43 protein-coding genes and 5 tRNA genes are annotated in these 46,609 nt (G+C 59.7%); 23 read left to right on the forward strand and 25 right to left on the reverse strand.

From position 1 onward, the window contains the following. From tuf to GX444_11725, 10 genes are all read right to left on the reverse strand, one after another. Positions 1-131, reverse strand: a 131-nt coding sequence (gene tuf, locus GX444_11680) for an elongation factor Tu (GenBank protein ID NLH49249.1), incomplete at its 3' end; no start/stop codon positions are given. Positions 132-266: 135 nt separating this feature from the next. After that, positions 267-340 (reverse strand) — tRNA-Gly (locus GX444_11685). Positions 341-420: 80 nt separating this feature from the next. Continuing rightward, positions 421-503 (reverse strand) — tRNA-Tyr (locus tag GX444_11690). A gap of 37 nt (positions 504-540) precedes the next feature. Beyond that, positions 541-613, reverse strand: a tRNA-Thr gene (locus GX444_11695). A gap of 235 nt (positions 614-848) precedes the next feature. After that, a complete protein-coding gene (locus tag GX444_11700) occupies positions 849-1,226 on the reverse strand; it encodes a hypothetical protein (GenBank protein NLH49250.1) in 378 nt (125 codons plus the stop codon). Position 1,227: 1 nt separating this feature from the next. Further along, complete coding sequence (locus GX444_11705; GenBank protein ID NLH49251.1) at positions 1,228-1,956, reverse strand: metallophosphoesterase family protein; 729 nt, start codon at positions 1,954-1,956, stop codon at positions 1,228-1,230. Continuing rightward, positions 1,953-2,423 carry a GNAT family N-acetyltransferase gene (locus tag GX444_11710; GenBank protein ID NLH49252.1) on the reverse strand — a complete coding sequence of 157 codons (471 nt, stop codon included), beginning with the start codon at positions 2,421-2,423 and terminating at the stop codon, positions 1,953-1,955. The genes GX444_11705 and GX444_11710 overlap by 4 nt, the downstream gene beginning before the upstream one ends. Continuing rightward, the gene (locus tag GX444_11715) at positions 2,420-3,442 is read right to left on the reverse strand and encodes an AAA domain-containing protein (GenBank protein ID NLH49253.1); all 1,023 of its coding nucleotides are present in this window, start codon (positions 3,440-3,442) and stop codon (positions 2,420-2,422) included. The genes GX444_11710 and GX444_11715 overlap by 4 nt, the downstream gene beginning before the upstream one ends. 3 nt (positions 3,443-3,445) lie before the next feature. Beyond that, positions 3,446-3,868 (reverse strand): hypothetical protein, encoded by a 423-nt coding sequence (locus GX444_11720; GenBank protein NLH49254.1) that lies wholly within the window; start codon positions 3,866-3,868, stop codon positions 3,446-3,448. Further along, positions 3,849-4,490 (reverse strand): hypothetical protein, encoded by a 642-nt coding sequence (locus GX444_11725; protein ID NLH49255.1) that lies wholly within the window; start codon positions 4,488-4,490, stop codon positions 3,849-3,851. Before GX444_11725 ends, GX444_11720 begins: the two co-directional genes overlap by 20 nt. Before the next feature lie 120 nt (positions 4,491-4,610). Here GX444_11725 and sppA point away from each other — a divergent pair, with 120 nt between their 5' ends. After that, the gene (gene sppA / locus GX444_11730; GenBank protein ID NLH49256.1) at positions 4,611-5,606 is read left to right on the forward strand and encodes a signal peptide peptidase SppA; all 996 of its coding nucleotides are present in this window, start codon (positions 4,611-4,613) and stop codon (positions 5,604-5,606) included. A 4-nt stretch (positions 5,607-5,610) separates the two neighbouring features. Here the strand turns inward: sppA and GX444_11735 are convergent, their stop codons facing one another. From GX444_11735 to GX444_11745, 3 genes are all read right to left on the reverse strand, one after another. Next, positions 5,611-6,228 carry a hypothetical protein gene (locus GX444_11735; protein NLH49257.1) on the reverse strand — a complete coding sequence of 206 codons (618 nt, stop codon included), beginning with the start codon at positions 6,226-6,228 and terminating at the stop codon, positions 5,611-5,613. Positions 6,229-6,325: 97 nt separating this feature from the next. After that, positions 6,326-7,324, reverse strand: a complete 999-nt coding sequence (locus tag GX444_11740; protein ID NLH49258.1) for a hypothetical protein — start codon at positions 7,322-7,324, stop codon at positions 6,326-6,328. Between the two features lie 82 nt (positions 7,325-7,406). Further along, entirely contained in the window at positions 7,407-8,462 is a 1,056-nt protein-coding gene (locus GX444_11745) for a family 43 glycosylhydrolase (protein ID NLH49259.1), read from the reverse strand. Between the two features lie 213 nt (positions 8,463-8,675). Between GX444_11745 and GX444_11750 the strand changes: the two genes are divergently transcribed. From GX444_11750 to GX444_11775, 6 genes are all read left to right on the forward strand, one after another. Beyond that, positions 8,676-12,545 carry a hypothetical protein gene (locus GX444_11750; GenBank protein NLH49260.1) on the forward strand — a complete coding sequence of 1,290 codons (3,870 nt, stop codon included), beginning with the start codon at positions 8,676-8,678 and terminating at the stop codon, positions 12,543-12,545. 269 nt (positions 12,546-12,814) lie between these two features. Further along, positions 12,815-15,283, forward strand: a complete 2,469-nt coding sequence (locus tag GX444_11755) for a hypothetical protein (protein ID NLH49261.1) — start codon at positions 12,815-12,817, stop codon at positions 15,281-15,283. Between the two features lie 27 nt (positions 15,284-15,310). Further along, a complete protein-coding gene (locus tag GX444_11760; protein NLH49262.1) occupies positions 15,311-18,247 on the forward strand; it encodes a sulfatase in 2,937 nt (978 codons plus the stop codon). A gap of 104 nt (positions 18,248-18,351) precedes the next feature. Beyond that, entirely contained in the window at positions 18,352-19,839 is a 1,488-nt protein-coding gene (locus GX444_11765) for a hypothetical protein (protein NLH49263.1), read from the forward strand. Between the two features lie 129 nt (positions 19,840-19,968). Then, the gene (locus tag GX444_11770) at positions 19,969-20,928 is read left to right on the forward strand and encodes an SGNH/GDSL hydrolase family protein (GenBank protein ID NLH49264.1); all 960 of its coding nucleotides are present in this window, start codon (positions 19,969-19,971) and stop codon (positions 20,926-20,928) included. A 39-nt stretch (positions 20,929-20,967) separates the two neighbouring features. After that, the gene (locus GX444_11775; GenBank protein ID NLH49265.1) at positions 20,968-22,461 is read left to right on the forward strand and encodes a glycoside hydrolase family 5 protein; all 1,494 of its coding nucleotides are present in this window, start codon (positions 20,968-20,970) and stop codon (positions 22,459-22,461) included. Between the two features lie 7 nt (positions 22,462-22,468). Here GX444_11775 and GX444_11780 read toward each other — a convergent pair whose 3' ends face one another. Beyond that, a complete protein-coding gene (locus GX444_11780) occupies positions 22,469-24,169 on the reverse strand; it encodes a hypothetical protein (protein ID NLH49266.1) in 1,701 nt (566 codons plus the stop codon). A gap of 110 nt (positions 24,170-24,279) precedes the next feature. Further along, the gene (locus tag GX444_11785; GenBank protein NLH49267.1) at positions 24,280-24,618 is read right to left on the reverse strand and encodes a cupin domain-containing protein; all 339 of its coding nucleotides are present in this window, start codon (positions 24,616-24,618) and stop codon (positions 24,280-24,282) included. Positions 24,619-24,716: 98 nt separating this feature from the next. On the opposite strand from GX444_11785, the gene GX444_11790 reads away from it, so the two are divergent. Both GX444_11790 and GX444_11795 read left to right on the forward strand, forming a co-directional pair. After that, complete coding sequence (locus tag GX444_11790; GenBank protein ID NLH49268.1) at positions 24,717-25,934, forward strand: hypothetical protein; 1,218 nt, start codon at positions 24,717-24,719, stop codon at positions 25,932-25,934. Positions 25,935-26,215: 281 nt separating this feature from the next. Then, positions 26,216-27,013, forward strand: a complete 798-nt coding sequence (locus tag GX444_11795; protein NLH49269.1) for a hypothetical protein — start codon at positions 26,216-26,218, stop codon at positions 27,011-27,013. A 77-nt stretch (positions 27,014-27,090) separates the two neighbouring features. Here the strand turns inward: GX444_11795 and GX444_11800 are convergent, their stop codons facing one another. After that, complete coding sequence (locus tag GX444_11800; GenBank protein ID NLH49270.1) at positions 27,091-27,771, reverse strand: class I SAM-dependent methyltransferase; 681 nt, start codon at positions 27,769-27,771, stop codon at positions 27,091-27,093. A gap of 220 nt (positions 27,772-27,991) precedes the next feature. Here GX444_11800 and GX444_11805 point away from each other — a divergent pair, with 220 nt between their 5' ends. Together GX444_11805 and GX444_11810 are read left to right on the forward strand one after the other, a co-directional pair. Continuing rightward, positions 27,992-28,552, forward strand: a complete 561-nt coding sequence (locus GX444_11805) for a nucleotidyl transferase AbiEii/AbiGii toxin family protein (protein ID NLH49271.1) — start codon at positions 27,992-27,994, stop codon at positions 28,550-28,552. Further along, complete coding sequence (locus GX444_11810) at positions 28,539-29,462, forward strand: hypothetical protein (protein ID NLH49272.1); 924 nt, start codon at positions 28,539-28,541, stop codon at positions 29,460-29,462. The genes GX444_11805 and GX444_11810 overlap by 14 nt, the downstream gene beginning before the upstream one ends. Positions 29,463-29,511: 49 nt before the next feature. Here GX444_11810 and GX444_11815 read toward each other — a convergent pair. Both GX444_11815 and GX444_11820 read right to left on the reverse strand, forming a co-directional pair. Further along, positions 29,512-29,585: transfer RNA gene (locus GX444_11815), tRNA-Glu, on the reverse strand. A 34-nt stretch (positions 29,586-29,619) separates the two neighbouring features. Continuing rightward, positions 29,620-29,692, reverse strand: a tRNA-Lys gene (locus tag GX444_11820). Positions 29,693-29,887: 195 nt separating this feature from the next. On the opposite strand from GX444_11820, the gene GX444_11825 reads away from it, so the two are divergent. The 9 genes from GX444_11825 to cysC all read left to right on the forward strand — a co-directional run bounded on the left by GX444_11825 (position 29,888) and on the right by cysC (position 36,116). Further along, positions 29,888-30,355 carry a ferritin family protein gene (locus tag GX444_11825; GenBank protein ID NLH49273.1) on the forward strand — a complete coding sequence of 156 codons (468 nt, stop codon included), beginning with the start codon at positions 29,888-29,890 and terminating at the stop codon, positions 30,353-30,355. A gap of 23 nt (positions 30,356-30,378) precedes the next feature. Beyond that, positions 30,379-30,876, forward strand: a complete 498-nt coding sequence (locus GX444_11830; GenBank protein ID NLH49274.1) for a ferritin family protein — start codon at positions 30,379-30,381, stop codon at positions 30,874-30,876. A 72-nt stretch (positions 30,877-30,948) separates the two neighbouring features. Continuing rightward, positions 30,949-31,434, forward strand: coding sequence for a ferritin family protein (locus GX444_11835; protein ID NLH49275.1), 486 nt, complete (start codon positions 30,949-30,951; stop codon positions 31,432-31,434). A gap of 20 nt (positions 31,435-31,454) precedes the next feature. Then, positions 31,455-31,952: a rubrerythrin family protein gene (locus GX444_11840; protein ID NLH49276.1), complete on the forward strand. Its 498-nt coding sequence runs from the start codon at positions 31,455-31,457 to the stop codon at positions 31,950-31,952. Position 31,953: 1 nt separating this feature from the next. Beyond that, the gene (locus tag GX444_11845) at positions 31,954-32,445 is read left to right on the forward strand and encodes a ferritin family protein (GenBank protein NLH49277.1); all 492 of its coding nucleotides are present in this window, start codon (positions 31,954-31,956) and stop codon (positions 32,443-32,445) included. A 196-nt stretch (positions 32,446-32,641) separates the two neighbouring features. After that, positions 32,642-32,869, forward strand: a complete 228-nt coding sequence (locus tag GX444_11850) for a CopG family transcriptional regulator (GenBank protein NLH49278.1) — start codon at positions 32,642-32,644, stop codon at positions 32,867-32,869. Positions 32,870-32,939: 70 nt separating this feature from the next. After that, positions 32,940-34,103, forward strand: coding sequence for a sulfate adenylyltransferase (gene sat / locus GX444_11855; GenBank protein ID NLH49279.1), 1,164 nt, complete (start codon positions 32,940-32,942; stop codon positions 34,101-34,103). Between the two features lie 13 nt (positions 34,104-34,116). Beyond that, positions 34,117-35,499 (forward strand): phosphodiesterase, encoded by a 1,383-nt coding sequence (locus tag GX444_11860; GenBank protein NLH49280.1) that lies wholly within the window; start codon positions 34,117-34,119, stop codon positions 35,497-35,499. A 14-nt stretch (positions 35,500-35,513) separates the two neighbouring features. Continuing rightward, the gene (cysC, locus tag GX444_11865; GenBank protein ID NLH49281.1) at positions 35,514-36,116 is read left to right on the forward strand and encodes an adenylyl-sulfate kinase; all 603 of its coding nucleotides are present in this window, start codon (positions 35,514-35,516) and stop codon (positions 36,114-36,116) included. 79 nt (positions 36,117-36,195) lie between these two features. Here the strand turns inward: cysC and GX444_11870 are convergent, their stop codons facing one another. Further along, entirely contained in the window at positions 36,196-36,681 is a 486-nt protein-coding gene (locus GX444_11870; GenBank protein NLH49282.1) for a hypothetical protein, read from the reverse strand. Between the two features lie 187 nt (positions 36,682-36,868). On the opposite strand from GX444_11870, the gene GX444_11875 reads away from it, so the two are divergent. Continuing rightward, complete coding sequence (locus tag GX444_11875) at positions 36,869-38,092, forward strand: ATP-binding protein (GenBank protein NLH49283.1); 1,224 nt, start codon at positions 36,869-36,871, stop codon at positions 38,090-38,092. 41 nt (positions 38,093-38,133) lie between these two features. Here GX444_11875 and GX444_11880 read toward each other — a convergent pair whose 3' ends face one another. From GX444_11880 to GX444_11905, 6 genes are all read right to left on the reverse strand, one after another. Then, positions 38,134-38,694, reverse strand: coding sequence for a hypothetical protein (locus tag GX444_11880; GenBank protein ID NLH49284.1), 561 nt, complete (start codon positions 38,692-38,694; stop codon positions 38,134-38,136). A 9-nt stretch (positions 38,695-38,703) separates the two neighbouring features. Beyond that, entirely contained in the window at positions 38,704-40,500 is a 1,797-nt protein-coding gene (locus GX444_11885) for a hypothetical protein (GenBank protein NLH49285.1), read from the reverse strand. Between the two features lie 85 nt (positions 40,501-40,585). Further along, entirely contained in the window at positions 40,586-41,332 is a 747-nt protein-coding gene (locus GX444_11890) for a rhomboid family intramembrane serine protease (protein NLH49286.1), read from the reverse strand. After that, positions 41,329-42,138, reverse strand: coding sequence for a hypothetical protein (locus GX444_11895; GenBank protein ID NLH49287.1), 810 nt, complete (start codon positions 42,136-42,138; stop codon positions 41,329-41,331). Before GX444_11895 ends, GX444_11890 begins: the two co-directional genes overlap by 4 nt. A gap of 16 nt (positions 42,139-42,154) precedes the next feature. Then, complete coding sequence (locus GX444_11900) at positions 42,155-43,660, reverse strand: long-chain fatty acid--CoA ligase (GenBank protein ID NLH49288.1); 1,506 nt, start codon at positions 43,658-43,660, stop codon at positions 42,155-42,157. 11 nt (positions 43,661-43,671) lie between these two features. Continuing rightward, the gene (locus tag GX444_11905; protein NLH49289.1) at positions 43,672-44,517 is read right to left on the reverse strand and encodes an alpha/beta hydrolase; all 846 of its coding nucleotides are present in this window, start codon (positions 44,515-44,517) and stop codon (positions 43,672-43,674) included. A 205-nt stretch (positions 44,518-44,722) separates the two neighbouring features. On the opposite strand from GX444_11905, the gene GX444_11910 reads away from it, so the two are divergent. Continuing rightward, positions 44,723-45,403, forward strand: coding sequence for a hypothetical protein (locus tag GX444_11910; GenBank protein NLH49290.1), 681 nt, complete (start codon positions 44,723-44,725; stop codon positions 45,401-45,403). A 681-nt stretch (positions 45,404-46,084) separates the two neighbouring features. Next, a partial coding sequence (locus GX444_11915; protein ID NLH49291.1) for a hypothetical protein occupies positions 46,085-46,609 on the forward strand: 525 nt, incomplete at its 3' end.

Here is a 46,609-nt window from a genome sequence, read left to right on the forward strand (position 1 = left end):
GCCGCCGCCAAGCCGTGCTTCGACATCACCTTCGTGATCGCGCTGGTCAGCGTCGTCTTCCCGTGATCGATGTGGCCGATCGTCCCAATGTTCACGTGCGGCTTCGTCCGCTCAAACTTGGCCTTTGCCATGATTCCCTCCGGGTTTTCAAAAAGTTCGGTTGCCTTGGATGTTACCCAGCAACGTGTTCTTTCCGCTCTGATTCTGGTTAATGCCTGTTGCGAAATCGGCCGTTCGGTGTGTTCCTGGTCGCTCGCGTTGCGGTGAGCGGGAAACGGGGTTCGAACCCGCGACCCACAGCTTGGAAGGCTGTTGCTCTAGCCAACTGAGCTACTCCCGCGCAATCGCAACGAAATCCAGGAGGTCATCACCGCGGCTGATTTCCGGTCGCCACGTCCCTCCAGGCGCTTCTATTTCAATTGGCGAGAGGTGGATTCGAACCACCGTAGGCTGCCGCCAGCGGATTTACAGTCCGCCCCCTTTGGCCACTCGGGTATCTCGCCAAGGTCTTGCTGCGTTCGAAAGAGCAATCCTCTCAAAAGCTGGCGAAGGGACTTGAACCCACAACCTGCGCATTACAAGTGCGCTGCTCTACCGATTGAGCTACGCCAGCATACAGGTCTCGTCCCTCGCGCCTTCGAGGGGCTGAAATTATAGGCAAGTCCAATTTTGTGTCAAGGCCTTTTCTCGAAAAATCTTTCCTACCGGCCCCGCCCAAAATGACGGTCCTGCCTACGCATTCGCATGATGTCGTGGGGAATCCCCCTCGCTACTCCGGTCATCATTACCCAAACCGGAATGGATTTCAACGGGGGTGTCGGTGAAACCGACCCGGATCAAATGATCGTCTAGAGGAAAACCTCCAAAACGAAAAAGAGAGCCACTAATAGAAGGAAAGAAGCGAGGTTGGCCAGAACCAGCCGCCGGCCGGGAAAGAGATGACTCCACGGATCGGACACGAAACGAAGCAGAATTCCTTTGTCTTTCCGAATCAGTAGGAAATTCAGCGCTAGAAGAATCAGCAACGCCGGCAGCCAATAGGGAACACCGAATAATTGAAAAACCATCTTGGGTTCATAACTGAAAAACTCAGGTAAGCCAATGTAAAATAAGGAAAAAACGGCTCGGTTGGCGGCATATCCGAATAAAAGAAAGGAAAAACTGACGAACTCCAGCCAAACGGCGAGGCGGAAATAGGCCTGATATTCGGCCTTGTTGACCGGCATTTCAGATCCCCTGTCTGAGGCGATCGGCCAAAATATCGCCGTAGGGCAATTTCGCGACTTTGGCCGCGGCGGCTTCGACGTCATAGGGCGCGCGCCGCAATTCCACCCGGTCGTCATCAATCATTAAATAGGGAGCGCCCGGTTCGCCGTCGCGCGGCTGGCCGCTTCCGCCGGGGTTGATCAGGTATCGGTTTTCCTCACGCAGACGAAACCGTTTTTCGGAGAGCGTGGAAACGATCGTGCCGTCCAGCCGATAGACCGCACGCCGATGGGTATGACCGAACAACACCGTCCGCGGCGCCTGCAGCTTCTCCATCAGGAAAAAATTGGCCTGGATGACCATTTGGCTCATCAGGTATTCGTCGCGGTTGCGTAAAGATCCGTGCACGGCCCAGATGTCCTCGGTCAATTTTCCCTGGGTCGGCAACTCGGCCAGCCATTTCTTGCTTTCGGGACGCAACTGGCCGCGGGTCCAAAAAATCCGGTCGGTCGCCAGAGGATTGAAATCGAGCGGCTCCTCGACGCCACTGGCTACCGCATCGTGGTTTCCCTGAATGCACAAACCGTTCAAACCGCGAAAACGGTCGATACATTCCTGCGGCTCGGCGTAATAGCCGACCAGATCGCCCAGGCTGACGTAGCGATCGATTTCCAGATTGCCGACATCGGCCAGAATCCCTTCCAGCGCCTCGTAATTGGCATGAATATCGGAGACGACGACGAATCTCATTCGGTTGCGGCTCCATTATCGCCCAGGAATCGCGCCATCAGCAGCGCATCGTTCCGCGGTCCATAGTAACCACGCAATCGCTGGATCATAATATAACCGAGCTTTTTATAAAGGGCGCCCGCTTCCCGGTTGTTCACCGCCACGTGAAGGAAAACGAGTTCGGCGCCGTGGGCAAGCAGTTTTTCCTGCGCCGCTTCCAGCAGCGCCGTCCCGATCCCCTGCCGCCGCCGTTGCGGTTCGATATCCAGCGTCACGATCAACCCTTCGGAATCGCCTGCCTCGTGGTCGGCCACCACGAAGCCGGCCATGCCGTCCGCGCCGGCGGCGATCAGCTTCACGGCGGCTTTTTCAAAAAGTTCGGCCATGGTTTCGCGGGAAAAGGCGATGTCGGGCGGAAAGCAGATCTGGTCGAGTTGCCAACAGGCTTCGACATCTTCCGGCGTACCCGGACGGAGGCGGATCTTCATCGCACCTGCCGGGCGACGAACGCGGCATCGACGACGACTGTCTGGCCGGCGCGCTCGGGCGCCTCGAACGACAGGTCCGCCAGCACGGCTTCGAGGATCGTTCGCAAGCCGCGCGCGCCCAGTTTGCGGCGCCGGGCCTCGGCGACGATGGCCTGCCGGCCGTCGTCCTCGAGGACCAGCCGGATGTCGTCCGCGGCGAAGAGTTCCTGGTATTCGCGCCAGAGGGCGTCGGGCGGATCGACTAGAATGCGGCCCAGTTCCTCGGTCGTCAGCTCGCTCAGTTCAATCACCACCGGCAAGCGCCCGAGCAACTCGGCGAGCATGCCATATTCTTCCAGGTCCTTGGTTTCGATGCGCCGGCCCGGTCGGGCGTCGTCTTTTTCCAGGAAGCCGACCTCCGCCTTGTAGCGGCCGCGGCCCAGATCGGTGAAGGTCCCGGCGCAGATGAACAGAATGTCGGTCACGTCCACTTGGACGAAATCGTGCTTGCTCCAGTGCTGGGTGACGTTGAGCGGCACGAAGACCTTGTTCGCCTCGAGCAGCTTCAAAATGGCCTGCTGCACGCCCTCGCCGCCGATGTCGCGCTGGCCGGCGCCGGTATTGCCGAAGTGGTTGCGCCGTGAAATCTTGTCGATCTCGTCGACGAAAACGATGCCGTGCTGCGTGGCTTCCAGATCGCCCTCGGTTTTGAAGAGCAACTCGGCGATCATCACCTCGACGTCCTTGCCGTAGTAACCGGCCTCGGTATATTCCGTGGCGTTGACGATCACCAGCGGCAGATCGAGGATGCGCGCCAGTTGCCGGGCCAGGTGCGTTTTGCCGGAACCGGTGGGGCCGATCAGCAGCATGTTGCTCTTGCGCAACAGCGAATTCGGGCCGGATTGAATGCGTCGCCAGTGATGATAAGCCGCCACGGCCACGGCCCGCTTCGCCGTTTCCTGGCCGATGACGTACCGGTCGAGTTCCGCGTAGATTTCGCGCGGCGACAGCGACGGCTTACCGAAAGTGCGTTCGACCATCGGCTATTTGTCCGATTCTTCCTCCAGCAATTCCTCCAACGCCTTTTCGTCGCTCTTGGGCTTGGGCTTCGGCGTGGGAGTGGGCGCCGGTTTTTTCGGTTCCTCGGCCTTCGGATCCTTTTTCGGTTCGGGGGGCGGCGCGGTCGGCTCGGGGGCCGGCGTCGGCGAGGTTTCGAACGAAGGGAGCGCGTTTTCGAGCAGGGAGCCGATGGCTTCCAGCGGGGCGGGCGTCGGTGGTTCCGGCCCCATTTCCTGTTGGATGACCTTGCCGAGGTCATCCGTTTTTTCAGTCGGCATTTGTTTTTCGCCGAACGGCCGCCACTGGTACTGGCGGATGCCGACGGCCAGGATCACCGTCGCGACGGCCAGCACCAACAGCAGGCGCCAGGCCACGGCCAACGGCAGATTACGGGGCATCAGAGCCATTCGCTTCGTCCTCTTCGTCCGCGAAAGACAGCAACAGATTCATCTGGCGATTGGCGACCGAAGGCCGATCCGTTTCGGCCTCGCGCCGCAGCGGCTCACGCTCGGCCTGCCGCGCCAACCGCGCCATTTCCTTGAAAATGCTCGAACCCTTGACCATCGCCAGGGCTTGAAAAACGGTGCCCTGGGCGCGCTCGTCGTACTTCACGCCGGCCAGCGCTTCGGCCAGGATGTCTTCCAGGTAGACAACCCGGATCCCGAGAAGTTTCAGTTCCTCCTCGGCTTCGCAGGCCAGGGACGGGCTGCGCATCGAATAAAACAGCACTTTCTCCGGCACGCCGGAGAGGCGGAATTGCCGGGCGGCCTTTTCGAGCCGTTCCGTCGCGAAAGCCCGTTCGAGCAGTTTGCGGTCGCTCTGGAGATGACTGCGGATCAGGCTCGGCGTCAAGTAGGCGCCGACATGCCACCAACCGCGCACGACGCCGAACACGGCGGACTCGTCGCGGTTCGCGTTGATCCGCACGCCGAACGCGTCAATGGCGACCGAGCCGTCGAGCGCCACATCGACCGAGGCCAGGTAACCCTGCTGCTCCAGATGCCATTTCGCCAATTGCCGGTCAAACATTGCACGTCCCCCTTCCCGGCCACCATCGTAGCGTCCCCTGAAACCGCGAATCAAGTAGCCGCTTGATTTGTCCCGTGCGGCCCGCCATCATCAGGCCGAACAATCAACCCGGAGGCGAACATGCGTCGCTTTTTATTGCTGAGCCTGGCGGCCGTAAGCCTGTGGCTGCTGCTGAGCGGATGTTTTTCCAACAACAATTTCAGTCTGCTGCCGGATTACGAGGACAAGCTGTCCACGCGGCTGGTCGCCAAGCCGATCAGCGAGGACACCAAGGACCGCATTCTGATTCTCGACGTCGAGGGCGTCATCGCCGAATGGGGCAGCACGTCGATCTTTTACGACCACGAGCCGACAACGACGGTCATCCGGCGCAAGCTGGAAAAAGCCGCGCACGACGAGCGCATCAAGGCCGTGGTGCTGCGCGTCAACTCGCCCGGCGGCACGGTGACGGGCTCGGACATCGTCTACCGCGACCTGCGCAAGTTCAAGGAACGCACCAAGCTGCCGGTCGTGGCGGCGTTCATGGGCGTCGCCGCCTCGGGCGGCTATTACGTCAGTTGCACCGCCGACACGATCGTGGCGCATCCGACGTCGATCACCGGCAGCATCGGCGTGATCATGCATTCGTTCGGTTTCGCCGGCCTCTTTCAGAAAATCGGCATGGAAAGCCGGGTCATCAAAGCGGGCAAAATGAAGGACATGGGCAATCCGTTCGACGAAATGACCGACGAGGAGCGCCAAATCCTGCAGCGCATCGTCGACGAATCCTACGAACGTTTCGTCACGGTGGTGGACGAGGGGCGGCCGAACCTGAACCGCGAACAGGTGCTGGCGTTGGCCGACGGGCGGATTCTGTCGGCGGCTGACGCGAAGCGGGTCGGCCTGGTGGATCAGCTCGGCGACCTGGACGACGCGATCGAGGAAGCCAAGCGGCTCGCGAAAATCCGCGACGCCGGCGTGATCCTCTACACGACCAGCAAAAAGCCCGATCAGAACATTTACAGCCTGAGCCGGGCCGAAGCGCCGCGCCTCAACCTGGACATGAACCTGATCGATTACAACCAGCTGATGGAAATGGCGCAGCCGCGGATTTTGTACATGTGGATGGGAATGTAGCGCCTCAGGCGAGATACAACCCGAGCAGCCACAAGCCGTAACCGGCGACGAACAAAGCCCCCCAGGCGAAAGCCGGGCGGGCTTTGATTTTTCCGGCCGGCGCCAACGCGCGCCAGATGAAACCGAAACCGGCGCCGACCCAGCAGGCGAAGCCCGCCAGCGCCAGCATGGACCAGCCGCGCGCCGGGTCTTCGTTCTGGCGCAAAAGGGCCAGGTGGCTTTGCTTCATCGTTTCGTCGCCGGTAAGCAACGCGACCAGCGCGGCGATGTGTTCCTCGCTTCGGGCGATGATTGCCGCGTAAGGCTGGTACAAACCGCGCTCGGCGTAGAGGCCGCTGCGCAGGATCCGCCAGGCATGCAAGGCGCCTTCGCGATCGCCGCTCGCTTCCCGTTCGCCGGCGAGACGGGTCAGCGCCGCCACCGCGCCGGCGGTGTGCGGGCTGCCCGGCCAGTACATGTGCAGCGCGCGGTCGTAAAAACCGATGGCCTCGTCCGCCCGGCCGGCGCGCGACAATTCCTCCGCCCGGTGAAAAGCCTGCCGGCCGTCGAAGTACACCCGCAGCCAGGCCATGAACAAAACCACCAGCCCGAGGAATGCGATCCAGCCGATTTTCCGCGCCAATTCAGCCCCCGAACAGATGAATGCCGCAAGCCAAGCGAAATGAGCCGCCCGCGATAAACACCGGCCGGCCGCTACCGGAGCGATCGTCCGGTTTCGCTCAATCCCGAATCGAGAAGGTGTAGGTGAAGCCGTCGGAGACGATCGCCAAGTTGTTCTTCACTTCGTAAAAGCCGGCGTCGATCCGGCGGCCGAGTTTTTCCTGGCCGATCACCTGCCCGTCGGTGTTGAGAAAACGCGCGACGTAGAAGGAATTGCGGTCGCCCGAGCAACGCAACAACAGGGCGACAATGTTTTGCGAGGACACGTACCGCGAGAATTCGACCATCATGTTCTGGCAGTGACCGGCCGCGATCTGCCCGAGAGTCTGCTTCCAGACCGGTTCGAGCGTCGCCGGATTGATCGCCCAGATTTCCGGGCCGGCTTCGGCGGCGACCGCCAAAAACAGCCGGTTTTGCCCGGGATCGATCCCGACGTATTGCACGGCGGCCTTGGCATCGAGCACGCGCGGCTTATCCGAACCGTAGCTGTAAAGCGACAGCAACTTGCCGTCCGTCACGGCCAACTGCGCCTCGCCGGGCAGAAAATACAAATTGCCGCCGTGGAGGTCCTTCACTTCCCAGCGACTTTCGCCGCCGCTGTCGAAAACCCGCAACAGCATGCTCGAACCCTGCCGGAGCAGAACGGCAATCGAGCCGCGGTCGCCGGCCGCCAGGGTATTGACGTTGACCAGGTTGAGTTGCTTGATCACCTTCAGGCGCGAATCGTGAAAAGTGACGGTGAACGACGGGCCGATTTTTTGAATCGCCACGACCCGTCCTTCGGGAGAGAGAAAAAACCGGCCGTTGGAAAACTTGTGATCGACCAGCGTATACCCGTCGCCGTCGCGCACCGTGAAGGTGGCCGAATCGTCCTGATTGAGCCCGCAACAGGTGACCAATTGCGCCACCGAGCCGTCGGCCAATTTGACGACCTTGGTATCCTCGATCGGATACGAAACGCCGATCGATTGTCGCTTTTCGATCAGCACTACCGAACGCGCCAGGCCGACGCCGGCCGTGATGAGAATCAGCGATAAGATAAAAATAGCGCGACGCAAAACGTTTCTCCCCCATTTGGCACGCACCATGTTATCACACAATTATCGGGAATCCAGCGGCCTTTTCCGGCCGGCCCGCGATTCAGTCGCCGCAACCCGAATCGTCGTCGTCCCCCGCTCGATCGTCGGGCTCCGGCGGATTCGCATCGTCGTCGCCGGCGTCCGTATCGTCGTCGTCCGACGGGTCCGGCTCGTCTTGTTGATCGCAGCCGTCCAGACCGACGTACATCCGCCCGCTCGCGGTGAAACACAGGTCGTTGACGCGAATCTCGCGATCCCAGCCGATCGAGGGTTGCTGCTTGGTGTGGTAGACGATCTTCAAACTGCCGTCGGGCGCCGTGACCGCGCAATTGTGCCCGGGGCCCCAAATGCCGGCCGCTTCGTCCATTTGCAGAATCGGGTTGCCTTCGTATTCGGTAAACGGTCCGAGCGGATTGTCGGCGACGGCATAACCGACCGCGTAAAACGGCATGTTGGCGCCCCAGCCGCTGTACATCAGGTAATACCGGCCGTCGTGTTTGACCATCCACGGCGCTTCGACGGTGAACAATTCCCAGTTGAAAATTCCCGGTTTCACCAGCGTCTCGGGCGTCCCCTCGGCCAGGGTCGTCATGCCGGTCATTTCCATTCCGCAAAGCGTGGAAAACGGCCGATAGCCCGCGAAATAGAAAAACCGCTTCCCGTCCTCGTCCTGAAAGACGTGCGCGTCGATCGCTTGTCCGGCGACATTGCCGTAACCCAAACCGACGAACGGATGATCGGCGACATCCTCAAACGGCCCGAGCGGACTGTCGGCCACCGCGACGCCGATTTCCTGGCTGGCGGCATAGTAGAGATAGAAACGCCGGCCGTCGGTGTGGACCTCGGGTGCCCAGATGTCGACATTGTTCCAGACGTCGGGCGATTTCGGTTCCCAGACGACGCCGGCATAGGACCATTCGACCAGATCGGTGCTGGTCCAGCATTCGAAATCGACGTAGGAAGACGTGACGTACAAGTAATAGACGCCGTCCGCCGACAGCACCATCGGGTCGGCGGCGGTCTCGCCGTTGGGCAATTGGAGCGGCGGGCCGTAATCGGCCGCGGCTGCCGTAACGAAAACCCAGCTTACCAAAACAACCCAGAGCAGTCGTTTCATTCTCACCTCGGCGAATGCAAAACGTACCACTTTGAAATCGAAGGCGATTTTGCCCGTTTTGCCGTCCTCGGTCCAGCCAGTAATAAACCCGGTCGCGCGGACAAGAAAAATTTTCGTATCTTCGTTATTGAACGCTTGGGTTGGCGAAATGTTCATGCTAATATTTTTCGTTCACTGGGGGGTCAGGGGAAAATTCTGAAAAGGATTGCCGTCATGTCGAAGCAGATTCGCCTGCCGATTCTTTGGGTAATTCTCGCCCTTTTTGTCTCTTACCTGGCGATTTCCTGTGGGGATAGTACCAATCAGACCGATAACTCGGAAATCGTCGCGGCTAAATCAACGGGCGATGACGATACCAGCGGTGACGCGCCGGCGCCGGTTCTCGGCAACGGTCGCGCGGACGTCTCGGCTCCGTTCAACGTCGCGGAGATCATCCGGCGGGTTCACTTCTCCTTCCGCGAAAACGAGACCGGCTTCGTGGGTGGCCACACGACCTACGCCGTGCGCGTCAGCCATGCCGGCGCTTCGACCTTCACGCCGTTTCTGCCGCTCGACCGCGATTCCGGCGATCCGAACGAAGACGTCGTCCAAGGCGCCCCCTTCCAGTTGGCGACCAAGAGCATCCGCCTGGGGCGAACGGACCTGGGTGCGGCAGCGACATCGATCGAAATCAACGATGACGGTTCCCTGACCGTTTGGCGCGGCGATGTCGCCGAATGGCTGCAGAACGCCGACGAAGGAACCGAACAGGGTTGGTATTTCGAACAGCGCCCGGTGGGCGGCGGCGATCTGGAAATCCGGCTGCAGGTCAAAGGGTTGCCCTTCATCGGCCGGACCGATCAGGGCTTGCACTTCGCGGATCCGGAAACCGGCCTGGGCTTCCGTTACGGCAACGGCCTGTGGGTCGACAACCGGGGCCGCGAAACCGAAGTCGCCGTTCGTTTCGAAGCGGGACAGATCGTACTGACCGTGCCGGCGGAAATCCTCGCCGGGACCGCATTCCCCGCCGAATTGGATCCCTACGTCACGCCGGAATTCGGCATGGACAATCCGATTTATCTGTTGGCTCCCAATCGGCAATCCGCCCCGTCGGTGGCTTATGACGGCAGCCGCTACCTGGTGGTTTGGGAAGACCGGCGCGCCAGCACCGGCAACCTGCTGTCTGACGTGTACGGCGTGCGCGTCACGCCTTCGGGCGCCTTGCTGTCCCCCGGCGGCATCGTCATCAGCAACGCGGCCAACAACCAGCGCGCGCCGGCGCTCGCCTTCGACGGCACGAATTTCCTCGTGGCCTGGGAAGACAATCGCGGCGCCGATTACAGCATTTACGCCTCGCGCGTGGATATCAACGGCGAAGTGCTCGATCCCGGCGGCATTCTGGTGAGCAGCGCCACCGGCAACCAAAACAATCCGGCCGTCGCCGCCAACAACGGCGGCTGGTTCGTCGCCTGGGCCGACGGCCGCGGCGCGAACGTCGATCTCTACGGTTCGCGGGTCACCGCCGACGGCGTCGTCACCGACGACCCGGCGACCGGCATCGCCATTTCCACCGCGACCGGCGATCAGACGATGCCCGCCGCCGCCTTTGACGGCACCAACTACTTCGTGGTGTGGGACGATCAACGGGACGGCACCTACAACGTTTACGGCGCGCGCGTTTCGACCGGCGGATCGGTGCTCGACGCTTCCGGCATCGCCATCTGCACCGCCGCCAACAATCAGCGCGTTCCGGCGGTGGCTTTCGGCGGCAGCCAGTATCTGGTCGCCTGGATGGACAACCGCGGCGCCGACTGGGATCTCTACGCGGCGCGGGTCACCACCGGCGGCGTCGTGACCGACACCAACGGTTTTGCCGTCTACAGCGGCGCGGGCAACCAGCAAAGCCCGTCGATCGGTTACGACGGCACCAACTACCTGGTGACCTGGGACGATTCGCGGGCGGGCGGCTACAACATTTACGGCGCGCGCGTTTCGAGCGCCGGCGCGGTGCTCGACGCATCCGGCATCGCCATCTGCGAGGCGGCCAACGATCAATACGAATCGTCGGTGGCGTTCGACGGCACCAATTATCTGGTCGTCTGGCACGATTACCGGGCCGGCGGCTATCCGGACATTTACGGCACCCGCGTCAGCACGGCCGGGGCCGTTCTCAATCCGGCCGGCATCGCGATCAGCCTCTCGGCCAACAACCAATACTGGTCCGACGTGGTGCCCGACGGCACCAATTTCATGGTGGTCTGGGAAGACATCCGCGACGGCGTCAATCACGACATTTACGGCACGCGCGTCTCGGCCAACGGCACGATTCTGAACCCCTCCGGAATCGCGATCTGCACCGCCGCGAATACGCAGGAGCGGCCCGCGGTGGCCTTCGGCGCCAATACGTATGTCGCGGTCTGGTCCGACTATCGCAACGGCCAGTGGGATGTATACGGGGCGCGCATCAATCTGAGCGGCACGGTTTTGGATCCGAGCGGTCTGGCCATCACCTCGGCGACCGGCGCGCAACTCAATCCCGACATCGCCTACCTGGGCGATTACTTCCTGACCGTCTGGCAGGACAACCGGAACGGCGCGTACGACGTCTACGGCGCGCGGCTCAACGCCTCGGGAACGCTGTTCGATGCCAGCGGCATCGCCATTTCCAGCGCGGTCAACGATCAGATCAATCCGCGCGTCTTCGCCGGCGCGACGCAATTCCTGGCCTTGTGGGAAGACGGCCGCAACGGTGGCAAGGACATCTACAGTTCGCGCGTCACCGTGGCCGGCGGCGTGCAAAGCCCCGGCGGCCTGATCGTTTCCACCGCGGCGGGCGAACAAACCTGGCCCGGCATGACGTACAACGGCACCTATTGGCTGGCGGTCTGGCAGGATAGCCGCAACGGCAACCAAGATATTTACGGCACGCGCATCGCTTCGACTGGCGGCACGGTCGACGCGTCCGGCATCGCGATCAGTACGGCAACCGGCGATCAAACCATGCCGACCACCACCTGGGACGGTAACTATTTCTTCGTGGCCTGGCAGGATCGCCGCTCCGGCTCCACCCTCGACGTCTACGGCAACTGGATCGACAGCGCCACCGCGGCCGTGCAGGAAGGCAACGGCGCCGCGCTGTCGGCCGGCCCGATGGTCGATGAAGGCGGGCCGGTCGCGGTCGGCATCGGCGACGGCAAAACGTTCCTGAGCTATTACTCCTTCGACCTGACGCCGACTTACGGTTCGATCCGCGTTTTCGGCCGGATCGTCACCTACTACCTGACGACGCACGCCTGCACCGAAAACGAGGAATGCAAAACCGGCTTCTGCGTCGACGGCTATTGCTGCAATACCGAATGCGGCGCCGACGATCCGTCCGATTGCCAGGCGTGCAGCGTGGCCGCGGGCGCCACGGCGAACGGCACGTGCACCGTGCTGGACGCCGGCGTCAGTTGCCGCCCGGTGGCCGGCGTCTGCGACGTCGAGGAAATCTGCGACGGCACCTCGGGCCTCTGCCCCGAGGATCTCTTCCTCGACGGCAGCGTCACCTGCCGGGAAAGCGCCGGCGATTGCGACGCCGCCGAGGTTTGCGCCGGCGATTCGGCCGAATGCCCCGAGGATGCCTTCCTCGATTCATCGGTCGAATGCCGCGCGGCGGCCAACGATTGCGACCTCGCCGAATCCTGCCCAGGCGACGCGGCCGATTGCCCTGAAGACCTGTTCCAACCGGACGGCTTTTCCTGCAACGACGATCTGTTCTGCAACGGCGAGGACACCTGCGAGTCGGGCGCCTGCGATCAACATGCCGGCGACCCCTGCACGGGCACCCAGACCTGCGACGAGGAAAACGACATCTGCGTCGGCGACGACGATGACGACGACAATGACGACAACGACACCACCGACGACGACAACGACACCACCGACGACGATACCAGCCCGGACGACGATTTCGCCCCCATCACCGATGACGACCTCACACCCACCGACGACGACGTCGACGACGACACCTCGCCGCTGGCCCCCGATCCGGCCGGCTTGTCGGTACCGCCGAAAGCCTCCGACGACGATGACGACGACGATGACAGTTGTTGCGGCTGTTGAGCACCTTTGAAAATCGTGAAAAAGGCGGTTTCGGCCGCCTTTTTTCTTTTCCCGGGGCCGGCCGCGCGAGGCGGCGGGCGCGGCGGTTGAAGCGGAAGAAAGTCGGTTACAATTAAAGGATTAATCAACTATTGATTTTTCGCCCTTTTCTCCATTATCGTACCAAGCCCATGGAGGCCGCGGCCGGTTGCGGAATGGTATTTTAATGCCGCGGCGGTTTTGCTCAAGCATCACAACCATTCGATGGTTCGAATCGTAGGTGCGGTATGGTGAATCGTGTCAACGTTCTGGTTTTGTTTGTCGTCTCCCTGGTCACCCTGGGAGTGGAAGTCCTGCTCACTCGCATTTTTGCGGTGATCCTCTTCTCGAATCATTCGTTTTTAGCGATTTCGCTCACCCTGCTCGGCACGGGAGCCGGCGCGATCCTGGCCTATCTGAGTGCGAAAACCCCGGAGGAAAAACAAGAAATACGCCAGGCCTGGTTGCTGGTTTTCCTGGCCCTGGCCGTGCTGATTTCGTTCTACGTACTGCTCCAAATCGAGTTCGTGCCCCGCTCGATCACCGATCCGGAAACGGGCGAAATGACCAAGGACCTGACGTTCAATCAGCGCAACGCGATTTACACCATGAATCCGGCGATGTTCGACATGTGGAAGCTCTACGCCGTGGTGCCGGTCATCTTTCTGCCGTTTCTGTTCGCCGGATACATCCAGGCGTTCGTTTTCCGCCACGCGGCGAAAAAATTCGCCGTCCTTTACGGGGTCGATCTGCTGGCGGCGACGGTCGGCGCCGTTTCGATTCCGCTGCTGCTGTATCCGTTCGGCCTGCAGGGAACGATCATCGCGATCGAAATGCTGATTTTCCTGCCGCTGCTCTACATCCTGTTGCTGAACAGGCGGAATTGGAAATTATGGACGGCGATCGCCTCGCCGGTGCTTCTATTGGTGATTTTCCTGGTTTTCGGCGGGTTCACCATCCGCCACGCCGCCGGTTTCAGCGACAAGAAGACGATCCGCGAATACTGGACGCCGATGGCCCGCGTAGCGCTGATGGAATACAAGAAGAACCGCGAAATGTACATGATCGACAACAGCTCGCGGACTTATTACGCCACCTACAACGAAAAGGATATCAAGCGGTACAACGACAGCTTGTACACCGTCCCGTTCGAGATGAAAAAGGACGGTCGGCTGATGGTCATCGCTTCCGGCGGCGGCCAGGAACTGATCATGGCCCATCATTATGGCATCAAGGAAATCGACGCGGTCGAAATCGCCGGCCCGATCATCCGCGACATCGTCAACGAAAAGAAAGACGAGCCGGGCAATCCTTACCTGCTGCCCGGCGTCAACTATTTCATCGCCGACGGCCGTTCGGTGGTCATGCGCAGTCAGAAAAAGTACGACATCATCGAAATGCTGGAAGTCAATTTCCACACTATGGCCGGCCAGATCGCCCAGGCCTGGTCACCCTATTTCGTCTTTACGCAGGAAGCCTTCTCCGAATACCTCGAGCACCTCAAGGCCGACGGCTATCTGTGCTACACCTTCTTCAGCCGCGGCGCGGAGCCGACCGGCGGCGACAAGGGCCGGCGCTTCCGCAGCGTCGTCGCGGGCATGCTGGTTTCGGGCATCAAGGAACCGGAAAAACATTTCGTCCTGACGGCCCGCCCATTCGGCTACGGCTATCGTTCGATGGTCATGGCCAAACCGACGCCGTTCACCGAAGACGAGCTGCTGCAGATCGCCCGCGTCAGCGACAGCCGCAAGGCGCACATCACCATCCAGTATCCCGACCTCGCGCCCCTGATGGAAAAAGGCTTGATCACCGAGGAGGAGTACAACCGGTGGCAGCCGAACAAGGGCTGGGTCAAACGCGTCGCCAAGATGTGCACCGACGCTCGACAACTCAAGGGCTTGTGGTTCAACGTCAAACACGCGCACAGTTTTTCGCTGGGCACCAACGACGACCGCCCCTATCTCTATGGCGCGGGCATTCGCGCCGCCAATTCGCCCCAGGAAAAGCTGATCCGCGACATGTACCGCAACCTGTTCATCATCATGGGCGTTCTGGCGATCGTGTTCATCATCATGCCGCTCGTGGTGAAAAAATCCGATACCGGCGGCAAGGTGCGGATGGACTTCCGCCTGCTGATGATCCTGCTGCTGACCGGCCTCGGCTTCATGTTCCTGGAAATGGCCGGCATCTACCGCTTTCAGCTCTACATGCAGCACCCGACGACGGCCCTGATTACCATCCTGTCGGGGATGATCCTCGGCGCCGGATTGGGCAGTTTGCATTCCGACCGGATCATTTTGGAGAAAAAACAGCAGTCGATCATGCTTTACGCCACGCTTTCGGCGGTTTACGGCGGCCTGCTGCTGGTGCTGGCGCCGATGCTGTTCCACCGGCTGATGCTGCAAATGCCGCTCGCGGCATTGTTGATCGCCAGCTTCATTCTCTTCGCCGGGCTGGGTTTCCTGCTCGGCCACGTCGTGCCGTTGTCGGTCGGCGCCTTCGCCGGCGATCAGGGGCGGCTGGTCGCCTGGTGCTGGGCGATCACCGCGACCGGCTCGGTCTTCGGCACGGTGCTGGCGTCGGTGGTTTCGCGCGAATACGGCATGTTCCTCGTCAGCCTGTTGGGCGTGGCCTGCTATCTGTTGATCGTCGTCACGGTATTGCTGGGCATGGCGGTCAGTCGCTGGATCGGCGGCCGGACCGCGGCGCAGTCATCCTAACGGCGGCGCGGACGCGGAGCGGTGACGATGAATTGGCGTGAGCGATGGACGGCCGCGAAGGCGAACAGCCGCTGGTGGGTGTTCGCCGTGGCGGGCGCGTTCGCGGTGTTGAGCTACCTTTTATTGAAGAGCCATCATCGGCTGATCAGCCTGAATTACTGCTTTTACGCCTGCGGCGCCGCCGCGCTGTACCTGGCGGTGCGTACTTTCATTCGGCCGCGCAACCTGTTGGAGCGCTGGGCGTTTACCCTGGCGCTCGCCGTCCTGGTCATCGGCGCGCTGTACCAGGTCACCGCCGTGCCGCTCGCCCGGATGTACGACCGGGGCGTCATCCGCGCCTGGAATATGTATCACTACTACCTCGGCTCGAAGTACTTCGCCGAAGTCGGCTACACCGAACTCTATCCGCAGACGATCGTCGCCGATCGCGAAATGAAAAACCGCCTGCGCAACGTCATGCGCTTGCGCGACATGACCGATTACGAAGTCCGTTCGGTCGAGGCTCTGGTGCCGGACGAGCCCCTGCCCGCCTTCACGCCGGAGCGTTGGGAACAATTCAAACAGGATCTGGCGGTCTTCATTCCCATGGCTTCGCCGCGGATCTGGCAGCAGATCGTTCTCGACCGCGGTTACAATCCGACGCCGTTCTGGAACTCGGTCGGCCACGTGTTCAGCAACGCCTTCGACATCCGCCGGCGCAGCCAGTTATTGCGGGCCACCTCCATCGACCTGGTTTTGTACGCGCTCCTGTTCGTCGGGGTTTGCTGGGCTTTCGGCGTCGAACCGGCGCTACTGGTGCTCCTTTGTTTTGCCTTGTTGCCCTTCAACCTGCCGCGCCTGATCGGCGGCTATATCCAATACGACTGGATCGCCGCCATCACCCTCGGCGTTTGTTTCCTGCGCAAGCGCTGGCCGATCGCCGCCGCCGTCAGCCTGGGTTACGGCACCATGGCGCGGGTTTTTCCGCTGATTCTCGCCGGGGGCCTGGCTTTCCCCGCGTTGCGGCAACTGCTCCGCGAGCGACGGCTCGACAAGTTTTACTGGAAATTCGCCATCGCCTTTTTCCTGTTCTGCGTGGTCGGGTTGGGCATCGGCTCCCTTTCGAACAAGGGCTTCGGCGCGTGGCTGGAATGGAAAGAAAAGATCGCCACCCACAACTGGGAAATGACCTTCGGCGAGGGGCGAGTCGGCCTGAAACACCTGTTCACCCACCGGTTGGGTGACAACGATTTCGAAAAAGGCACTGCGCCCCGCAAGTCGGTTTATCGCCGGCAACAGGGGTGGTATTACGCGGCGGCGGCGCTTTACCTGGTGCTGTTCCTCGCGGCGGTGTGGCGGCGCAGCCGCTTGAACAGCGTGCTGCTTTCCTCGGCCGTATTTTTCATCCTGCTGGTGCCTTCGCATTATTACTGGTCGATTCTGGCCTTGTTGCCGCTCTGGCGAACCGATCGGGACGGCCCGTGGCAGCCGGCCCTGGTGCCCTCGCTGACCGCCTTCCTCGTGCCGGCCGGTTGGTATCTCAATGCCCAAACCCAGAGCCATCAATACGCGCAATACATCCGCTTCGACGAATTGCTCGCCTGCTGCTACCTGGTGCTGTTCGTTTACCTGCTGGCCGTCAATCTGCGCGACACGGGACTGTGGGCGAAGCTTACCGACAAGCTGCCGTGGCTGAAAAACCCCTTCGCCAAATCGACCGCCGCGCCGACCGGCGTCCTGTTGCTGCTTCTCCTGCCCCTGCTTGCCGTGACGCAAACCGGCTGCGCGAAAAAGGCGGACAAGCCGCGGCCGAATATCTTGCTGATCGTCGTCGACACCATGCGCGCCGATCACGTCGGCGCTTACGGCTACCAACGCCCGACCACCCCGGCGATCGACCAACTGGCGAAAGAAGCCACCGTGTTCACACGGGCTTACAGCCACAGCCCCTGGACCATGCCGTCGGTCGCCTCGATCCTCACCTCGCTGACGCCGCGCGATCACGGCATCATCAAGTGGGAACAGCCCCTGGAGGAACGTTTTCTGACCCTGGCCGAATATCTCGCCGGGCACGGCTATTACACCGCGGCGTTCGTCAGCCACGTCATTTTCGAACCCGAATACCACTACAACCAGGGCTTCGATACCTACGATTATTCCGTGATGGAGAAGGGCGAGCCCGACGAAATCAGCACCGCGAAGGAAATCAGCGACCTGGCCGTCGCCGCGCTGCAAAAGAACACCTACCAGCCCTTTTTCATGTGGCTGCATTATTTCGATCCGCACAACGATTATCTGCTGCACGAGCCCTACAATTTCGGCGGCCAGCCCATCGATTTGTACGACAGCGAAATCCGCTTCACCGACGAGCAGATCGGCCGGGTTTTCGCCAAGCTCCAGGAACTCAAGCTCTGGGACGACACCGTCATCGTGGTCATGGCCGATCACGGCGAGGAGTTTTACGAGCACGGGTGGCGCTACCACAGCCGCACGCTTTACGAGGAATTGATCCACATCCCGCTGGTGATCCGCGTGCCGGGCTTCAAGCCGCAAAGGTTGCCGACGATCGTCGCCGAAAGCGACGTGGCGCCGACGCTGTGCCGCCTGGCCAAACTGCCGGTTCCCAGGGAATTCAAGGGCAAACGAATTCAGTACAAAAAGCCCTTTCTCTCCGCCCCCCGGTTTACCGATCGGGAAAATCGGGTCGTTTTCGCCGAGACATTTCGCTATGGGCGGAAACAAGGTTTGGTTTTCGAAAACTGGAAGTACGTCCACGACCTGAAAACCAGCCGTTTCGAAATGTTCGACTTGCAAGCCGACCCGCTCGAAAAGAACAACCTGGCCTACCAGCAGATGGATCTGGCGAAAAAGTTCAAGGAACAACTCAACGCTTTTTACAAGGTGGGCCGCGCGAAAATCGAGGAACACGAGCTGTCCGATGCATTGAAGAGATCGCTCGATAGCCTGGGCTACCTCAATCAATGAAGCGAATAGAACGCGGGAGGGGCTTGCCAGTTGCCCCTGACTTGGTTAAACGTGCCAGATCAACGATCGATGGAGCGATCCAAGCCCACTCAAGGGGGATATCCATGACGAAATGGCGTTGGCTAAGACCGGCTTGGTTCACCTGCCTGGTGCTGGCGATCCTGATCGCCTTCGCCTTCTCGACCGTCGCGTGTGACAAATCCGCGACGACGAAGAAAGAGCACAAGGCGGAGAAAAAGCATAAGAAAAGCGAAAAAGCCGAAAAGAGCGAGAAAAAGAGCAAATTCGAAACCCCGCTCGATTTCAGCACCCTGCCCGACGATTTCCCGGCGGCCATGAAAAAAATCCACGCCGCCCTGAAGTGGTCCGACCGGAAAAACGCCATGACCGGCGAGCCGCCGGCCGACGTCACCGACGTCCGTCCTTACATGCAACTCATGGTCAACCGGGACATCCTCTCCAAGACCTTCGAACTCGGCGACGGCTTCCTGGTCCGCAATCAGAAGCCGGCGGGCAACTTCAATTATATGTACGACTGGCTGACTAAAACCTGGGTCGCCGACGACAACCAGGTCCGGCAAGGCGGCGCCCTGTGGGGCGTGGCGTTGTGCCACAAATACAAACCGGCCAAGGAAAGCAAGGCCGCGCTGGACAAAGGCATCAAATATTGGTTCGACCAGACGATCCCCGGCCCCGAAGGCTCGCTGACCGTCAAGTACCAGAACGACGCCAACACCGAGACCGGCACCGTGGCCCTGATCGCCCTGTCGATCATCGAATACCTCCAGGTCGAGAAGAACATCCCCGCCGCCTACGAAAAGGAATTGCGGGCCAAGCTGACCGGCTACCTGCACTTCCTGCGCTGGATGCAACTCGACAACGGCCACTTCTCCGAATCCTTCAATCTGGAAAGCGCGAAGCGGAAGGACAAATCCAGCCCGTATTTCGACGGTGAAGCGATGCTCTGCCTCTGCAAGGCCGCGCGCTACCTCGATTACAAAGACCTGATCCCGACGATCGAAAAAGCGGCGCGCGCCACCGCCGAGGACTACACGGTCAAAGCCTGGAAAAGCGATCCGGATTCCGCGTTGACCAAGGGCTTCTATCAATGGGGCAGCATGTCCTTCGTCGAATACTACGAGTCGAAATGGAAGGACTATGAGCTGTTCGGCGACACCACCCAGGCCCTGGCGTGGTGGATGGTGCACACGCACGACACCATGAGCCGGCGTCGCAACCACGCCTACGCACTGGAAGGCCTGATCAGCGCCTATCGCATTTCCAAGCTGCGCAAGGACGTACCGGCGATGACCGACCTGCTCTATGTCATCGACCGGTCCATCTACAAGCTGACCAGTTGGCAGATCGGCGGCCCGCTGGAAAACGTCAACAAGTTCCTCGTCGACAACAAGACCAACGACCCCGTGGCGCTCGGCGGCATCATGAACGCGGCCAAGGCCTATCCCGACAAGGCCCCGAAAAAAGGCGACACCCGCCACGAGCTGCGCATCGACGTCACCCAGCACCAGATGCACGTGGTCACCCTGGCGTTGACGCACGTTTATCCGCCCGACGAGAAAGCCAAAAAGTAGCCGTTCACCGGCTCCACGTCCGGCAAACCAGGCCCCCCGCCCCGGCGGGGGGCTTTTTTATTTCGCCACTTGTTGGCCGCCCTTCGAACCGGTTAAATAGTAGCCATCTCGATGCAGGCGAGGTTGGCCATGCGGACACGAATTCTTTTACTGGCAATTATCGGATTGTTGCTTATCGCAGCCGGCGCTCCGGCCGCGCCCAAAATCAACGTGATTTCCGTCGGCGACAGTTGGGCCAATCAGTGGTGCGAAGACCTGCAATGGGTGATTCTGACTCACGGCGTCGCCGCGAAGGTTTGGAATTTCGGCATCTACGGCACGACCTCCACGATCTGGGCGTCTCCCGGCGCCTTGCTGGAAGTGCAACTGCACTTGCTCGACCATCCCAAAATCGATTGGGCGGTGGTCAGTCTGGGCGGCAACGACCTACTCGACGGCTATCTGCTGGGCGGCTACGGCGAGGCGGTTTTCCCGATCGTCGAGGATTCGATCCGCGTGGTGATCGACGGTTTGCTGGCGATTCGCCCGAATTTGAGGATTTCGCTGAACGGCTACGATTTCCCCAATTTCGAGCACACCCTTGAATGCATCCTGATGGGGCAGGCCATGCTCGGCGGCAATACCTATGATCAAAACCTGCTGATCGCCCGCCTCACGCAAATCGCCGCGGATATCGCCGCGGATTATCCCCAGGTCTATTGCACGGAGCTGCTCGGCACTTTGCAGGAAGCCGACGGCGTCCCGAATCCGCCGAATTATTATCGGCCCTCCCCGGCGCGCTTCTACATCGAAGACGAATGCGTGCATCCGCGCGGCGGCGGTTATTGGTATCTGATGCAGCGCCTCTACGACAACTTCTTCGAGCCGCTCAACGTCGCGGACGATGACGATGACGACAACGACGATGACAATGACGACAATGATGATGACGACAACGACAATGACGACAATGACAATGACGATAACGATAATGACAACAATGATGATTGGGCCGACGACGATAACGACGACAATGACCACGACACCGTGGACGACGATAACGACGACAACGACGATGACAACGGCGACGACGGCTCTTGTGGCTCTTGATGCCGAGTCATTGCGACGATTGTCGATGGAGACCACCAGATGAAATGTAGGATGCTGACGCTGCTTCTGCTGTTGCTGACCGTTTTACCGCTCGCCTGCGCGTCGGATGACGATGACGACCACGATTCGGATTCGGAGCCGACACCGGACGACGACGATGATGACAACGATGACGACAATGACAACGACGACAACGATACCGGCGATGATGACGATGATGACAACGACGACAACGATGACAACGACAACGACAATGATAACGATGACGACAACGACGACGCCTCGCCGTCCTATTTCCCGCTTTACGACGAAGCCGGCCGCGAGCTGATCCTGCACGGCGCCAATTTCATGGCCGTCGAAGCCGCCGGGTTGCCCATCGACTACGAGCGCATGCGCGACGATTGGGGTTTCAACGTCGTGCGGATTCTCATCACCTGGTCGGCGCTGGAACCAGAACAAGGCGTCTACAACTACGACTACCTGCCCACCCTGGTCGATCCGCAAATCCAGTACGCCGCCGACGCGGGGGTCAAGGTCATTCTGGACATGCACCAATACCACTGGTCGTCGTGCTGCGGCGGCATGGGCATGCCCGACTGGACCTGCTCGGACCTGGGCGAAGTGCCTTTCGAGTGGCTGCTGCAATCCGGCCCGTTCTGGAGCAACGAAGCCTACCTCGACGCCTTCGTGGCGCTGTGGGAATACGTGGCGGAGTATTACGCGGGCGACGACCGGATCATCGCCTACGATCTGTTCAACGAGCCGATCGCCGGCCTGCGGACCCTGCCCTGGACGATGGACAATCAACTGCTGCGGCCGCTCTACGAACGGCTGATCGCCTGGATCCGCGCGGTGGACCCGGAGCATTACCTGATGATCGAGCCGGCGATGATCAGCGTCGCCGGTTTTCCGTGCGTGATGGACCGGATCGAGGCGGACAAGCTGATCTACGCCCCGCACCTGTACCCGGGCATGATCGCGGAAGGCGGCGATTACGACTATCCGCGCGCCTGGATCGAAAAGCACCTGGGCAAGCGCGTCGCCGAAACCGCGCGCTTCCGGACGCCGCTGCTCATTGGCGAAACCGGCCTGAAATCCTCCGGCGCGCACGCCGAGCAGTACGCCCGCGACAGCATGGAAATTCTGGACCAGCCGATGGCGCACTGGACCTGGTGGGCCTACGGCTACGACGACGATTCGATGGGCCTCTGCCTGCTGTCCGGCGAACCGAAGGAAATCTTCCTGCGGCACCTGTCGCGGCCCTACCCGCGCGCCACGGCGGGCCACCTCGGCGGCTACGACTTCGACGTCGACACCCTCACGTTCACGCTGAATTTCACCAATGACGAGAAAGCCGCGCCGGAGACCGAAATCTTCGTCAACGCGGCTTATCATTATCCGGACGGCTTCACCGTTTCCTCGACGGACCCGGAAAGCGGTTGGAGTTATGCGTGGGACGCGGACGCGCAATTGCTGACGGTGACCGCCGACCCGGCGACCGCCGCGCACACGATCACGATCGCGCCGCAATGAACCCGGGCTATTTGTAGACCACGACCCAGGACGTCAGCACGATATTGGCGCCCTCGGAAGGATACGGCTCGCCCTGGTAGAACGCGTAATATTCGAACGTGTTGTCCGCGCCGGTCGTCACCTGGCTGGTCACGTCGATCATCACCATTTGCACTTCCTTGCCCGGGCACCAGCCGTCGCGGCCGTACCACCACGTGCCGTATTGGTTGGGCACCGTGCCCTCGTCCACCAGTTCCATGCAGCCGTTGCTGTTGCCGGCCTCCGGGAACTCGCGGAGGTTGTCGGTGTCGTTGACGACGAAGTGGTGCTCCGTATTGCAAAACTCCGCGCAGTTGCCTGGCTCCACGCCGCCGTGGCCGGTGATGACCGTGGCCAGTTGCACCTGAACGGCGTCGGCCGGGATCGCCACTTCGATCGGCGCGTAATTGGTGTTGTAATCGGGATTGAACGCACCGCCCGAGAAGAGGTAGGTCGACGACACCGGCCGCACTCCCTTGCCCTGGGTCGAGAAGCGCAAATCGAGCTTCACCTCGTAGGGCTGCGACGTGAAGAACGCCAGCCGGCGCTGGCCGCCGCCCGCCAAAAGCGGCAGGATGCCGCTGATGTCGTGCACCCAGCGGCCCTCGCGGTGATAGGTGGTGATCCAGCGGCCCAGCTCGACGTCGCAGGTGTCGGGGTCGACCTCGTCGCACAGGTACAGGTTGACGATGTAATCCCAGGCCGGGCAGTCGCCGTATTCGCCGTCGCCCACGCAGCCCAGGTACAGGTCGAGTTCCAGCGTGTCGAAGGTCGCCATCGTCGTCGCGTCGGGCAGCGTCACGTCGGCGTAACCCGTGCCGCTCGCCCAATCCTCGGTATCGAACACGTGGACGACCGTCGCGTTTTCCGCCGCCAGCCGGTCCTCGCGCTCGGCCTCAAAGTTGTAATAGACCGGCTCGTTCGCCGCCATCTTCATGTTCGGTGCGAACCAGCCCATCCCGGAGTCGAAACGGTTGTAGTCGGCGTAACTGCCGATGTAGCGGATGCGCTGGAAGCGGTCGACGCCGACGCCCCACTTCGGGCTGTACATCAGCTCGCCCACCCAGCCCGGCAGATCCTTCGCGTACTCGGTCACGTAGTGGATCCGGCGCGCCCAGGTCGCGGCTTCCTCGGCCGGCAGCGAATTGACGTATTCGTCCACCTGCGCCTTGAGCGCGTCCAGTTCCGCCTGGCGCTCGGGAGCGTCCGGCTCGTAGGAAAGGTAGAACACCTGGACGTTGGCCGGCAGCGCCATCAGGAACGGCGCGACGTCGCGGGCCCACAGGTCGATCGGCCAGCCCTGGCATTGGCGCGGCAGATCCTGAATGAACAGATAGGTCTCGCAGCCGGTGAAGTTTTCCTTGAAGTTCCAGTCGCCGGCGGTCGTCGGCAGGGTGAGGTCGGCGGCCGTCGCGTAAAGGGCGCTGCTGTTTTCGGCGTCCACGAACTCGCGCACCGGCAGTCCGAGTTCCTCGCAGGAGAATGCCGGCGGGGAAGTATCGTCGTCATCGTCGATCGTGGTGTCGTTGTCGTCGTCGGCGTTGTCGTCGTCGGCCGGCGATTGATCGTCGTTGTCGTCGTCGTCGTTGTCGTTGTCATCATCGTCATCGGCGCAACCGAAAACGCCGCCCAGAAGAAACGACAGAAGAAAAGCCGCCGCGATCGTCAACCAGATTGTTTTCTGAGTCATGGTGGTCCGCCCTTTCCCGTTGGTCACATCCGCTAACCTTTTTAGCCGAGCCGGCGTCTTTCGGAAAGGGCATCCTGGTCGGCCTGGAATTGGAATCCGCGCCGGGGGTTTCAGCCGCGGATCATAATGAGCAGCATTTTGAACCGTTCGGGGGCCTGCACCGAGTGGGGCGCGTGCGCCGGCATGAGGACGGTCTGGCCGGCGGCGGCGCGGATCGTTTTGCCGGCGATGGTGAGCTCGCCCCGGCCTTCCAATACTTGCACCACGGCCTCGAAGGGCGCGATGTGCTCGCTCAGGCCCTGCCCGGCGTCGAAGGCGAACAACGTCAGGTTGCCCGCGTCGTTGCGGATCAGGGTTTTGCTGACGATGCCGCCGTCCTGGTAGGCCACCAGATCGGCCAGCGAAACGGCTTCCGCCGGCGGTAGTTGCGAGGTCGCTTGCTGGTTCATGGTCGTTCCTTTTCTTCATCGTGGTCGCGAACTATAATCGCACTATAATCATTGCGTCGGATCGCCGCATCCCGCCGACCCGTCCGGGGAGTATAAATATGCGCGCCTGGGCTTTTCTGACCGCATTATTGCTTATTGTGGCGACATTCTTCGCCTGTTCCTCTTCCGGCGACGATGACAACGACAGTGGCGCCTCGGACGATGACGATAACGACAATGACGACAACGATGATGATGACGACGATAACAATGACGACAACGATTCCGTGGACGATGACGATGACGACGACGATGACGACAATGATGATGATAACGACGACAACGACAATGACGATGACAATGACGACAACGACGACACCTACGTGCCGCCGTCTCCCGTTTACGGCTATTACCAGGAAGGCGGTCCGGGCTCCTGGGATTGGCTGACCGCGCAATTGCCGGTTTTCGCCGCTGACGGTTTGACCCTCTTCCTCGGCATCATGGACACCGACCTGGGAACCGACGGCCTACGCGATTTTCTGCTGGCGGCTCAAACCGCGGGGGTCGAGGTTCGGGCCTGGGTGCTCTTACCCTACGAAGACGGCTATTGGGCGAATGAAATGAATGCCGAAAAATTCGCCGCCGAGGCGCTGGCCTATGCCGATTGGTTCGCCGCCGAGGGGCTGCCGGTCGAATGGATCGTCGTCGACATGGAAATGGACATCAACCGCATCAACCAGCTCAACCAGTACGTGCAAAACGGCCAGTACCTCGAGGCGCTCACGCTGCTCCTGGCCAACTGGAACCCGGAACGCTTCGCCTTCGCCGTCGATGTATACGCCCAATTGGTGGCCGACCTGAACGAGCGCGGCTTCCGCACGATGGTCGTCACCTACCCGATCGTTCTGGACGACCTGGCCGACGGCGACGCCTCGCTGCAGGATTTGCTGGATGTGCCGATCTCGGGCGTGCCATGGCACGAGGTCTCGACGATGGTCTATTCCTCGACCTACGAGGAATACCTGCCGCTCGATTTCACCGCTTACTTCGCCTACGACTACGCCCGCGCGACGGTGGAATATTTCGGCGACCGCGCCTCGATCGCGCTGGGCGTTTCCGGCCAGATGACCGACCCGCAAGTGCTCGCCGACGAGATCGCGGCTTCCAAGGCGGCGGGCGTCGAACGCATTCAGGTTTATTCCTACGCCGGTTCCGCCGGCCACGCCGATCCGGATCTCTGGCACGCGACCTTCACCGCTCCGGCGCAAACTCCGCCGCCCGATTTCCCGACCTGGCTGGTCAGAGAGGGCGGCCGGCTGGTGGACGAGCTATTCTGACTCCGGCGCTGCCATTCTTGGCCGGCCAATAACACGAATTGATAAAAATGACGGCTCGCCAGCGTCTGATTGTTATTTCATTCAGCACAATAGTTGAAAAGATTTGGATTATTCCGGCCGAAAATAGAATAAGCACCTGCTTTATTATCCAGGTCAGTTCAGAAAAATAATCCCGATAAAATTCGTGTGAGAGAATAGGCTCTCGCACTTTTGGAAAGTGGTTTCAGTCCGGGCGGACTGAAATACCACTGCATTGCAACCCGATTGCTTGGAGGTGAAAGATGTCAAGTCATATCGCCAGATTCCCGGAATACGATGCCATCGTCAGTTCGAGCGGCGGAGATTACACCTCGATTGCCACGGCTCTGGCAACGGAAGGCACCGGCAAACGCATTTATGTCTGCTCCGGAACCTATTCCGAGACGGAAGATGTGATGCCTTTAACGGACCAATCCATTCATTTCGAAGAAGCGGATGGCGGTGTGATAATTGATTTGGACACTGATAAAAAATTTCTCATGACCAATGCCTCTGATATTACCCTCGCCGGTCGATTAAAAGTGACCGGGACAGGCGATTCCTCCCTTTATTACTGTTTGTTTAGAGTTATCACCAACGTCAGCAGGATAAATGCCAGTAAATGCAAAATTATAATTCAACCCACGTTAACAACAGGATTAACAAATCATTTTTGTCCAACGTATTTCATGGCAGATTATTCCTCTTGGGATCTTTCAATCAACGATTGGAATATCACCGGTGCAGCATCGAAAAACGCTCAAGGTATCAGCATTAATTCTAAATTTAGTTTCTATCGAGTTTTGATCGACACGTACACCTATGCGATCACAACAAGTGGCTATCTTGATGGTTTGGTCCTTGCATCGGCAAGTGCTTGTTATAATTCAATTGATATTATCGTAAATAGCGTGACAACAACAGGAATTACTGGAAGAGGACGAGGAATTAATATCGTTTCCGGTGCTAGTTATAATAGCATTCGTGGAGTTTCAAGAAACTGTGATATTAACCTACTTGATTCGGGAACCGGGAATAAAACAACCGATTTAGCTACTTGACACATTTATTATATAATATTTTTTGGCGGTTTGAGCTTCAAACCGCCATTTTTATTAATGATGAGTTGGTTGTCGAGCTATTCTGACGGGGAGTCCGTCGATGACGGGCGGCATAAAAAGGCCGGCTCGTTTTTCAGGCCGAAATACGCCAGTTCATCTTTACCGAACCGATCGACGGCGTTGAAGGTTTCCACGCGAAAACCGGCCTGGGACAACCGTTCGACCACGTCCCGGCCGTAGTACCGCACATGGTCCGCCTGGCCGAAATCCTTCTCGCGCGAGAAAGCCGGATTTTGCGACGCCTCCGCCTCCTCGATCGTGCGCTCGCCGCGCAGCGGCACGATGACGATCGCCCAACCGTCGGGGCGCAACACCCGCCGCATTTCCGCCATCGCCCGGCGATCGTCCGGAATATGCTCCAAAACATGGCTGCACAGAATTCCGTCCACCGACGCGTCAGGCAATTCCAGACGGGTGATGTCCATGACGCGCATGGCGGCTCCCGGTGTCAGATCGACGGATAAATAGCCATCGCCGAGCCTTTCCCGCAAATGGGTCGAAAGGCATTTTTCCGGCGCGAAATGCAGAAATTGTGTGTGTGTGTGTGTGTGTGTGAAGGCGACAGCAACGAATAGTGCCGCAATATTTGCCAAACCAACCGATGCCTCTCCAAGGAACCGCAATGCGGGCACTTCGCCGGCCGTGGTTTCAAACCGAAAGGCGCGAATTTTTCCGCTTCCTGGCCGCAGATGATGCATTTGACCATCGCCGTCTCCACTGCTTTTGAATTAGTTTCGGTCAATTGCGGATTTAAGAAAAGCGCTTTTCGATGCAGAAAATCCGCTCGACCCCAACCGGATTCGAACCCGTGTTACCGGCCCAGGAATCCGGAGAGTGGTATCCACCGAGTTAAATTAGGTACTTTACATTCTCGTTTCGAGAGTATATATTTCCCGTATGAATCTGGACCAACCACTGATGGAAAAGGCTCTGGCGACCTTGGGCGCGGTCCTGAAAAGCCGTGGACTAAGGTACGAACTCGTCATCGTGGGCGGCGGCGCCCTGATGCTGCTCGGCGTCATTGCGCGCGCCACCAGGGACATCGATGTCGTGGCTTTGGTTCAAGAGGGGCGTTATCTCGGCGCCGATCCCCTGCCAGAATCCTTGGTCCGCGCCGTCCGCGACGTGGGAACGGTCATGGGTCTCGACGCGGGCTGGATCAACCCGGGACCGACGGACCTCCTGCGCTTCGGGCTGCCGGCAGGTTTCGAAACGCGCCTGATCGATCGACATTACGACGGACTGCTGCTGCACTTGATCGGGCCTCACGACCAGATCTGCCTGAAGTTTTATGCCGCGGCGGATCAAGGTCCGCGCAGCAAACACCTGGACGACCTTCGCCGGTTGACCCCCTCTCGACGGGAGTTGCGGCAGGCGGCCTCCTGGGCGCGAGGGCACGATCCCTCACCCGGCTTTCACTCCCTGACCGAACAGGTATTGGCGGCCTTTGAATCGGAAGAAAACGATGGAACCGCTTAGCAACCGACTACGGGAGCAAATCCTCGACCTGCTCTGGCGACTCTGGACCGAAGTCGGGGTTTCCGGTTGGAGCGAGGGCTATCCGGACGGCGCGATCGATCCAGAGCCGCTCGTCCTTTTTACCGTCGCGCTCGGGGACGCCGACCCGCGCCTGCGCGACGAGGCAACGGATTGGTGCATCCGCTACGGTCACTTTATTTCGGGTACGCGGCTACGAAATTTGCTGACCCGGGAAACCGCCTCGACCCAAAGGAATTTCGGAGAATTCGCGGCCACCGTGGCGGCCCATTCAAAACAACGTTGGCCCGGCGCGACACGCGCCCGCCGCTACCGGCCGACCGGACGTTCCCGCACGCCCGATTTTTCCCGGCCCTCCTTGATCATCCCGCGATTGCAAGCCTTGTTCGGCGTCGGCGCGCGGGCCGAAATAGCCAAGGTGTTTCTTTCCCGACCCAATGAGGCTTTTTCCGCCGCGGACCTGGCCGGCGAAACCGACTTCACCAAGCGAAACATCGCGACGGCGCTGGAAAACCTCCGGATGGGCGGCCTGTTGGAGGCCCTGCCGGTCCGCAATCAACTTCATTACCGGCAAAAATCGCCGGATGCCCTATCCCAATTCGTCGGTTCGCTGCCTCGCGCTTTTCCCAAATGGCCGGGGATTTTTCAGGTGCTGGGGATGCTGCTGGAAACCGCATCAAAAACGGAAAAGCTGGCACCGCTGGTTCGGGAAGTCGAGGTCAAAACCGTCGTCGGTAAACGGACATCGGAAACCCGCGCGGCCGGATTGCCGGCGCCGCCGCTCGACGCCTCGGGACCCGCCTTCTGGCCGGCCTTTTCGGCGTGGACGTTGGCCGTGATCGCGGCACTGGATCACCCGGCCGAAAAATCGGCAGAAAAATTCACCGGGTAATTAAAAAAATCAGGCGGTCCGCCAATCGAACCGCCTGAATCTTCTGCTTCGACCCCAACGGGATTCGAACCCGTGTTGCCGGCGTGAAAGGCCGGTGTCCTGACCGGGCTAGACGATGGGGTCAATTTGTCAATGTCTCGCGGGCCCTCGGGACCGTTGAGTCGTCTGGGACTCGAACCCAGGGCCTACGGATTAAAAGTCCGTTGCTCTACCAACTGAGCTAACGACTCCCAAAAGAGTGGCAGGATTCTATGGAGGCGACCTACCCTTGTCAAGCATCTTTCGGCAAAAAAAATCTTTCGTGAATTCCCCTCCTTTTTTATTTGTTCGCGGCCGCGATCGGGCGCTTTTTTCACCCGGCGCCTTATGCTATGTTGTCACGCGTTTTATTACCGGCGCAACGAGGTCATGGGGTCGCGGAAACGATGAACATTAAAAATTTGCTGATTGAAGCGGTCAACCGTGAAATCGGTTCCTATGAATTGTATCTGCATCTGGCGGGAAAAATCCAAAATCAGGAAGGGGCGAAAACCTTCGATCACCTGGCCGAGGACGAGGAAAACCACCGCCGCATGCTGGAAAGCTGGTGGCAGGCGCGCTACAACGAGCCCCTGCCCGTCGAAAACAAAAGCTTCGAAAAAAGCAAGCTCAAGATCGACACGCAGAGCGGCGCGGTCGACGCCCTCGAACTGGCGCTGGCCCGCGAAAAATCCGACGCCACGCTCTACGAATCGCTCGCCGGCCAGGCGACGAACGCCGACCTGATTCTGCTCTGCAAGGAACTGGCGGCCCAGGAATGGGGCCACTTCGCCACCATCCGCGCCGAGATCAACGCCATCACCGGCGATTTCTACTGGTTCGACATCGGCCACGCCAGCCACGTGGAGGACTGACCGGACCGACAACGGGAGGAACCATGGCGCAGTTGTACGCAGGCTTGACGGTTCTGGAAATCCTGGGCATCGCGATTAAAAAGGAACTCGGCGCCGCTCGCTTCTACCGCCGCACCGCCGATCAGATGGTCAATCCGCTGATCAAAAACCGCTTCCTCGCCCTGGCCAAGGACGAGCGCATGCATCGCGCCATGCTCGGCGCCGAATACAAGCGCCTGACCGGCGAGGCGAAAGAGCCGCCGCTGCCGAACCTGGAATTCCCGAAAGACGAAGAATACGATTTTTCGAACTTCGCGGTGGAGGACGCGCTGCAGTTCGCGATCCGCGCCGAGCGCGACGCCCAGAAGTTGTACGCCGAGGCGGCCCGCGCCAGTCGCGACCCGCGCGGCAAGCGCCTGCTGGATTACCTGGTTGAATTCGAGAAAGGTCACGAACGCCAACTGCGGGCCGAATTGGACTTCTATAAGAAGTCACCGTTGTGGTTCGAGGACACCGAAGACCTGATTCATGTCGGTCCCTAGAAGATTGTCGTCCCGCATGGCGCAAAGAAACATGGCGGCTTATATTTCCATCACACGAGAGGTTTGACACCCATGAAATGGAGCGCGATTGAAATCTGCAAAATCGGCGTAGAAGTCGAACGCAACGGTCGGGCTTTTTATCTGAAAGCGCGGGATAAAGTCGCCGATGAGGACTTGCAAAAGTTATTTTCCCGCTTGGCCGACGCCGAATTGATCCACGAAAAAACCTACCTGCAAATCCTGGAACGGCTCGAAATCGCCGACCCGGCCGAAAGCGAATGCTGTTATGACCAGGAATACGACATTTATCTGGGCGCATTGGCCGATACGCGGGTTTTCACACCGCAACGCACCGTCGATCAAATCATCGCCCCCCTGAAGACCCCGTCCGACTTGCTGCGCGTCGCAATGGGCTTTGAAAAGGATGCCATTTTATGGCTAAGCGAGATGATCAACCTGGTAGCCGACGATGAAAAGCCGGTTATCGAGGAGTTCATCAGCTACGAAAAAGAGCATTTGGCCGTATTAATGACCGAATTGAAAAAATTGTCCGCGTAAGACGAAGCGAGGAGATGAGTATGGGTGAAAAGACGCGAGCCGGACTGAAAATCGCTTTTCAGGCGGAAGCCGAGGCTTATTTCCGCAACCTGGCCTTCGCCGATCAGGCCATCAAGGACGGCTATCCGCAAATCGCCCACATGTTCCGCGCCATCGCCGAGGCCGAAGCGGTGCACTGCCGCAACGCGCTGAAGCTGCGCGGCGTCGTCAAGGACACCGAAACCAACCTGCAAACCGCCTTCGAACGCGAATTGCTGGCGAAAAACGAAAAATATCCGGAACTGATCCGCGACGCCGAGGCCGAGGGCGAACGCCCGGCCGCGCTGATCTTCTCGCGCGCCCGCGACGTCGAGGAAATGCACGCGACCATTTACAAACACGCGCTCGACAATCTGATGGAAGAGCGCGAAGCGCTTTATTTCGTCTGCGGCGTCTGCGGATACATCGCCGAGGGCCGGATTCCCGACGAATGCCCCGTTTGTCAGGCGAAACCCGAAAAATTCCGCGAGGTAAAATAAAATGACGATCGACAAGGAACGTTTGCTGGCCGCCGTCAAAACCATGGCCCTGGGCGAGGTTTACTCCTTCGCGATCGACCGCGAACGAGAAGCGCAATTGTTTTACAAGCAAGCCCAGGACGCCGTGAAAAACCTCGGCGCCAAGTCGATGCTCGCCGAGCTTTATCAAGAAGAAGTGCAGCACGAGCAAATGCTGCTGCGGGCCCGCAAGGCCGAAAAAATAGAAATCGTCGGCCAGGCGCGCGGCTTCGTCGACCTGGGGTTGGCCGACATGATGCCCGACGTCCGCGTCCGCCCGACCAGCACCCCGCAGGAAATTTTGATGGCGGCGATCAAAAAAGAAGCCTTCGCCGAATCCTTTTACCTGGCCGCCGAGGAAGGCACCGACAACCCGGATGCGAAAAAATTGTTCGCGCACCTCGCCGACGAGGAAAACCAGCACAAGAGCATGCTGGAAACCTGGTACGACGACCACATTCTGACGAATAATTGAATATCTACGCCTAGCAACCGCAATCTATTGATAAATAAAAGGCATTTTAATAGCAGAATGCCATAGATATAGTTTATCCGCGCCATTTTCGCCGCTTCTTTCGTTCCAACCGGAATCCTCGTTTAAAGCGAAAAAATTCCCTTGACAGGCTCCAATCGGCATACTACACTCCAATTGGAGTGCAGAAGGAGCCCTAATGGATAAAGTGACGATCAAGATTCCGAGACAGCTTTACGAGAAGATTCAGGTCTTGATCGTCGATTCCGGTTTCTCCAGCCCCACGGAGTTCATTGTCTACGTGCTTCGCGACCTGATCGGCGAACAACTGACCGGCCGGGAAGTTCCCCGCGGGGAAAACTCCGAACTGACGAACGATGAAATTAGCGCCATCAAGCAGCGATTAAGGAACCTTGGATACTTGTAGTTTTACTGTTTTTCGAACGAAAGGGCACGGAACGCCGTGCCCTTTCCGCTAAAGAGGGAGTCGATCCATCATGATCAAAGCGCACGGCGGGCGGTTGATTGACCGGTTCGTCAAAGGCGAAATGCGCGAAGCATTGCTCGCCAAGGCGGCCGAGTTCCCGAAAATGAAACTCAACGAACGCGAAATCGCGGACGTCGAAATGATCAGTTGCGGCGCCATGAGCCCGCTCGAAGGGTTCATGAACCGCGAAGACTACCTGAGCGTCGTGCGCAACGTTCGCCTGGCGTCCGGCCTCATCTGGTCGCTGCCGATCACCCTGGCGGTGAAGCCGGGCGACGATCGCCGGTTCCAGATCGGCCAGCAGATTTCACTGGTCGACGACGACGGCCTCATCCTGGCCGTGATGGACATCGAGGACATTTACGACGTCGACCATGCCGAGGAAGCGATGCGGGTCTACCGCACCAACGACCCGGCGCACCCGAGCGTCGCCTACTTGCAGTCCTACGGCACGACCTACCTGGGCGGCAAGATCACCGCGCTCAACAAGGTCCGGCACGACGACTTCAACGAGTACCGCCTCGAGCCGAAGGAAACGCGGGTGTTGTTCAACGCCAAGGGCTGGAAGACGATCGTCGCCTTCCAGACGCGCAATCCGATCCATCGCGCCCACGAATACCTGCAAAAATGCGCGCTGGAACAGGTCGACGCCCTGCTGATCCACCCGCTGATGGGCGCCACCAAGAAGGGCGACATCCCCGGCGACGTACGGATGGCCTGCTACAAGGCATTGACCGACGGCTATTACAACCACGAACGCGTCGCGGTCAGCATCTTCCCGGCCGCGATGCGCTACGCCGGCCCGCGCGAGGCCATTTTCCACGCCCTGGTCCGCAAGAATTACGGCTGCACACACTTCATCGTCGGCCGCGACCACGCCGGCGTCGGCACCTATTACGGCAGCTACGACGCGCAGAATTTCTTCCTGGAATTCCCGCCCGAGGAAATGGGCATCACCCCGATGATGTTCGAAAACACCTTCTGGTGCACCAAGTGCGGCAACATGGCGTCCGTCAAAACCTGCCCGCACGGCAAGGAAAGCCAGGTCTTTTTGTCCGGCACCAAGGTGCGCGAGATGCTGGCGCAGGGCCAGCGGCCGCCCGCCGAATTCACCCGCGCCGAGGTGGCCGACATTTTGATGGCCTATTACCAAAGCGATCGCGCCAAGGACTGACAGGAGCCGCCCCATGAAAAAGATGGTTGTCATCGGTTTGGACTGTGCGGAACCGTCGCTCGTTTTCGACCAGTTCGCCGACCTCATGCCCAACACCCAGGCCTTGATGAAACGCGGCGTTTACGGCCCGATGCGCAGCACCGATCCGCCGATCACCGTGCCCGCCTGGACCTCCATGATGACCAGCAAGGATCCGGGCCAGCTCGGCGTCTACGGTTTCCGCAACCGCGCCGATTACACCTACAAGGGCCTGTTCTTCGCCAACGACGAGTACATCAAGGAAAAGCGGGTCTGGAACTACCTGTCGCGCGCCCGCCTCAGCTCCTTCGTGCTCAGCGTGCCGCAGACCTATCCGCCCAAACCGCTGCGCGGCGTACTGGCGGCCTGCTTCCTGACTCCGAGCAAGGAAGTGCAGTGGACGCAGCCGAAAGAGGCGGCGGCCGAGATCGACGCGCTGGCTGACGGTGACTACATCATCGACGTCAAGGACTTCCGCACCGACAACAAAGACTGGCTGCTGCAGCAGATCTACCTGATGACCGAACGCCGCTTCAAGGTGTTTCGCGAGATGGTGCGGCGCGGCGAGCACGACTTCTACATGATGGTCGAGATGGGCGTCGACCGCATCCACCATGCGTTCTGGCGCTATCACGACAAGAATCACCGCCTGTACGAAAAAGGCCATAAGTACGAATTCGCCATCCGCGACTACTACCAGTACCTCGACGCGCGGATCGGCGAACTTTTGCAAGTCATCGACGACGAAACCGCCGTGATGATCGTTTCCGACCACGGCGCCAAGACGATGGTCGGCGCGATCTGCATCAACGAGTGGCTGATGTCCAAGGGCTACCTGGCGCTGGCCGAACAGCCCGCGACGCCGATGAGCCTCAAGACCAAGATGATCGACTGGTCGAAAACCTCGGTGTGGGGCGAAGGCGGCTACTACAGTCGCATCTTCTTCAACGTCAAGGGCCGCGAGCCCGAGGGCATCATCGACCCGGCCGACTACGACGCGTTCCGCGACAAGGTGCAGGCCGACTTCGAGGCGATCACCGATGAAAACGGCCGGAACATCGGCACGGTGGTGCTCCGCCCCGAAAAGATCTACCACACGGTCAACGGCATCGCGCCGGATCTGATCGTCTACTTCGGCAACCTCGACTGGCGCAGCGCCGCGCAGATCGGCACCGGCAAGATCCACATCTACGAAAACGACACCGGCCCCGACGACGCCAATCACGCCCAACACGGCATCGTGATCCTGGCGCTGCCGGGCGGCCAGCAACCGCCGCAGCGGGACGGCTATTCGATCTTCGGCGTCGCTCCAACCATTCTGGACTTCCTGGGCGTCGAAATTCCGTCCGACATGATCGGCACCAGCTTTTTGAAATAGAAAGGAATCCCACGATGCAAAAAGGTTTCACTTTGTGGTTCACCGGCCTCTCCGGCTCCGGCAAATCCACGCTGGCCCAATTGGGCGAAGAAACGCTGCTCGAGCGCGGCCTGAACGTCGAAATGCTCGACGGCGATGTCGTGCGCACCAACCTCAGCAAGGGCCTTGGTTTCAGCAAGGAAGACCGAGACATCAACATCCGCCGCATCGGCTTCGTCTGCCATCTGCTCAGCCGGAACGGCGTCGTGGCGATCGCCGCCGCCATCAGCCCTTACAAGGCGATCCGCAACGAGAACCGCAAGCTCATCGGCCGCTTCGTCGAAGTGTACGTCGAGTGCCCGCTCGACACGCTCGTCGAACGCGACGTGAAGGGCCTCTACAAGAAGGCGCTGGCCGGCGAAATCAAGGAATTCACGGGCGTCTCCGACCCGTACGAAGCCCCGGAAAAGCCGGAAATCCACGTCAATTCCGCCACCGAAACGGTGCAGGAATCGCATGACAAGATCATCCGCACCCTCGAGCTGATGGGCTACATTCCGGCGGCCGACGGCGCCGACTACAGCCCCGAGGAAGAAGAGAAGATCAAGAAACGCCTGAAGGATCTGGGTTACCTGTAAGCGATCGACGGGGTTCGACCCGTTTTTTCCCCGGCAAACGGCAGTAGGCCATCCCGTTTGCCGGGTTTTTATTTAAGGCTCATTTCTTGTCGCGCGTGATACGGAAGCCGTAATTCGAATCCTCGCCGCTGCCGCCGGCAGTGAAGAGAAAAAGGTAACCGGCGTGGGACCACTGCAGCCCGGCCCCGACTTTTTTCCCCTCGCCGACGTGCTTTTCCAGCCATTGCTTGAGCAACTGGGCGGTCGGATTCTGATCTTTCATGTAGGCGTCGATCAGCAGGCCGGTCAATTTCCCGTGCGCGTCGAAATCGAAGCAGAGGGTCAGCGGGGCCTGCCCTTCGACCGCCTGAAAATCGTATTGAATGCGCTCCGCCGTCAGGATCGACGGCATTTCGCTTTTAAGGATTTTGCCGAGTGCCTTTTGGATTTCGTCGTGGGTGCTGTTTTCCGTCAGAATCAGCTTTTTCCCGTTTTTGATTTCGATCGGCACCCCGTCGGCGTTCTGCGCGTAGCCGACCGCGACGAACGCCAATAAAAATACCAATACCGCCGTCACCAATCGCATGACACCCCCCGAATGGTGTTGATTCGCTTCGCGCCATCGCCGCACCGGGCGCGATCGATTTTCCCTCCGCGGCCTGACTGATGCAACCGGCCGGCCATGAGCGACAAGATCGCCGGTCACTTTCGGCCCTTTGGAGGCTTGCAATTTTGCATTTGAAATGCATAATTGCACATGGAGGTGTGAACCAATGGCTTGGAAATATCTCCCGCGCGCGCTGGAACCGGCACTGAAAAGGGCCGTCCGGGAATTCCCGGCGGTCGTGCTGATCGGGCCGCGCCAGTCCGGAAAAACCACCCTGCTCAAGCACCTCTTCGGTCGAAGCCATGAATACGTTTCGCTGGAGCCGCCGGACGTCCGCGCCGCGGCCAACGCCGATCCGCGCGGCTTTTTGGCGCTGCATCCCGCGCCGGTCATTTTCGACGAGGTGCAATACGCGCCGGACCTCTTGCCTTACCTTAAAGAAACGATCGACGCCCGGCGCCTGAAATACGGCCAATATCTGTTGACCGGCTCGCAAAACTTGTTGCTGATGGAGCGGGTCACCGAATCGCTGGCCGGTCGCACCGCGGTGCTTCGCCTCCTGCCACTTTCCCACCAAGAGGCGATCGGGCGTCATGACGCGCCTTTGCCCTGGGAAACCGGCAACGGAGCAAAACGGCGGCCCGGTCCCGCCGCACCGGTCCGCTGGTCCGATTTTATCCGGGGTGGCTATCCGGAATTGGTCGCCAATCCCAAGCGGGATATCGGCCTTTGGCACGCGAGCTACGTCCAGACATACTTGGAACGCGACGTGCGTCTCTTGCGTCAGGTCGGCGAACTTGGCCTGTTTCAGAATTTTTTACGTGTGATCGCGGCGCGAAGCGGCGGTTTGTTGAATCTCGCGGACGTGGCCCGTGATATCGGCGTGGCGGTCAATACGGCCAAAGCCTGGCTTTCGGTCTTGGAAACATCCTTCCAGGTGTTCGTTTTGCGTCCCTATTTCACCAATATCGGCAAGCGACTCGTCAAAACACCGAAGGTTTACCTGACGGACGTGGGGACGCTTTGTTACCTGGTAGGGCTTCGCGATCCCGCGCACGCGGCCGCCGGCCCCATGGGCGGCGCCATTTTCGAAACGGCCGTTCTGATGGAAATCGTGAAAACCCTGGTGCATCGCGGCGAGGAACCACACCTCTACTTTTGGCGAACCGCGACCGGTTCGGAAGTAGACATTTTAGTGGAAGCGGGTGGAAAGCTGGTGCCCGTCGAGGTCAAACTATCGGCGACTCCGCAGCCCGAGATGGCCGCCGGGATAAAGTCCTTTCGCGCGGCCTTGGGAAACCGGGCGGCGCCGGGCTTGATCATTCATTCGGGAGATATTCGGCTTCCGCTGGCACCCGAAATCACGGCCCTGCCGTTCACGGATCTCTAGCCACCCGATTCATCTGGATGGCGGATGCGGAGATTCGGCCCTTACTTCGCCGGTTGTTGCACGCCCGAGAGGCGCAGCAGCCGCGCGACGCGGCCGGTATAATTATTTTCGCCGCAGTACGCGGCCAACCCGCCCACCATGTAGCCGTTGTTTTCCTTGGCGGTCAGCGTCAGGCTGTAGGAAATCGGCTCGTCGCCGCATTTGCCGCCGGGCACCGACGGCCCCTGCAGTTTAAGCATGATCATGCGGCCGTTCGCTTCGGGGAACTGCCACAACTTGCCCGACCCTTGCAGCGTTGTCCCGGCCGTCACCACGTCGAACCCCTGTCCCGGAATCAGCGCGCCTTCGAGCGTTCCGTCGGCGTACTGCTTCATTTTTAAAACGGCCTGAAACTCCACCTCGAACGACAAGTTAAACTGAAACAGCTCGACCGGACCGGTCGAGCTGTCGTCGTCATCGTCATCCGCCGCGTCGTCGTCGGCCGGAGCCGCGTCGTCGTCGGCCGGCTGATTGTCGTTGTCGTCGTCATCGTCGTTTTTGTCGCACGCCGCAACCGCGAAAAGCAGCGCCAGAACCAACCAGAGCAAAGCGATTTTTTTCATTGCCGCCTCCTAGCGCGCCAGAACCGGGTGAACGTTGACGCGATCGGCCAGCGTCAGCGCGTCGGCCGCGGAACCTTGCACCACGTAGAAGACCCAGGTGATCGTTTCGAACCACGGCGCCGTCTGATCCTCGAACCGCACGTTGCGCGTACTCGGTTCGATGTACGCGCCGACGTGCTCGTTCGCCGCGTCCTTCACCAGCCATGTGCCGTCGCCCAGGCCGATCAATCCGGTCGGCGCCGGCAGGTACCAGAATTCGAAGTTGAAGTCGGCCCACGGATACGAGCGCACCTCGTCGTCGATCAACGCCGTGGTCGTCAGTATCTCGTCACCCGTGCCCGGGAAGGTGACAAATAGCTCGCGGGCTTTTTTGTTTTCACTGTCGCTGAAGGCGATCTCCAGCCGCCACGTGGCCGGGTCTTCGGATACCTGGAACCATTTGGTCTTGAAGGTCCGGTCCTTGGCCTGCACCAGAATTTGGAACGGCCCCTGGGGCACTTTTTCGCCCGGCTTCTCGTATTCGCCAGCGGTCACTTCGCCGTTCGCCGTGTCGATCAGCACGTTTTCCAGGCTCAAGGCCGTCTTGGCTTCCTCGATGACGTCGCGCGCGATGCGGATCGCTTCCGCCGCGCTGGCGATCACGTACTCGACCTCGCCGCGATACGGGTTGATGCCCGAGCCGTCGGAAACGTCGGCGTTGTGCAGTTGCCGCCAGGCTTCGTCGAGCACCGCCGCGCGATCCAGGCCGGCCTGTTCGGCGATCGTTTCGGCGGCGAGGATTTCCTGGTGCGCCTGGTAGGCTAGCGAACGCACGTGATTGTCGCGTTCGTCCTTTCGCCACAGGCCGCCGCGGCCCAGCCACATCGAAACGCCTTCGGTGCTGTCCGGCTGCCAGGTTCCGTCCAGCAGGCGCGGCGCCGGTTCGGGGTCGATGCCCGCGTCCAGCAGGTCGTTCACGTAGTCGCTGATCGAGCCGATCTTGTAGCCGTCGGCCTCCTTTTCCATCAGGCCGGCCTCGTATTCCGCGACGGAACCTTCCTGGTAGTGGAAGAACCAGGGGAAGTAGGGATCGAAATCGCCGGTGGCCATCTTCTCGCCGTCGTCCAGGAAGCTCCAGTCGACGTATACCTGGTTGACGTCGTCGGACACGCCTTTGCCGCCGGCGACGACATAAGTGTCGCCCATTTGATAAAAGGGCGCGGCGTCGAAATCGCCGTGCTGCCAGGACCACAGGTTTTTCGGCCAGGCGAGGATGTCGTAGCCGGTTTCGGCCATCCGCTCGGTCATGCCCTCGCCCGCCTGCCCTTCCTGGCAGAAGACCACCGGCGAGAGCGTCAGGTCGTATTGCTCGAACACCGCCTTGGCGCGGTCGTTGCTGACCTGCCAATCCTCGTACGGATAGGCGATGAACAACTGATCGGCGTAGTGGAAGCTGACCAGTTCCACGCCGCCGGCATCGACCAGGTCGCGCAGTTGATCCAACACCTCCGGGAACCGCTCGGCCAGCACCTCGATGAAGTAGGCCTGCAATTCGATGGTGAGCGTCCAGTTCGTGTGGTGCTCGAGCAAATCCAACACCGGCACGAAGCTCTCGGTGACGATCATATCCTCCACCTCGTCCGGGCCGATTTCCCAACTGGGGATGTCGATCGGCAACGGCACGAAGCCGTACAAGCCGCCGATCACGTACTGAATGTTGAAGTGAAACATGGACAGGGAATATTTTACGGGATCGGCGACAGCCGCGCCGGCCGGCAATCCGAGCAACAGGATCGCCAGCAGCAACGTCGAGACCAGACGTTTCATGACGTTTCCACCTTCCGTATTTGAAGCTTGATTCAAAGGCGACGCTCATTATTCGGGGCGAACGCCCCGCCTGTCAAATCGGGCGTCAATGCACGTAAGGCGGCTCGTCGTCGTCGCCCCGCACCACGTAAAGGTTTCTTTTCTTGCCGCGCTGCTTTTCCAGTTTGCGGCGGTAATAAACGTTGCGCAGCCGTAAGTACATCCGATCCCAGCGCAGGAAGAGATAACCGAACAGCATGCCGCCGAGGTGGGCGAAATGCGCGATCCCGCTCTGCGACGCCGGATCGAAGGCCATGGTCAGTTCGATGACTCCCATGCCGATGACCAGCCACTTGACCTGCATGGGGATGACGAAAAACAACAGGACCGTCCGGCGCGGGAACAGGATGCCGAAGGCCATCAGAATGCCGTAAACGATGCCCGAGGCGCCGATGACCGGCACCGGCAGAAACGGCGCGAACAGCAGTTGGCACAACCCGGCGCCGACGCCGGTGATCGCCAGGTAGAGAATGAATTTCTTCCGGCCCCACAGTTGTTCCAACTCGCCGGCGAACATCCACAACGCCAACAGATTGAAACCCAGGTGGGTCAGCGAGCCGTGAAAAAAGTGGAAGGTCAGCAGTTGGTAGACGGCGCCGCGCCAGAAGTAGGGCGCATAGAGGCCGAAGATTTCCTCCAACCCGGGCGAACCGCCCCAGCCGCGCCAGAAAATCTGCAGGATGAAACCGGCGCCGCAAATGATCATGAACGCGCGGAGCACCGGCGTGATCGGTCCGCCGAAACGGAACTGCGGCTGCGGGGTTTGCGGGCCGCCGCCCGGATAGAAACTCATTCGCCCCTCCCTGGCCAAGCCGATTTCAAAATGCGCGCCAGCGCGTCGATTTGCAAGGCGGTGGCGCCGAAGCGCGCCCCCAGCGACGGTTTCACGTCCCGGCCGCAGCGAAACACGGTTTCCTGGTTGTATTCGATGCCGAGGGTCAAACCTTTTTCCTCGTAAGCGTCCGCCATGTAGCGGATCGCGTCCTGCGCCTGGTCGGCCAGTTTCAAGATATCCAGCGGCGACCGGACGAACAGCAGCGGATCGCCCTGGCGCACGAGAAAGAAGACCATTTTCAGGTAGGCCGGAATATCGACCAGCCGCAGCACGAGGCGGTAATCGCGTAAATCGCCGACCAGAAACGGCGCCTTGTTCTGCCGCAACTCGTAGTGAAACGGTTCGCCGACGGCCCGCGCCAGGAAACCGGTTCCCAGATCCATGAACCGCTCGAAATCCTCCATTTCGAACAACTCGAACAACTTTTCCTGGATCCGCGGCAAGTCCAGGCGGCCGCGTTCGAAAAAGTCGAAATCGACCGTCACCCGCCAGTTGTCGCCGTAGGCGAAGCGCAGCACCGGCTGCCCGGCGAAACCCAAGGTCAACTCGCCGTCGTGGACCGCGGCGAACCGCCCCAGATGTGCGGCCATGGCATCCGGGTCGCCGGCCAGTTCCGACTGGTGATCGGAAATCGAGAATTCCTCGCCCGGCCGCCTTGCCACCAGGGTGAACTCGGCGGCGAACAGCTTTTCGAGCAACGGCAGGGACAAACGGCGCTCGTCGTGCATGAAGCGGCAGAGCGTGGTGATCATCTTCGCGCTCATGGGCGGGCCCGGAGGATCATTCTTCGCGCAGCGCCCAACGACGCACCTTCATCATCGCGGTTTTGGGCAGCTCCTCGACGAAAACGATGCTGGTCGGGCATTTGAAATCGGCCAGGTGGCGGCGGCAATGCTCGATCAACTGGGTGCGGCTGGGTCGCTCGGGGCCCTTGGTCACCACGTAGGCGATCACTTCCTCGCCCCAGATGGGATCGGGCTTGCCGATCACCACGGCTTCCTTGACTTGCGAGTGCTGATTGAGCACTTCCTCGATTTCCCGCGGGTAGATGTTTTCGCCGCCGCGGATGATCATGTCTTTTTTCCGGCCGCGGATGAAGAAGAAGCCGTCTTCGTCGACGTAGCCGATGTCGCCCGTGTAGAGCCAGCCGTCGTGAAGCGTCGCGGCCGTGGTCTGTTCGTCGTGTAGATAACCGACCATCACCATTTCGCCGCGGACGATGATTTCGCCTTCGGTGCCGGTTGGGACGGTTTGGCCGTTGTCGTCGACGACTTTCATTTCGACGCCGGGCAGCGGCCGGCCGATCGAACCGATTTTCCGCTTGCCGCGGATCGGGTTCGTGCTGCAGGCGCAGGTCGCCTCGGAAAGGCCGTAACCCTCGATGATCTTGGTTTTGTACTTGCTTTCGAAATGCTCGAAGACGTTGACCGACATCGGCGCGGCGCCGCAAATACAGAACCGCAAGTGCGACAGGTCGTACTCCTCGGCGTCGGGCAGCTCGTTCAGAATCGCGTACACCGTGGGCACCGCCGTGAAGCAGGTCGCCTTGTGGCGATCCAACCCCGGCAGAAACTGCCGCGGCGAGAACCCGCGCATCAGGATCATCGCCGCGCCGGCGTACAGCGGCGCGATGAACGTCACCAATTGCGCGTTGACGTGAAACATCGGCAGAACGTTGAGCATGCGGTCGCGCTCGGTGAATTCGAGGTGCTGCACGATCTGCTTCGCGTTGACCAGGTAGTTGTGATGGGTGAGCATCGCGCCCTTGGGCCGGCCCGTCATGCCCGAGGTGTAGAGAATGCAGGCGATGTCCGACGATTTAATTTCGACCGACGGCGGTGTCGTGTCCTCGCTGAGCAGTTCCTCGTAACTCTTCGTGCCGCGCGGCGCTTCCTCGTCGAGGACGAAAACCTCGCGCAGATCGGGCAGATCCATCCGCAGGTTCTGGATCATGTCGACGAACTGCGGGATGGTGATCAGCAGTTGCGCCTGGCTGTCCTGCAGGATGAAGCGGATCTCCTCGGCCTTGAGCAGGCTGTTGATCGGCAGGGCCGTCGCGCCGGATTTGACGATCCCGAAGAAGGTGATCAGCCATTCGGGAATGTTCGGCAGCAGGAACGCGACGTTGACGCCGGTTTTGGCCTTGCGGCCGATCAGCCCGTGCGCGAGCGCGTTCGAGGTGGCCTCGAACGAGGCGTAACTCACTTCCTCGTTTTCGAAAATGAGAAAGGTTCGTTCGCCGTACTTGGCGGCCTGTTCGGTCAGGAGCTGGCCCAGGTTCTTCAACGAGCCCTCCGCTAGGCGGCCGAATGCCGATCCAGCCAACCTACCAGCAAGTCGAGCAGTTGTTCTTTTTGCGTGTCGTTATGCACTTCGTGCAACTGGCCTTCGTAGAGTTGATAAGTCTTGTCGGCCGAGCCCGCGTGATCAAAAAATTCACGCGATCCCGCCGGCGAGGTTAGCGGATCCTCGCTGCCGTGCGTCATCAGCAGCGGCATCCGCAGGGCGCCCGCGCCCAGCAGCACGCGAGCCATCGCGGCCTGGAATTCGACGAAAAATTTCGCGCTGACCTTGTCGTGCACCAGCGGATCGTCGAGGTATTCCTTGACGACCGTTGCGTCGTGCGAAAGCCCATTGGCGTCGATTTCGTTGGCCAGCGTCAGGGTCGGCCAGATTCTGGAGACCAGGGTGCCGAGCGTCGCCTTGGCCTTGGGCACTTCCAGGGAAAGCTTCAACGCCGGGCTCGAGGAGATGACGCCGTCGATCGTGTCCGGATGGCGCAACGCGTAGGCGAGCGCAATCAGGCCGCCGAGCGAATGGCCGTAGACGAAGATCTTCTTGCCCGGATAGGTTTCGCCGGCCTTCACCACCACCTGGTAAGTGTCGTCGAGAAATTGATCGAACCGGTCGACATGCCCGCGCCGGCCGTCCGAACGGCCGTGGCCGCGATGATCGTGCGCGAACGCCGCGTATCCGGCGGGCAGAAACCGGCCGAGCGGATTTTGATACCGCCCGCCGTGTTCGCCGAGTCCGTGGCAGATGACGACCACCGCCTTGGGGTTTTCGACCGGCCAATGGCGCAGAAAAATCTGGTGCCGATCGGCGGCAATCAACTTTTCTTCTTGCGGGTTTGCATAGGGCATGATTCGCCTCGAAAAATGGGATTGGAAATCGCCGGAAAATTCTAGGAGGCTTTGCCGCATAGTGTCAAGTTGTTTGGCGGCGATTTCCGGCAACGACGCGCGATCCGGCCCGCTTCCGCCGCGAAGCGATTGTCAGGCGAAAGCAACCAATTAACTTGCAGGAATTTCACAAAATTGCTAGTTTTTTGCCGTCAGGGGGATTTTGATGATCAAGTGTGATTATTGCGACCTGGACGCCCGCTTCAAAGCCGAGAAGCGATTCAATCTTTTTCGGATTCAACCCAAATATCTGTGCGACATGCACCGCCGCCGTTTCGAACGCCACGAGGACTGGATTCTGCTCGGCGGCCTGCTGCTGGCGATCCTGCTGGGCGTCGGCGGTTTTTACGGCTCGTTCACCATGCGCGAAAACCAGGTGCGCGAGGAAACGGTGCGGCAGCAGGAATATTCGGTCAAAGACCTGGATCACGACGGCCGGGTCACCTGGTTCGAGGAACAAGTCACGCCGGCGCAAATGCAGAATTTCAATCTGACCGGCTATCCGTTTTTCAAGATTCTGTATCCGCCCACCCCGACCAAACCGGTGAAAAAACGGCTGGACGTCGCCGGCTTCCTCGCCGCCGCCCAACCCGAGACGGCGCAAGGGACCACCCTGCTCAAGGCCTTCGTCCACCCGATCCTGATGCGGAATTTTCTGGTCGACCACACCAGCGGCAAGGCCACGCAGCAAATCCGCGCCATCTACCTGACGCACGACGAATTCCTGGCGTTCGCCCTAGCCAAGCCCGGTAGCGAAAGCATCGAAATGATCTGCCTCGAGAAACTTTCGCCCGAACAGGAAACCGAAATCCTGGCCGGCGTCACGGAAGTCGAAAAAGGCAAGTAGGCAATTTGGCGAAGAATGATAGAAAAATAAATCGATAACAAGAATAGCCAATATAAAAATGTCGCCTTCCTTATTGCTCTATAATGTACTAATTATAATCATCAAGCACCTCACCATTATGCATCGATTGCCAAATTACGCCGAATGCCAAAAATGGAAATACAACCACAATTACAATTAGTTACATAACATGGACATCCTTTTGCTCAATAAATGTATCTATTTAAAAAAATCATTGACTTAATGGATTGTCAGGATCAGGATTGATTCGGGTGCTGTGGCGAAATTAAAATGATTTAAGAGTAATAATTCAATGAACATGAAGAGAGAGAGAGAGAGAGAGAGAGAGAGAGTTATTGTCTTATTATTGTGTTGATCGTTGGCTTGATAACCGCATCCATCGCGATTAAGTCCACTTCCCCGGGTAAATCTTCATCGACACTCCTGCAACAATCTTGCGGCGACTCCTATGAAGGCTTGGGTGATGGCGCAACGGCTGAATGGGTCTCTACCGGCTATAAAAGTCTGGATGATAACTATGGCTCCAGCTTGTTGGAAATTCGACTTACCGGCGCGGAACACGATTCGCTTTCCATTTCCGTCGAATATTATGCCCGTTTCGGATCGCTGAATGAACTCATCTACTCAAATGTTATTCAAGCACTGTAGGAGGGCTCGGAAATGAAAAAGGCATTGTTATTCGGAATGATCTTCTTATGCCTGTCTCTGCTGGCGGTCATGTCATGCAACGATAAATCCACCTCGGATGACGACGATGACGCCGATTCCGGGCAGGACGACGACAATGACGACAACGATACTTTGCCCAGCGGATGTGACGACGACACCGCTTACGATCCCACCCTATGCGCCGATAACGTTCCTCCAGTGCCTCTTTCGGCCGAAGTGGAAGTCAACGGACAGATCGTCGAGACGCCGGTAACGGTTCATTGGGACGACGAGATGATGATTTATCTGGAATACGAGGATGAAAACTGCAATCTGGGCGAAGGAGAGGCGTTTCTACTGTATTCCGACTCTATGATGTTCTGGCAAGAAGGGCAATTCATACTGACCCCCTTTGAAGGCGAGACACCTGATAGAGTGATGTTGGGTCGTGTTGCGGTTGCGACGGACGGAGGCCGGAGGCCGACGGGAGCCGCAACCGCGACGGCCGCACCACCCGGGGGTATCGATGTCCAAGGA

The organism is Myxococcales bacterium, from assembly GCA_012517325.1.
In the GTDB taxonomy this organism is placed as follows: Bacteria; Lernaellota; Lernaellaia; order Lernaellales; family Lernaellaceae; genus JAAYVF01.

Bases quoted from the DNA above. Each gene is read 5' to 3' on its own strand.
- GX444_11850 (NLH49278.1), top strand. From the start codon at position 32,642: ATGGATAAAGTGACGATCAAGATTCCGAGACAGCTTTACGAGAAGATT.
- GX444_11890 (NLH49286.1), bottom strand. From the start codon at position 41,332: ATGAGTTTCTATCCGGGCGGCGGCCCGCAAACCCCGCAGCCGCAGTTC.
- GX444_11910 (NLH49290.1), top strand. From the start codon at position 44,723: ATGATCAAGTGTGATTATTGCGACCTGGACGCCCGCTTCAAAGCCGAG.
- cysC (NLH49281.1), top strand. From the start codon at position 35,514: ATGCAAAAAGGTTTCACTTTGTGGTTCACCGGCCTCTCCGGCTCCGGC.
- GX444_11775 (NLH49265.1), top strand. From the start codon at position 20,968: ATGAAATGTAGGATGCTGACGCTGCTTCTGCTGTTGCTGACCGTTTTA.
- sat (NLH49279.1), top strand. From the start codon at position 32,940: ATGATCAAAGCGCACGGCGGGCGGTTGATTGACCGGTTCGTCAAAGGC.
- GX444_11720 (NLH49254.1), bottom strand. From the start codon at position 3,868: ATGGCTCTGATGCCCCGTAATCTGCCGTTGGCCGTGGCCTGGCGCCTG.
- GX444_11770 (NLH49264.1), top strand. From the start codon at position 19,969: ATGCGGACACGAATTCTTTTACTGGCAATTATCGGATTGTTGCTTATC.
- GX444_11895 (NLH49287.1), bottom strand. From the start codon at position 42,138: ATGAGCGCGAAGATGATCACCACGCTCTGCCGCTTCATGCACGACGAG.
- GX444_11840 (NLH49276.1), top strand. From the start codon at position 31,455: ATGGGTGAAAAGACGCGAGCCGGACTGAAAATCGCTTTTCAGGCGGAA.
- GX444_11785 (NLH49267.1), bottom strand. From the start codon at position 24,618: ATGAACCAGCAAGCGACCTCGCAACTACCGCCGGCGGAAGCCGTTTCG.
- GX444_11875 (NLH49283.1), top strand. From the start codon at position 36,869: ATGGCTTGGAAATATCTCCCGCGCGCGCTGGAACCGGCACTGAAAAGG.
- GX444_11880 (NLH49284.1), bottom strand. From the start codon at position 38,694: ATGAAAAAAATCGCTTTGCTCTGGTTGGTTCTGGCGCTGCTTTTCGCG.
- GX444_11810 (NLH49272.1), top strand. From the start codon at position 28,539: ATGGAACCGCTTAGCAACCGACTACGGGAGCAAATCCTCGACCTGCTC.
- GX444_11760 (NLH49262.1), top strand. From the start codon at position 15,311: ATGAATTGGCGTGAGCGATGGACGGCCGCGAAGGCGAACAGCCGCTGG.
- GX444_11780 (NLH49266.1), bottom strand. From the start codon at position 24,169: ATGACTCAGAAAACAATCTGGTTGACGATCGCGGCGGCTTTTCTTCTG.
- GX444_11710 (NLH49252.1), bottom strand. From the start codon at position 2,423: ATGAAGATCCGCCTCCGTCCGGGTACGCCGGAAGATGTCGAAGCCTGT.
- GX444_11835 (NLH49275.1), top strand. From the start codon at position 30,949: ATGAAATGGAGCGCGATTGAAATCTGCAAAATCGGCGTAGAAGTCGAA.
- GX444_11845 (NLH49277.1), top strand. From the start codon at position 31,954: ATGACGATCGACAAGGAACGTTTGCTGGCCGCCGTCAAAACCATGGCC.
- GX444_11790 (NLH49268.1), top strand. From the start codon at position 24,717: ATGCGCGCCTGGGCTTTTCTGACCGCATTATTGCTTATTGTGGCGACA.
- GX444_11870 (NLH49282.1), bottom strand. From the start codon at position 36,681: ATGCGATTGGTGACGGCGGTATTGGTATTTTTATTGGCGTTCGTCGCG.
- GX444_11715 (NLH49253.1), bottom strand. From the start codon at position 3,442: ATGGTCGAACGCACTTTCGGTAAGCCGTCGCTGTCGCCGCGCGAAATC.
- sppA (NLH49256.1), top strand. From the start codon at position 4,611: ATGCGTCGCTTTTTATTGCTGAGCCTGGCGGCCGTAAGCCTGTGGCTG.
- GX444_11860 (NLH49280.1), top strand. From the start codon at position 34,117: ATGAAAAAGATGGTTGTCATCGGTTTGGACTGTGCGGAACCGTCGCTC.
- GX444_11830 (NLH49274.1), top strand. From the start codon at position 30,379: ATGGCGCAGTTGTACGCAGGCTTGACGGTTCTGGAAATCCTGGGCATC.
- GX444_11805 (NLH49271.1), top strand. From the start codon at position 27,992: ATGGAAAAGGCTCTGGCGACCTTGGGCGCGGTCCTGAAAAGCCGTGGA.
- GX444_11795 (NLH49269.1), top strand. From the start codon at position 26,216: ATGTCAAGTCATATCGCCAGATTCCCGGAATACGATGCCATCGTCAGT.
- GX444_11725 (NLH49255.1), bottom strand. From the start codon at position 4,490: ATGTTTGACCGGCAATTGGCGAAATGGCATCTGGAGCAGCAGGGTTAC.
- GX444_11705 (NLH49251.1), bottom strand. From the start codon at position 1,956: ATGAGATTCGTCGTCGTCTCCGATATTCATGCCAATTACGAGGCGCTG.
- GX444_11765 (NLH49263.1), top strand. From the start codon at position 18,352: ATGACGAAATGGCGTTGGCTAAGACCGGCTTGGTTCACCTGCCTGGTG.
- GX444_11885 (NLH49285.1), bottom strand. From the start codon at position 40,500: ATGAAACGTCTGGTCTCGACGTTGCTGCTGGCGATCCTGTTGCTCGGA.
- GX444_11800 (NLH49270.1), bottom strand. From the start codon at position 27,771: ATGCATCATCTGCGGCCAGGAAGCGGAAAAATTCGCGCCTTTCGGTTT.
- GX444_11905 (NLH49289.1), bottom strand. From the start codon at position 44,517: ATGCCCTATGCAAACCCGCAAGAAGAAAAGTTGATTGCCGCCGATCGG.
- GX444_11745 (NLH49259.1), bottom strand. From the start codon at position 8,462: ATGAAACGACTGCTCTGGGTTGTTTTGGTAAGCTGGGTTTTCGTTACG.
- GX444_11700 (NLH49250.1), bottom strand. From the start codon at position 1,226: ATGCCGGTCAACAAGGCCGAATATCAGGCCTATTTCCGCCTCGCCGTT.
- GX444_11750 (NLH49260.1), top strand. From the start codon at position 8,676: ATGTCGAAGCAGATTCGCCTGCCGATTCTTTGGGTAATTCTCGCCCTT.
- GX444_11825 (NLH49273.1), top strand. From the start codon at position 29,888: ATGAACATTAAAAATTTGCTGATTGAAGCGGTCAACCGTGAAATCGGT.